General features: G+C 65.2%; 55 protein-coding genes and 1 pseudogene (2 of these 56 cut by a window edge). 36 read left to right on the forward strand and 20 right to left on the reverse strand.

Annotated elements, in window-relative coordinates:
- The 3 genes from J8G26_RS02030 to J8G26_RS02040 form a co-directional block, all read left to right on the forward strand.
- Positions 1–125: the final stretch of a glycosyltransferase family 2 protein gene (locus J8G26_RS02030; RefSeq protein WP_210567733.1), read on the forward strand. 931 nt of this gene lie to the left of the window's left edge; 125 of the gene's 1,056 nt are visible here — the last part of the coding sequence; its start codon lies off the left edge, out of view; the stop codon is at positions 123–125.
- Between the two features lie 3 nt (positions 126–128).
- The gene (locus J8G26_RS02035; protein WP_210567734.1) at positions 129–1,130 is read left to right on the forward strand and encodes a glycosyltransferase family 2 protein; all 1,002 of its coding nucleotides are present in this window, start codon (positions 129–131) and stop codon (positions 1,128–1,130) included.
- Positions 1,131–1,265: 135 nt separating this feature from the next.
- The gene (locus J8G26_RS02040) at positions 1,266–2,402 is read left to right on the forward strand and encodes an O-antigen ligase family protein (protein ID WP_210567735.1); all 1,137 of its coding nucleotides are present in this window, start codon (positions 1,266–1,268) and stop codon (positions 2,400–2,402) included.
- A 68-nt stretch (positions 2,403–2,470) separates the two neighbouring features.
- Here the strand turns inward: J8G26_RS02040 and J8G26_RS02045 are convergent, their stop codons facing one another.
- From J8G26_RS02045 to J8G26_RS02060, 4 genes are all read right to left on the reverse strand, one after another.
- Positions 2,471–3,466 carry a nitronate monooxygenase gene (locus J8G26_RS02045; RefSeq protein WP_210567736.1) on the reverse strand — a complete coding sequence of 332 codons (996 nt, stop codon included), beginning with the start codon at positions 3,464–3,466 and terminating at the stop codon, positions 2,471–2,473.
- A gap of 205 nt (positions 3,467–3,671) precedes the next feature.
- A complete protein-coding gene (locus tag J8G26_RS02050; RefSeq protein WP_210567806.1) occupies positions 3,672–4,937 on the reverse strand; it encodes an ATP-binding protein in 1,266 nt (421 codons plus the stop codon).
- Between the two features lie 134 nt (positions 4,938–5,071).
- Positions 5,072–5,794 (reverse strand): response regulator transcription factor, encoded by a 723-nt coding sequence (locus J8G26_RS02055; RefSeq protein ID WP_210567737.1) that lies wholly within the window; start codon positions 5,792–5,794, stop codon positions 5,072–5,074.
- A gap of 152 nt (positions 5,795–5,946) precedes the next feature.
- The gene (locus J8G26_RS02060; RefSeq protein ID WP_282598116.1) at positions 5,947–7,335 is read right to left on the reverse strand and encodes an MFS transporter; all 1,389 of its coding nucleotides are present in this window, start codon (positions 7,333–7,335) and stop codon (positions 5,947–5,949) included.
- 32 nt (positions 7,336–7,367) lie between these two features.
- Between J8G26_RS02060 and J8G26_RS02065 the strand changes: the two genes are divergently transcribed.
- Complete coding sequence (locus tag J8G26_RS02065) at positions 7,368–8,219, forward strand: M48 family metallopeptidase (protein ID WP_114655819.1); 852 nt, start codon at positions 7,368–7,370, stop codon at positions 8,217–8,219.
- Positions 8,220–8,326: 107 nt separating this feature from the next.
- On the opposite strand, the gene J8G26_RS02070 is transcribed toward J8G26_RS02065, so the two are convergent.
- The 4 genes from J8G26_RS02070 to J8G26_RS02085 all read right to left on the reverse strand — a co-directional run bounded on the left by J8G26_RS02070 (position 8,327) and on the right by J8G26_RS02085 (position 12,815).
- Positions 8,327–9,391, reverse strand: coding sequence for a GGDEF domain-containing protein (locus J8G26_RS02070; protein WP_210567738.1), 1,065 nt, complete (start codon positions 9,389–9,391; stop codon positions 8,327–8,329).
- A gap of 248 nt (positions 9,392–9,639) precedes the next feature.
- Entirely contained in the window at positions 9,640–10,278 is a 639-nt protein-coding gene (locus J8G26_RS02075; RefSeq protein WP_210567739.1) for an MBL fold metallo-hydrolase, read from the reverse strand.
- A 54-nt stretch (positions 10,279–10,332) separates the two neighbouring features.
- On the reverse strand, positions 10,333–11,106 hold the full coding sequence (locus J8G26_RS02080) for a GntR family transcriptional regulator (RefSeq protein WP_094097047.1): 774 nt from the start codon (positions 11,104–11,106) through the stop codon (positions 10,333–10,335).
- A gap of 17 nt (positions 11,107–11,123) precedes the next feature.
- Positions 11,124–12,815, reverse strand: coding sequence for a sigma-54-dependent Fis family transcriptional regulator (locus tag J8G26_RS02085; protein ID WP_210567740.1), 1,692 nt, complete (start codon positions 12,813–12,815; stop codon positions 11,124–11,126).
- A 292-nt stretch (positions 12,816–13,107) separates the two neighbouring features.
- Here J8G26_RS02085 and J8G26_RS02090 point away from each other — a divergent pair, with 292 nt between their 5' ends.
- From J8G26_RS02090 to J8G26_RS02135, 10 genes are read left to right on the forward strand one after another with little or no spacing between them, the layout of a single operon-like run.
- Positions 13,108–13,341: a phenol hydroxylase subunit gene (locus tag J8G26_RS02090; protein ID WP_210567741.1), complete on the forward strand. Its 234-nt coding sequence runs from the start codon at positions 13,108–13,110 to the stop codon at positions 13,339–13,341.
- 13 nt (positions 13,342–13,354) lie between these two features.
- The gene (locus J8G26_RS02095; protein ID WP_210567742.1) at positions 13,355–14,347 is read left to right on the forward strand and encodes an aromatic/alkene monooxygenase hydroxylase subunit beta; all 993 of its coding nucleotides are present in this window, start codon (positions 13,355–13,357) and stop codon (positions 14,345–14,347) included.
- An 11-nt stretch (positions 14,348–14,358) separates the two neighbouring features.
- Positions 14,359–14,643: an MmoB/DmpM family protein gene (locus J8G26_RS02100; RefSeq protein ID WP_210567743.1), complete on the forward strand. Its 285-nt coding sequence runs from the start codon at positions 14,359–14,361 to the stop codon at positions 14,641–14,643.
- A 40-nt stretch (positions 14,644–14,683) separates the two neighbouring features.
- Positions 14,684–16,243, forward strand: coding sequence for an aromatic/alkene/methane monooxygenase hydroxylase/oxygenase subunit alpha (locus J8G26_RS02105; protein ID WP_210567744.1), 1,560 nt, complete (start codon positions 14,684–14,686; stop codon positions 16,241–16,243).
- Positions 16,240–16,596 (forward strand): phenol hydroxylase subunit P4, encoded by a 357-nt coding sequence (locus J8G26_RS02110; RefSeq protein ID WP_024538558.1) that lies wholly within the window; start codon positions 16,240–16,242, stop codon positions 16,594–16,596. Before J8G26_RS02105 ends, J8G26_RS02110 begins: the two co-directional genes overlap by 4 nt.
- A 54-nt stretch (positions 16,597–16,650) precedes the next feature.
- Positions 16,651–17,715: a phenol 2-monooxygenase domain-containing protein gene (locus tag J8G26_RS02115; protein WP_210567745.1), complete on the forward strand. Its 1,065-nt coding sequence runs from the start codon at positions 16,651–16,653 to the stop codon at positions 17,713–17,715.
- Positions 17,716–17,732: 17 nt separating this feature from the next.
- Positions 17,733–18,083: a 2Fe-2S iron-sulfur cluster binding domain-containing protein gene (locus J8G26_RS02120; RefSeq protein WP_047350241.1), complete on the forward strand. Its 351-nt coding sequence runs from the start codon at positions 17,733–17,735 to the stop codon at positions 18,081–18,083.
- Between the two features lie 36 nt (positions 18,084–18,119).
- Positions 18,120–19,064 (forward strand): catechol 2,3-dioxygenase, encoded by a 945-nt coding sequence (locus J8G26_RS02125; protein ID WP_196994578.1) that lies wholly within the window; start codon positions 18,120–18,122, stop codon positions 19,062–19,064.
- 32 nt (positions 19,065–19,096) lie between these two features.
- The gene (locus tag J8G26_RS02130) at positions 19,097–19,987 is read left to right on the forward strand and encodes a transporter (RefSeq protein WP_210567746.1); all 891 of its coding nucleotides are present in this window, start codon (positions 19,097–19,099) and stop codon (positions 19,985–19,987) included.
- An 11-nt stretch (positions 19,988–19,998) separates the two neighbouring features.
- On the forward strand, positions 19,999–20,469 hold the full coding sequence (locus J8G26_RS02135; RefSeq protein WP_086913868.1) for a heme-binding protein: 471 nt from the start codon (positions 19,999–20,001) through the stop codon (positions 20,467–20,469).
- 44 nt (positions 20,470–20,513) lie between these two features.
- On the opposite strand, the gene J8G26_RS02140 is transcribed toward J8G26_RS02135, so the two are convergent.
- Positions 20,514–21,437 (reverse strand): LysR substrate-binding domain-containing protein, encoded by a 924-nt coding sequence (locus J8G26_RS02140; protein WP_210567747.1) that lies wholly within the window; start codon positions 21,435–21,437, stop codon positions 20,514–20,516.
- A 121-nt stretch (positions 21,438–21,558) separates the two neighbouring features.
- Between J8G26_RS02140 and J8G26_RS02145 the strand changes: the two genes are divergently transcribed.
- The 11 genes and pseudogenes from J8G26_RS02145 (at position 21,559) to J8G26_RS02195 (ending at position 30,903) form a co-directional block, all read left to right on the forward strand.
- Positions 21,559–23,013: a 2-hydroxymuconic semialdehyde dehydrogenase gene (locus J8G26_RS02145; RefSeq protein WP_094097056.1), complete on the forward strand. Its 1,455-nt coding sequence runs from the start codon at positions 21,559–21,561 to the stop codon at positions 23,011–23,013.
- Between the two features lie 11 nt (positions 23,014–23,024).
- Complete coding sequence (locus J8G26_RS02150) at positions 23,025–23,888, forward strand: alpha/beta hydrolase (RefSeq protein ID WP_094097057.1); 864 nt, start codon at positions 23,025–23,027, stop codon at positions 23,886–23,888.
- Positions 23,889–23,897: 9 nt separating this feature from the next.
- On the forward strand, positions 23,898–24,680 hold the full coding sequence (gene dmpE, locus J8G26_RS02155; RefSeq protein ID WP_094097058.1) for a 2-oxopent-4-enoate hydratase: 783 nt from the start codon (positions 23,898–23,900) through the stop codon (positions 24,678–24,680).
- 13 nt (positions 24,681–24,693) lie between these two features.
- A complete protein-coding gene (locus tag J8G26_RS02160; RefSeq protein WP_094097059.1) occupies positions 24,694–25,608 on the forward strand; it encodes an acetaldehyde dehydrogenase (acetylating) in 915 nt (304 codons plus the stop codon).
- Positions 25,609–25,621: 13 nt separating this feature from the next.
- Positions 25,622–26,650, forward strand: a complete 1,029-nt coding sequence (gene dmpG, locus J8G26_RS02165; protein WP_210567748.1) for a 4-hydroxy-2-oxovalerate aldolase — start codon at positions 25,622–25,624, stop codon at positions 26,648–26,650.
- A gap of 178 nt (positions 26,651–26,828) precedes the next feature.
- On the forward strand, positions 26,829–27,617 hold the full coding sequence (gene dmpH, locus J8G26_RS02170; RefSeq protein ID WP_210567749.1) for a 2-oxo-3-hexenedioate decarboxylase: 789 nt from the start codon (positions 26,829–26,831) through the stop codon (positions 27,615–27,617).
- A 26-nt stretch (positions 27,618–27,643) separates the two neighbouring features.
- A complete protein-coding gene (locus J8G26_RS02175) occupies positions 27,644–28,612 on the forward strand; it encodes a tripartite tricarboxylate transporter substrate binding protein (protein WP_210567750.1) in 969 nt (322 codons plus the stop codon).
- Between the two features lie 30 nt (positions 28,613–28,642).
- On the forward strand, positions 28,643–29,479 hold the full coding sequence (locus J8G26_RS02180; RefSeq protein ID WP_210567751.1) for a fumarylacetoacetate hydrolase family protein: 837 nt from the start codon (positions 28,643–28,645) through the stop codon (positions 29,477–29,479).
- Positions 29,480–29,515: 36 nt separating this feature from the next.
- Positions 29,516–29,677, forward strand: a pseudogene (locus tag J8G26_RS02185) (4-oxalocrotonate decarboxylase); the annotation flags it as partial.
- A 20-nt stretch (positions 29,678–29,697) separates the two neighbouring features.
- Complete coding sequence (locus J8G26_RS02190; protein WP_210567752.1) at positions 29,698–30,684, forward strand: tripartite tricarboxylate transporter substrate binding protein; 987 nt, start codon at positions 29,698–29,700, stop codon at positions 30,682–30,684.
- 27 nt (positions 30,685–30,711) lie between these two features.
- Positions 30,712–30,903 (forward strand): 2-hydroxymuconate tautomerase, encoded by a 192-nt coding sequence (locus J8G26_RS02195; RefSeq protein WP_210567753.1) that lies wholly within the window; start codon positions 30,712–30,714, stop codon positions 30,901–30,903.
- Positions 30,904–30,994: 91 nt separating this feature from the next.
- Here J8G26_RS02195 and J8G26_RS02200 read toward each other — a convergent pair whose 3' ends face one another.
- On the reverse strand, positions 30,995–32,875 hold the full coding sequence (locus J8G26_RS02200) for a GspE/PulE family protein (protein WP_210567754.1): 1,881 nt from the start codon (positions 32,873–32,875) through the stop codon (positions 30,995–30,997).
- A gap of 88 nt (positions 32,876–32,963) precedes the next feature.
- Positions 32,964–33,767 carry an exodeoxyribonuclease III gene (locus tag J8G26_RS02205; RefSeq protein ID WP_210567755.1) on the reverse strand — a complete coding sequence of 268 codons (804 nt, stop codon included), beginning with the start codon at positions 33,765–33,767 and terminating at the stop codon, positions 32,964–32,966.
- 9 nt (positions 33,768–33,776) lie between these two features.
- On the opposite strand from J8G26_RS02205, the gene pyrE reads away from it, so the two are divergent.
- Together pyrE and J8G26_RS02215 are read left to right on the forward strand one after the other, a co-directional pair.
- Entirely contained in the window at positions 33,777–34,484 is a 708-nt protein-coding gene (pyrE, locus tag J8G26_RS02210) for an orotate phosphoribosyltransferase (protein ID WP_210567756.1), read from the forward strand.
- Positions 34,485–34,501: 17 nt separating this feature from the next.
- Complete coding sequence (locus tag J8G26_RS02215) at positions 34,502–35,170, forward strand: DUF4124 domain-containing protein (RefSeq protein ID WP_210567808.1); 669 nt, start codon at positions 34,502–34,504, stop codon at positions 35,168–35,170.
- A 32-nt stretch (positions 35,171–35,202) separates the two neighbouring features.
- Here J8G26_RS02215 and gatB read toward each other — a convergent pair whose 3' ends face one another.
- From gatB to gatC, 3 genes are read right to left on the reverse strand one after another with little or no spacing between them, the layout of a single operon-like run.
- The gene (gene gatB / locus J8G26_RS02220) at positions 35,203–36,666 is read right to left on the reverse strand and encodes an Asp-tRNA(Asn)/Glu-tRNA(Gln) amidotransferase subunit GatB (protein ID WP_210567757.1); all 1,464 of its coding nucleotides are present in this window, start codon (positions 36,664–36,666) and stop codon (positions 35,203–35,205) included.
- Position 36,667: 1 nt separating this feature from the next.
- Complete coding sequence (gatA, locus tag J8G26_RS02225; protein WP_210567758.1) at positions 36,668–38,170, reverse strand: Asp-tRNA(Asn)/Glu-tRNA(Gln) amidotransferase subunit GatA; 1,503 nt, start codon at positions 38,168–38,170, stop codon at positions 36,668–36,670.
- 7 nt (positions 38,171–38,177) lie between these two features.
- Positions 38,178–38,477, reverse strand: coding sequence for an Asp-tRNA(Asn)/Glu-tRNA(Gln) amidotransferase subunit GatC (gene gatC / locus J8G26_RS02230; protein WP_086911033.1), 300 nt, complete (start codon positions 38,475–38,477; stop codon positions 38,178–38,180).
- Positions 38,478–38,701: 224 nt separating this feature from the next.
- Between gatC and J8G26_RS02235 the strand changes: the two genes are divergently transcribed.
- From J8G26_RS02235 to mrdA, 4 genes are all read left to right on the forward strand, one after another.
- Positions 38,702–39,745: a rod shape-determining protein gene (locus tag J8G26_RS02235; protein WP_210567759.1), complete on the forward strand. Its 1,044-nt coding sequence runs from the start codon at positions 38,702–38,704 to the stop codon at positions 39,743–39,745.
- A 134-nt stretch (positions 39,746–39,879) separates the two neighbouring features.
- Positions 39,880–40,800 carry a rod shape-determining protein MreC gene (mreC, locus tag J8G26_RS02240; RefSeq protein WP_087743048.1) on the forward strand — a complete coding sequence of 307 codons (921 nt, stop codon included), beginning with the start codon at positions 39,880–39,882 and terminating at the stop codon, positions 40,798–40,800.
- Between the two features lie 37 nt (positions 40,801–40,837).
- Complete coding sequence (mreD, locus tag J8G26_RS02245) at positions 40,838–41,356, forward strand: rod shape-determining protein MreD (RefSeq protein ID WP_210567760.1); 519 nt, start codon at positions 40,838–40,840, stop codon at positions 41,354–41,356.
- Between the two features lie 111 nt (positions 41,357–41,467).
- On the forward strand, positions 41,468–43,408 hold the full coding sequence (gene mrdA, locus J8G26_RS02250) for a penicillin-binding protein 2 (RefSeq protein WP_210567761.1): 1,941 nt from the start codon (positions 41,468–41,470) through the stop codon (positions 43,406–43,408).
- A gap of 82 nt (positions 43,409–43,490) precedes the next feature.
- On the opposite strand, the gene J8G26_RS02255 is transcribed toward mrdA, so the two are convergent.
- From J8G26_RS02255 to J8G26_RS02275, 5 genes are all read right to left on the reverse strand, one after another.
- On the reverse strand, positions 43,491–44,387 hold the full coding sequence (locus tag J8G26_RS02255; protein WP_210567762.1) for a DMT family transporter: 897 nt from the start codon (positions 44,385–44,387) through the stop codon (positions 43,491–43,493).
- A 141-nt stretch (positions 44,388–44,528) separates the two neighbouring features.
- Positions 44,529–45,272: an amino acid ABC transporter ATP-binding protein gene (locus J8G26_RS02260; protein ID WP_210567763.1), complete on the reverse strand. Its 744-nt coding sequence runs from the start codon at positions 45,270–45,272 to the stop codon at positions 44,529–44,531.
- On the reverse strand, positions 45,269–46,051 hold the full coding sequence (locus J8G26_RS02265) for an amino acid ABC transporter permease (protein ID WP_210567764.1): 783 nt from the start codon (positions 46,049–46,051) through the stop codon (positions 45,269–45,271). The genes J8G26_RS02260 and J8G26_RS02265 overlap by 4 nt, the downstream gene beginning before the upstream one ends.
- 27 nt (positions 46,052–46,078) lie before the next feature.
- Positions 46,079–46,840 (reverse strand): ABC transporter substrate-binding protein, encoded by a 762-nt coding sequence (locus J8G26_RS02270; protein ID WP_210567765.1) that lies wholly within the window; start codon positions 46,838–46,840, stop codon positions 46,079–46,081.
- Positions 46,841–47,021: 181 nt separating this feature from the next.
- Positions 47,022–47,780, reverse strand: a complete 759-nt coding sequence (locus J8G26_RS02275; RefSeq protein WP_210567766.1) for a TSUP family transporter — start codon at positions 47,778–47,780, stop codon at positions 47,022–47,024.
- Positions 47,781–48,231: 451 nt separating this feature from the next.
- Here J8G26_RS02275 and J8G26_RS02280 point away from each other — a divergent pair, with 451 nt between their 5' ends.
- Both J8G26_RS02280 and J8G26_RS02285 read left to right on the forward strand, forming a co-directional pair.
- Positions 48,232–49,518 carry an ammonium transporter gene (locus J8G26_RS02280; protein ID WP_349238292.1) on the forward strand — a complete coding sequence of 429 codons (1,287 nt, stop codon included), beginning with the start codon at positions 48,232–48,234 and terminating at the stop codon, positions 49,516–49,518.
- A 12-nt stretch (positions 49,519–49,530) separates the two neighbouring features.
- Complete coding sequence (locus tag J8G26_RS02285) at positions 49,531–49,866, forward strand: hypothetical protein (protein ID WP_210567768.1); 336 nt, start codon at positions 49,531–49,533, stop codon at positions 49,864–49,866.
- Positions 49,867–49,959: 93 nt separating this feature from the next.
- On the opposite strand, the gene J8G26_RS02290 is transcribed toward J8G26_RS02285, so the two are convergent.
- Entirely contained in the window at positions 49,960–51,639 is a 1,680-nt protein-coding gene (locus tag J8G26_RS02290) for a GMC family oxidoreductase N-terminal domain-containing protein (RefSeq protein WP_210567769.1), read from the reverse strand.
- Between the two features lie 273 nt (positions 51,640–51,912).
- Between J8G26_RS02290 and J8G26_RS02295 the strand changes: the two genes are divergently transcribed.
- From J8G26_RS02295 to J8G26_RS02305, 3 genes are all read left to right on the forward strand, one after another.
- Positions 51,913–53,034 (forward strand): ABC transporter permease, encoded by a 1,122-nt coding sequence (locus J8G26_RS02295; protein ID WP_210567809.1) that lies wholly within the window; start codon positions 51,913–51,915, stop codon positions 53,032–53,034.
- Positions 53,035–53,176: 142 nt separating this feature from the next.
- Positions 53,177–54,016: an ATP-binding cassette domain-containing protein gene (locus J8G26_RS02300; RefSeq protein ID WP_087743068.1), complete on the forward strand. Its 840-nt coding sequence runs from the start codon at positions 53,177–53,179 to the stop codon at positions 54,014–54,016.
- On the forward strand, positions 54,016–54,892 hold the 5' portion of the coding sequence (locus J8G26_RS02305) for an MlaD family protein (protein ID WP_210567770.1). 101 nt of this gene lie beyond the right edge of the window; the window shows 877 of its 978 coding nt (coding positions 1–877); its start codon is at positions 54,016–54,018; its stop codon lies beyond the right edge, outside the window. The genes J8G26_RS02300 and J8G26_RS02305 overlap by 1 nt, the downstream gene beginning before the upstream one ends.

Genomic DNA, 54,892 nt, shown 5'->3' on the forward strand with positions numbered 1-54,892 from the left:
AGGATTTTCTGGCCAGTGCGCCGCTGTCGCCCCAAGCGCTGGTGCAAGCCTATGGGCGCAAGGGGTGGTGGCTGCGCCGGGCACGCCTGCAAGCTTGCCTGCGCCAGGTTGATGGCTGGAATTGACCCATGTCTTGCCCACCCTGGCTCAGCATTTTGATTCCTGTCTACAAGGCGCAAGCCTATGTGCAGGCGTGCGTGCAATCGGTGCTTGCGCAGTGCGGGGAAGGCGTGGAAATTCTGGCGCTGGACGATTGTTCGCCGGACAAGTCTCTGGCCATCTTGCAAGACATGGCCCAACACTGGCCAGCGCTGCGCGTGGGGTGCAACAGCCGAAACCTGGGGCCAGGGGGCACGCGCAATGCCCTTTTGGATGCCGCGCAGGGCGACTACGTCTGGTTTCTGGATGCCGACGACCTCATGCTGCCAGGCGCACTGGCTGCCTTGCGCCAAATCGTAGTGCAGCACCAGCCGGAACTGGTGCTGTGCGACTACGTGGTGCTGACAAACGCTGGACAGACGCAGGCTTGCAAACGCACGTTTTTCGGCCGTTCGGACGTGCTTTCACACGACAGGCGTGATCTGGTGTGCGGCGTGCTCGATGGTGGGGAAACCCATGTGTGGTCGAAAATTGCCCGCAGGCAAGTATGGGCGCGGGGCGTGCGCTTTCCAGAGGGCGTGTTTTTTGAAGACGCGGCCATCACGCCGCAACTGGCCCTGAATGCGCACCACTTCTACCACTGTCCCCAGCCTTGGGTGGCCTACCGCCAGCATGGCGACAGCATTCTTGCCAACATGAGCTTGCCAAAGGCGCGGGACTGGGCCTGGTCTCTGAGTGCGTTCCGGCGGGCCTGGGCAGCGTCTGATCTGGCGGATGATGTCCGCATCCAGGTGGCGCTGGCGCGCGCTGCAGCCAGCAATCTGCATGGAGCCATGCGCGCGCTGCAAGGCTTGCGGCGCACCAGCGCCGGGGCGCAGGATGCGGCCTTGCACTCAACAGCCGATGCGCTGCGGCAAGGTTTTGCGGCCAGCTCGCCGCTGAGTGCGCGCGATTACGCGGGGTACTGCCTGCGCCAGGGCTGGCTGGGGCGCTGGTGGCGGTTTCTCCGCAGTTACCGGTTTCTTGCCTGAATCACCGTGACAGGAAGCGGTTTTTGCCATCAGGTTGCATCTCGGCTGAACGCCTCGCTGGGGCAGTGGCCTTATGCACTGCTTTTCACCCTGCTGTTTGGTGCCGTGGCGATTCCCAATGGCTTTCGCATCCTGATGGCGGCAGCGGTGATTTTGTGCATTGTTGCCCTGCGGGGGCGCTGGCGTCAGTTGAACAGGCGTGCAGTCGTCGGCCTGGCTGCCATGTTCGTGCTGATGGCGGTTTACTGGTGGTGGCAGCGCGCGCTGGCTCAGCCGCTGTTTCTCAACTCCTTCCGAAGCAAGATTGCGCTGCTGGCCCTTTTCATGCTGGCCTTTGGGCAGATGCAGCCCCTTCGGTGCGTGCGCCCCGTGCTGGTGGGCGGCGCGCTCATGGCACCCGTGGCCCTGTTGGAAGCGGTCTACCAATTCTTCGTGCTCCATACACGGGCCTATGGGGCGGAATTTTTCTCCATCCATTTTGGCGACGTGACGGCTCTGTATGCCCTGATCTTGGCCGGCGTGGGCTTGGTGGCGGCCCACGGTTGGCGTGAAAAAACACTGGCTTATGGCAACGCGCTTCTGTTCACGCTGGCGGCCTTGTTGTCGGGTACGCGGGGGGCCTGGCTGACGGCGCTGCTGTGGCCGGTGGTGCTGGTGGTGGCAGGCCGGCACCTGTGGAGTGTGCGTGGTATGGTGCTGGTGACGTTCGCACTGGTGACGCTGGCCATTGTCAATCCTTTCAATGTGCGCGGGCGCGTAACTTCGGCTGCCCAAGAGGCCATGCAGTATCAGGGGGATGTTGCGGATGACGGCTCTGTCGGAACACGCTTTCAGATGTGGGCATTGGCAGCTCGCCTTTCTGCTGAAAAACCATTGACCGGCTGGGGCCTGCAAGGCTATCTGGTGCAACGCGATCAAGCCATTCAAAAGGGTGAGCTTGCGCCTGTCATTCAAGATTTTCAACACGCCCACAACCAGTTTCTGGACGAGGCTGCCAAAAGCGGGCTGGTGGGTATTGGGGCCATGCTGTTACTCCACGGCGTGCCGCTGATTTATTTTGCGCGCAGGCTGAGACGCAGTGTCTCTGCTCAGATGCGGGCCCTGGCCCTGGCAGGCTTGCTGGTGCCACTCAGCTTTTTTGTTTTTGGCCTGACGGAGGCTATTTTTTCGTGGAACAACGGGCCGATTGCGGTGTATTTCTTTGCCATTGCCGTCTTTGCGGCGGCGCGTGAGCCGCACGCAAAACCGGAATCTGCCCCCAAAACCTGTTAACTGAGGTCTTCTCGGCAGCGGCGCCTTCCTGCAAATACTGCGCAAAAATGCCTGATGAGCGACATGCCTCAACCCAGCCGCGCGCGGGCACCCTGCTCCATGCGCGCAATCATCTCGGCAGCGGCCGGCAGGTCGCGCACCAGTCCCACCCCTTCCCCCACGGTGACGTGCGCGGCGGTGTAGTCGCCAGCCAAAACGGCCGCGTCATACGCAGCCCGTGCAGCGGCTGGGTCGCTGCGCAGCGCGTCGATGCGATCTTCCCATGCGCGGTGCAAGGGATTGCGAATGGCGCGAAAGTCGTAGGGCGCAGGCCAGTTCTTGCGGCGCAGGATGTCGAACACCGGGCTGCGGGCCGTGCCGTCGCCGTCCGTGCGCAGGGCCAGTTCCTTGGCGCCTTGTGGCGCCAGGCTTTCGGCCGTGGCCCACAGGCGTGAGCCGACCAGCGCGCCATCGGCCCCCAGCACCATCGCCGCGGCCAGGGTGCGGCCGTCGGCAATGCCACCGGCGGCCAGCAGCAGGGTGTCGGGCGCATGCGTTGCCAGCCAGTCGGCCAGTTCGGGCACGAAGGTCATGGTGGCGCGGCCATGGAGGGCGTTCATGCCGTGGCCACCCGCCTCGGCCCCTTGCGCCACGATGACCGTGGCGCCGGCCTCCACCGCCTGGGGAGCCTGTTCCATGCGCTGGATCTGGCAGATCAGCGCGGCCCCACTGGCTGCGATGCGTGCGGCATACCGGCGGGCGTCACCGAACGACAGCATCACGGCGCGGGGGCGGTGCTCCGGGGCGCGGTCCAGCACCCAGTCCAGCGCCGAGGCGTCTTCGTCCAGCTTCCATGTGATGAAGCCGCAGCCAATGCGCCCGGTTTCTGAAGCCTCCAGCGCGAGTGTGTACTCACGTTGTGTCCAGGCGAGGTCGCCGTAACCGCCGCCCACCAGCCCCAAGGCGCCAGCCTGCGCGCAGGCTGCGGCCAGCGCGCCACCGGAAGCCAGGGCCATGGGTGCGAGCGCGATCGGGGTGGTCAGGCCGAAGCGGGCGGAAAACCGGGAATGTGTGAGCAGCGTCATGCAGGCATTGTCGTGCGCTCTTTGCTGGCCGTCCAACGGGCCGGTGGTGGCCGGGCGCGGATGCGCTACACAAAGCGTAGCTGCCAGCGCTTTCCCCTTGTTGTTTTTAAAAAGAAAAGTGCCATAAAGCAAGGCGAGATAAGCGCAATGCGCTCATCTTTTTGATGTGCCGCCAGCGGGTGGGGGAATTGATGGATGACATGCCCTACCCACCCGCGCCTGCCTGCACCGGCAGGCGCAGCACAAAACAGGCGCCAGGCGCGCCGTCGGGCCGGTCTTCGCAGCGCACGGTGCCGTTGTGGCGCTCGGCAATCGAGCGCACCAGCGCCAGCCCCAGGCCCACGCCGCCGGCGCGCTCGCTGGCGCCGGGCAGGCGATAAAAGGGCTCGAAGATGCGTTCGCGCAAGGCGGGCGGAACGCCGGGCCCCTGGTCGAGCACGCTCACCTGGGCCTGGCCGTCGTGCCGCTGCACCACCACCGTGATGTCGCCCTGGCTGTAGCGGCGCGCGTTTTCCAGCAGGTTGCGCAGCGCGCGGCGCAGCAGCTTGGCCACGCCATGCACCTCCAGCAGCTCGGGGCTGGCGCTCACATCCAGGTCGGCCCCCACCCGTGCGCATTCTTCGGCGGCCAGTCCGATCAGGTCCACCAGTTCCACGGTGCCCACATCGGCCTCGCGCGCGTCCAGGCGGCTGGCCAGCAGGATTTCATCGACCAGCTGGTCGAGTTCGGCAATGTTGCGCAGGATTTCTTCGCGGAACGCGGGCGAGGGTTGCTGGCCGCCCATCAGCTCCAGGCCCATGCGGATGCGTGTGAGCGGCGAGCGCAGTTCGTGCGAGGCGTTGGCCAGCAGCGATTTGTGGGTCTTGACCAGGGTTTCAATGCGCGCCGCGGCCGCATTGAACTGGCGCGCCAGGTCGGCCACCTCGTCCTGCCCGTGCTCGGGAACGCGCACCGACAGATCGCCTTCGCCAAACCGCTGCACGCTGCGCTGCAGGGTCTCCAGCCGCTGCAGCAGGCGGCGGATGATGGGGAACACTCCCACGGCCACGGCCAGGCCCACCAGGCCCAGCATCCACAGGAAACCAAAGGGCGGACGGATCCAGAAGGTGGCTTCGGGGCGCCGGTTGGGGCCCGGGTGATTGTCGCGGTCGGCGCGCGGGGCCAGCTGCAGGCTGTAGGTGGTGCCGTCGGCGCTGTCAATGCGCAGTTCCAGGCCCTCGCCCGGCGGCCCCGGCACGCGCGTGGCCAGCCCGGCGATCAGCGTGTGGCCGTCACCGTCGCGCAGCACCACTTCGCGGGCGGGCGGTGCCGTGGGTTGGGCGTTCTGCTCGGCGGCGATGCGCCAGGCCCAGCCCACGGCCAGGGTGAGCACGGCCATGCCGCCGACCACGGCCAGCCAGATGCGCAGGTACAGGCGCCGCGAGAAAATATCAAACACCGCCTTCCTCCACGCCCTGGTGCTGCCGCCCATGCAACTGGCGCGGTGCAGGCCAGGGACGCCGCGCAAGGGCCGCCCCGCAGCGCTGGCGGCGTCCCCCTTCCCGCAGCGCGCAGCGATGCGAGAGAAGGGGGAAGGCGCGAAGCGCCACAGGGGGTTGTTTCACATCAATCCTGCTGTTTGGCAAATACATAGCCCACGCCGCGCACCGTGAGGATGCGGCGCGGGTTCTTGGCGTCCACCTCGATGGCGGCGCGGATGCGGCCCATGTGCACGTCGATGGAGCGGTCGAACGCCTCCAGCTCGCGGCCGCGCACGGCCTCCATGATCTGGTCGCGCGTGAGCACGCGGCCCGCGCGCTCGGCCAGCGCCACCAGCAGGTCGAACTGGTAGGAGGTGAGGTCGGCCAGCTCGCCTGCCACGGTGACGGTGCGCGCGTCGCGGTCGATCTCCAGCGTGCCAAAACGCAGCGCCTGGCTGGCCGGCGCAGCGGTGCCGCCATCGGTGCGGCGGCGCAGGATGGCGCGGATGCGGGCCAGCAGCTCGCGCGGCTCGAAGGGCTTGGGCAGGTAGTCGTCGGCGCCCAGTTCCAGGCCGATGATGCGGTCCATGGGGTCGCCCTTGGCGGTGAGCATGAGCACCGGCACCTGGGCAGCGGGGCCCTGCAGCGCGCGGATGCGCCGGCAGACGTCCAGGCCGTCCATGTCGGGCAGCATCAGGTCGAGGATGACCAGGTCGGGCAAGGGCCCTGCGTCAGGGCCCTGCAGTTGCGCCAGGCCGCTCGCGCCATCGGCGCGGTGCGTGACGTGCAGGCCAGACTGGCCGAGGTATTCGCCCACCATCTGTGCAAGGCGGGCGTCGTCTTCAATCATCAACAAGTGCGAGCTCATCGTGGCAGTGTAGTGGGGCAGTGGAGTCGGTTCGGGCAGGGCTCCATCGTGACCCGCAGGCGTCGCGCAGCGTTGAAGCCGCCGTAAAGTTCCGGTAAACCGTACAACCCGGCAGGTGCTCAAATGCTATTGTTTATATAGCTGTTGGCGCTTTAAGGTCGGGCACTAGCGGGTGTTTTGACCCGTGAGGCCAGCCATACCAGTCCCAGCACCGGCAGCCCCAGCAAGGACGTGGCCGTAAAGAAATGGGCGTAGCCGAAACTGTTGACATAGTCGCCCGAAAAGCCTGCCACAAACTTCGGCAGCAGCAGCATCATCGAGCTGAACAGCGCGTACTGCGTGGCCGAATAACTCACGTTGGTCAGGCTCGACAGATACGCAATGAACGCGGCCGACGCAATGCCGCTGGCCAGGTTGTCGGCCGACACCACGGCGATCAGGGCCGTCACGTCATGCCCATGGCCCGCCAGCCAGGCAAACAGCAGGTTGCTGCCGGCGCTGAGCACGGCGCCCAGCATCAGGATGCGCATCACTCCCAGGCGCATCGACAGCACGCCGCCCACAAAGGCGCCCACCAGCGTCATGATGACGCCGTAAATCTTGGTGACCGCCGCCACCTCGTCCTTGGAAAAGCCCATGTCCACATAGAACGGGTTGGCCATGATGCCCATCACCACGTCGCTGATGCGGTACACGGCGATCAGCGCCAGGATCTGCGCGGCCTGCCAGCCGTAACGGCCCAGAAAATCGGCGAACGGATCGACCACGGCGCCCTTGATCCATTCGGCCGCGTTCTTGGCGGGTGGCAGCACCACGGGCACCGGCTCGCGCGAGAACAGTACCGTGACCACGCCCACGGCCATCGACGCGGCCATGGCCAGATAGGCCGCCTGCCAGGCGCCGTTTTGGTAGGCCGCCGCGCCCTCGGCCACCGCCTGGCCAATCACCTGCGCTGCAGCGGGGGCGACCTCCGAGCGTGCGGCAATCCACAGCACCCCCGCACCGGCCCAGATCATGGCCAGGCGGTAACCCGTCTGGTACGAGGCGGCCAGCGCCGCCTGGTGGTTGGCGTCGGCCGATTCGATGCGAAACGCATCGAGCGCGATGTCCTGCGTGGCCGAGCCAAAGGCCACCGCCAGCGCGCACCACACGATGGGGCCCAGCGTGAGGCGCGGGTCGGCCAGCGCCATGCCCACGAGCCCGGCCACGATGAGGGCCTGCGACAGCAGCAGCCAGCTGCGCCGCCGCCCCAGCCAGCGCGTCAGCAGCGGCAGCGGCATGCGGTCCACCAGCGGCGCCCACAGCCACTTGAAGCCATAGGCCAGGCCCACCCAGCTGAGATATCCGATCGTGCTGCGGTCAATGCCCGCCTCGCGCAGGCGAAACGAGAGCGTGCCCAGCACCAGCAACAGCGGCAGGCCTGCCGAAAAGCCCAGCGTCAGCATGCGCAGGCTGGCGGGCTCCAGGTACACGCGCAAGGTTTGCAGCCAGGGGGTGCGCACGGTGGGGGAGCGGGGTGGGGTCGGGGAGGTGTCTGACATGGGGCCGGGCGGTTTTTGTCTATTATTCCTGCATGTGCCTCTTCTGCCCCCCGCCCTCCGTAGCGCCGTCTTCCCCGTGGTCTGCGCGCCGCGCCTTCCTGCTGGCTGCGGGTGCCAGCGCCGCCGCGCCCGTGCTGGCGCAGGTGGAGGTGGGTTCGGCGTCGAGCCTGCGCAAGTTGGTGCCCGCCGAGACGCTGGAGAACTCTGCCGCCCAGCAGTACCAGCAGATGCTGCAGCAGGCCAAGGCCCAGCGTGCCCTGGCACCCGCTGGGCACCCGCAGCTGCAGCGCCTGCATGCCATTGCCAAAAGGCTGATTCCCCATGCCGCGCCCTGGAACGACCGCGCTCGCCAGTGGCGCTGGGAGGTCAACCTCATCGGCAGCTCGCAGGTCAACGCTTTTTGCATGCCCGGCGGCAAGATTGCGTTCTACACCGGCATCCTCGACCAGCTCAAGCTCACCGACGACGAGGCCGCGATGATCATGGGCCACGAAATGGCCCACGCGCTGCGCGAGCATGCGCGTGAACGCATCGCCAAGACGCAGGGCACCAACCTGGCGCTGCGCCTGGGCTCGCAGTTGCTGGGCCTGGGCGATCTGGGCAACGTTGCCGCCAGCCTGGGCGGGCAGCTGCTCACGCTGCAGTTCAGCCGCTCGGACGAAAGCGACGCCGATCTGGTGGGGCTGGAACTGGCCGCACGCGGGGGCTACCAGCCGTCCGCCGCCGTCAGCCTGTGGCAAAAGATGGGCAACGCCACCGGCGGCAAGCAGGGGGGGCTGGCCTTTTTGTCCACCCACCCCTCGGGGCCCGCACGCATCCGTGAGCTGGAGCAGAACGTGCCCAGGGTGCAGGGGTTGTACGAGGCCGCGCGGCGCAACGGGTAAGGGCGCGCACCTTTCTGAGCGCTATTGTTTTAATAGCTTTCCACGCTTGTTTTTAAAGCGTTAGAGGCTGATTTCGCCCAATTTTCAGGGGCGCGATCTGCCCAGGGTTACGCCACGCTCACCTGGTCGCGGCCCGCGTTTTTGCTTTGGTACAGCGCCTTGTCGGCACGCGCAATGGCGGTGTGCAGGTCTTCGGTGCTGCGCACCTGGGTCACTCCGAAAGACATGGTCAGCGCGATGGGGGCCTGGGCCACGTCCAGCGGCGCCTGCGCGATGGCGGCGCGGATGCGCTCTGCCGTGGCGCAGGCGGCCTCCAGCGGGCAGTAGGGCATCAGTGCCAGAAACTCCTCGCCGCCCCAGCGCGCCAGCACATCGCCGTCGCGCAGGTTGGCGGCCAGCACGTTGGCGATGGCCACCAGCACCGCGTCGCCCACGGCATGGCCATACTGGTCGTTGATGCGTTTGAACAGGTCCGCATCACACAGCAGCAGCGTGACCGGCGCACCATCGCGCTGGCTGCGCGCCAGCGCATGGGCGGCCAGGGCTTCAAAGTGGCTGCGGTTGGCCAGGCCGGTCAGCGGGTCCTGGGTGGCCTGCTTGCGCAGGCGGCTCCCGGCAATCAGGATGGTGCGCCGGTAAACGGCCGCCAGCGCTGCCGACATGGCAAACACCAGGCAGATGTGCATCCAGTTCACGATCTGGACGCTGCGCACGGGCAGTGGGTCGAGCGGGCCCCAATGGCTGCACAGTGCCTGCAGGCCCAGGTAATACGCCAGCAGGGCCAGCACCATGGGCGCGGCATACCCGCGCGTGTTGGCGACCACGATGGCGGGGATGAACAGCAGCAGGTAATAGTGAAATCCGCTGTCCCAGCCAATCAGCAGCGATCCCAGTGCCGCGTGCCCGAGCACCTCCACCCAGATCAGCACCAGCGCGGCGGCGTTGTAGCGCTTCTGGATGAGGCGATAGGCCCCCAGGTACATGGCAATGCTCAGGAAATTGACGATGGCCAGGGGCCGGGAGCCCAGCCCCATGAACAGCAGGATGTATCCCACGTCGATAGCCGCTGCAATCAGCGTCACCCGCTGCAGCATGACCCAGTAGGCCTTGCCCACCAGGCTGGAGCCACGCTGCGGTTCCAGGGGCGGAATCGGAATGGAAGTGGTGTTCATGGCACAAAGGGCGGGCAGAGGGAGGCGTCTGCCGGGTGCTCACATGTTGTTTACAAAGAGCAACATCATAGTGGGCAGTGCTTGTGCCGGGCGGTGGCGAGGGCGTGGGTGCAGCGCACACCAGCGTGGCAGCCGCATGCCTGCACCCACGGGGCAGTGTGTTGTGGTGTAAAAAAATGACCAAAATGGCCTGTAGCGCTTATTGGGCAAGCGCTAGCAGCTATAAAAACAGGAATGTGATGGACCATTCAGGTCCCGCCCACATAGGGATTGTTTTGGCGTTCGCGTGCAAACGTGCTCTCCGGCCCGTGGCCCGGGATGAACACCGTCTGATCGCCCATGGGCCACAGGCGCTGCGTGATGCTGTCGATCAGCTGCTGGTGGTTGCCCTGGGGGAAGTCGGTGCGGCCAATGCTGCCGGCAAACAGCACGTCGCCCACAAAGGCGCGGTCGATCTGCGGCGCATGGAACACCACATGGCCCGGCGTGTGGCCCGGGCAGTGGCGCACGTTCAGCGTTTCGTTGCCGATCTGCACCTGGTCGCCATCGTGCAGCCAGCGCGTGGGCGTGAATGGCTGCGCGGGCGGAAACCCGAACATCGCGCTTTGCTGCGGCAGGCCGTCGATCCAGAACTGGTCGCCCGGGTGCGGGCCGACGATGGGCAGTTGCAGGCGCTGGGCCAGCTCACCCGTGCCGCCGGCATGGTCGATGTGGGCGTGGGTGAGCCAGATCTGCTCCAGCGTGAGGCCCAGGCGCTCAATCTCTGCCAGCAGTGTGTCCAGATCGCCACCCGGATCAATGATGGCGGCATTGCGGGTGGCGTCGCACCAGACGATGGAGCAGTTTTGCTGGAACGGCGTGACGGGGATGGTGAGGTACTGGAGCATGGAAAAAATCAGTTCGGTTGCCGCATCGGCAGGCCCGAACGATAGCGCAAGCGTTCAGCCAGCCAACAGTGCCGGGGCGGCTTCGGCGGCGGCCCCTGGGGGCAAGGTCAGCTGGCCAGTGCGCAATGCCTGCGCCAGCAGATCGGGTGTGGCGCGGATATGGGCTTCAAGAGCCAGGGCTGCACGCGCTTCACGGCCGGCCAGGGCATGCTCGAAGATCTCGGTGTGCTCGGCATGCACGTCGCGCACCGACCCGGGCAGGCCCATGGCGTAGCGGCGGTAGCGTTCACCGTGGCGCGCCAGCAGGCCGAGCACCTTCTGTGTCCAGGGCGAGTCGTTTCCGCTCAGCAGGGCCTCGTGAAAACGCACGTTGAGGGTTTCCCATTGGCGGCGGTGGGCGGGGTCAATGGGTTGCTCCAGTGCCGAGATGGCTTCATAGCTGTGGCGCAGCGCGGCCCGCCAGTGCGCCCCGCCATTGCGAATGGACAGGCGCAGCGCCTCGATTTCGACGTGCACGCGCAGCCGGGTGATGTCTTCCAGTTCCTCGATGGCGATGGGGGCCACGCGAAAGCCGCGCTGCCCTTCCGTGGTCACCAGTGCATCGCTGGCCAGCCGCGTGATGGCTTCGCGCAGCGTGCCGGCACCCACGTTGTATTGCACCCGCAGGTGCTCGATCGGCAGCTTGCTGCCCGGCTCCAGCCGGCCTTCGATGATGTCATTGCGCAGTTCGGCATAGGTCTGCTCGATCAGTGTGCGCGACAGGGAGATACCCAGACCGTTCAGGTCGCTATCGGTGTTGAGCGCTTGCAGATAGGGGCGTTTGGCCATGGTGTTGCGTGGTGGGGTCAGGTCTGCGCGCGCTCGTTCAGGCGCGAAAGACGGTAGCTCAATTGGGGGCGCGTGAGGCCCAGTGCGCGCGCGGCGGCCGATAGATTGCCGCCGGCGCGTGCCACGGCCTCGCGGATCAGCGTGTCTTCGAGGGCTTCCAGCGTCAGCCCGCTGCTTTGCAACTGGTCGTAGAGCTGCGTGGCCTGCGCGGTGGGGGCTGCCGCATGCTCCAGCGTGCCCGCGGCGTTGAGGGTGGCGCCTGGCTGTACCGTGATGTGTGGAAACAGCAGGTCGGCGTCCACGCTCTCGTCCGATGGGGTGAGGATGACGCCCCGCTCGATCAGGTTCTCCAGCTCGCGCACATTGCCGGGCCAGGCATGGGCGCGCATCGCCAAAAGGGCGCGGTCGGTAAAGCCGGCCATGCGCTTGCCATGTTGCACCGCGAATTTTTGCAGCAGGTGCATGGCGATCGGCTCGATGTCGTCGGTGCGCTCGCGCAGGGGCGGGATGCGGATGGGATAGATGTTCAGCCGATACAGCAGATCGCGCCGAAAGCGCCCCTCTGCCACGGCTTTTTCCAGATCGACATTGGTGGCGGCCACCACGCGCACATCCACCTTGCGCGGCTGGGTGGCGCCCAGGCGCTCGATTTCGCCGCTTTGCAGCACCCGCAGCAGCTTGGCCTGTGCGGGCAGGGGCAGCTCGCCCAGCTCGTCCAGCATCAGGGTGCCGCCGTGCGCGCGCTCGAAGCGCCCGATGCGCGTGGCGGCAGCGCCGGTGTAGGCGCCTTTCTCGGCACCGAAGAGCTCGCTTTCGATCAGTTCGGCCGGCAGCGCCGCGCAGTTCACCGCCACGAAGGGCTTGTCGGCGCGCGCGCCCATGGCGTGCAGGGCGCGGGCAAAGCGCTCCTTGCCCACGCCGGTCTCGCCCGTGAGCAGCACCGTCACCTGCGTCTGTGCTGCCTTGCGCAGCAGCGCAACGGTCTGCTCGAATGCGTGCGAGCGACCTACCAGAGGACCCAGCTCATCGGCGGGCTGTAACTGGGTACGCAGGGTCTGCACTTGTGACTGCAGTTCGTCGAGTTTGACCAGCATCGATTCAGCATCGTAGTCGCGCGCCATCGCATCCCCATCGGGCCACTCGTGCGCAAAGCGGCCTTCAATCATGCAGTGGCCGTGTCCGCAAGCCGCGCATTGCACTTCCTTGAAGAGCACGGGGCGGTGAAAGAACGCACTGGTGTAGCCCGAGGCATAGCCGAGCAGCATCCAGCAGACCGGGTCATCCTGTGGGCCGAAGTCGCGGACATGGCTCTCGACCTCCCAGCTGTGGTCCCAGCGGAAAAGCCCATGAAAGTGGCCTGCCGCCTCATCGAGTTCAAAGGTCTGGGGAGTGACCTGCACCGCCCCTTCGAGCATGTGCAGCTGGGGGCCGACCGAGAACATTTCGAACAGCGATGCCTCAGGGCGAACCTGGCGTGCGAGCTGCGCGTCGCGTTCGCCCGAGGCGTAGCCCGCGCGCATCAGCAGGCGGCGCGTCTGTGCCGGCCCCAGTGTGTTCATCAGCTCCCGACGCAGGGCGCTCAGTGCCGCCACATGGACCAGCAGCATGCGCTGGCCAGACAGCCAGATGCGGCCATCGCCCGCTGAGAAATGCACCAGCCGGCGCAGATCGTTATCGGGTGGCAGGGGGGGCAGGGCGGTGGAAGGCATTCGCGCACTATCGATAAAAAGCGTGGGGAGCGCCATCGGGTTTGACCCGAGTGCGGGGGCTGTTCACCATTTCATCAATTCGCGACCGGCGGATTTCAGCATTTGATCATGCTGCACTGCGGCATCTGGCGCTGGCCGCGCCGGGGCCCGGCCGCCAGCGGCGGGTTGCCGGCTCCGGATGCGGGATTTTATAGGGACTAACCCTTGTTTTATCGATATTGAGGCCGTTTTATCGACAGTTGGCATGGCCTGTGCACCTGTGCAGGGGCCTAACCAAACCATGGAGCCCGCAATGAACCCAGAGCCAATGGCCACAGACAACCTGCACTGCGATGTGTCGCGCAAGTTCGTCCGTGTGCTTAAAAAACGGGACAACGGTTTGATCGAGTTCGAGTTTTCGATCGGCTGGCCCGAGCTGGCCGTGGAGCTGATGCTGCCGCAGCACGCCTTCGAGGCGTTCTGTCAGGCGCACCAGGTACGCCGCATCGGTGACCCGAGTGAAGGCCCCGCTTCCACCATCATTTGAGGAGACACAGCATATGAACATTGATCTGCAGGCGCGCGAAATCCAGCCTTTGCGCAGCACCTTCGCCCGCGTGGCTGCTTACACGGGCGACAAGCCCGCGTCGCGGTACCACGAAGCCACGCTGGGCATGCAGCCCGCCGCGAACTTCCATTACCGCCCGACCTGGGAGCCCGAGTTTGAACTGTTCGATGCCACGCGCACCGCGGTCAAGCTGGCCGACTGGGATGCGCTGCGCGATCCCCGCCAGTTCTACTACGCCAACTGGACCATGGCGCGTGCGCGCCAGCAAGAGGCGATGGAAGCCAATTACCAGTTTGTCGAGTCGCGCGGCCTGATCGACAAGATTCCCGACGCGCAGCGCGCCGCAGCCTGCGAGGTGCTCATGCCGCTGCGCCACGCGGCCTGGGGCGCCAACATGAACAATTGCACGATCTGTTCACGCGGTTATGGCACGGCGTTCACTGCACCGGCCATGTTCCATGCCATGGACCATCTGGCGGTTGCGCAGTACCTCACGCGCCTGGGGCTGGCACTGGGCGAGCCCGGCGCGCTCGACGCGGGCAAGAACGACTGGCTGCACGACCCGCGCTGGCAGGGGCTGCGCAGGCTGGTCGAGGACACGCTGGTCGTCAATGACCCGTTCGAGCTGTTCGTGGCGCAGAACCTGGCGCTCGACGGTCTGCTGTACCCACTGATCTACACGCATTTCGTGGACGACCACCTGGCCGTGCACGGCGGCACCGCGGTTGCCATGCTCACCGCCTTCATGCCCGAGTGGCACGACGAGAGCGCGCGCTGGGTGGATGCCGTCACCAAGGTGGCGGCCGCTGCATCGGATGAGAACCGCGCGCTCATCACCGGCTGGTTCAAAACCTATGCCGACCAGGCGCATGCCGCGCTGGCGCCAGTGGCCCAGTTGGCGCTGGGCGCGCAGGGCGACGAGGCACTGGCTGCCGTGCGCACGGCGCTCGACGCCCGCGCGCGCAAGTCCGGTCTGGCGGTGTGAAGGAACCCACGATGAACGCACCCACCGTCTCCAGCGTCTTCATTGCCTTTCAGGACAACGAAGAATCCCGTCCCGTCGTGGACGCCATCCTGGCCGACAACGCCGAAGCCGTAGCCACCTATCCGCAGGGGCTCGTGAAGATCAACGCGCCCGGTCGGCTTGTCATTCGGCGCGAAACCATCGAGGAGCAGACCGGGCAGCGCTTCAACCTGCAGCAGCTGCACGTCAACCTCGTCACGCTTTCCGGCTACATCGACGAAGACGACGACGAGTTTTCACTGAGCTGGCAGCACTGAGCCAGCCGGCCGTTTCACCCAACCACCAGGAGATAACACCATGGACGCACCTGCTATCAAGAAGAAATTGGGCCTCAAGGACCGCTACGCCGCCATGACGCGCGGCCTGGCCTGGGATACGACCTACCAGCCCATGGACAAGGTCTTTCCGTTCGACAAGTACGAAGGCATCAAGATCCACGACTGGGATAAATGGGAAGACCCGTTTCGCCTGACCATGGACGCCTACTGGAAATACCAGGGCGAGAAGGAAAAGAAGCTCTATGCCGTGATCGAGGCCTTTGCGCAGAACAATGGCCAGCTGGGTATTTCGGATGCGCGCTATGTGAATGCGATCAAGATCTTCTTCCAGGCCGTGACCCCGATAGAGTACCTCGCGCACCGCGGCTTTGCCCATGTGGGCCGCCACTTCACCGGTGCCGGTGCCCGCGTTGCCGCGCAGATGCAGTCCATTGACGAGCTGCGCCACTGCCAGACCGAAACCCACGCCCTGTCGCACTACAACAAGTATTTCAATGGCCTGCACCAGGCACCCCACATGTTTGACCGTGTGTGGTACCTGTCCGTGCCCAAGTCGTTTTTTGAAGACGCCTCCACCGCAGGGCCGTTCGAGTTCCTCACCGCCGTGAGCTTCTCGTTCGAGTACGTGCTGACCAACCTGCTGTTCGTGCCCTTCATGTCCGGCGCCGCCCACAACGGCGACATGAGCACCGTGACGTTTGGCTTCTCGGCCCAGTCCGACGAATCGCGTCACATGACCCTGGGCATCGAGTGCATCAAGTTCATGCTCGAGCAGGACCCGGCCAACGTGCCGATCGTGCAGAAGTGGATCGACAAGTGGTTCTGGCGCGGCTACCGCCTGCTCACCATTGTCGGGATGATGCAGGACTACATGCTGCCCAAGCGCGTGATGAGCTGGAAGGAAGCGTGGGAGATGTACGCCGAGGAAAACGGCGGCGCCCTGTTCCGCGATCTGGCCCGCTATGGCATCCGCGAACCCAAGGGCTGGAAGGAAGCCTGCGCCGGCAAGGACCACATCACGCACCAGGCCTGGGGCGGCTTCTACAACTACACGGCCGCCGCCGCGTTCCACACCTGGATGCCCAAGGAAGACGAGCTGAACTGGTTGTCCGAGAAGTACCCCGACACCTTCGACAAGTACTACCGGCCGCGCTTCGAGCATTTCCACGCGCAGCAGCAACAGGGCAAGCGCTTTTACAACAAGACGCTGCCCATGCTGTGCACCATCTGCCAGGTCCCCATGTTCTTTACCGAGCCCGGCGATCCGACCAAGATCTGCTACCGCGAGTCCGACTACCACGGCGACAAGTACCACTTCTGCAGCGACGGTTGCAAAGAAATTTTTGACGACGAGCCCGAGAAATATTCGCAAGCCTGGCTGCCCGTGCACCAGATTTACCAGGGCAACTGCTTCCCCGAGGGCACCGACCCGACGGTGGAGGGCTTTGACCCGATGGCTGCCGTGATGGACTACTACGACCTGAAGGTGGGCCGGGACAACTTCGACTTTGAAGGCTCGGAAGACCAGAAGAACTTTGCCGCCTGGCGTGGTGATGCTGTTCAAGGAGACAAGGCATGAGCGTCGTTGCTGTCAAACCCTACGACTTTCCCGCCCGCGATCGGCGCGAGAACTTCCCCGCACCGCTGCTCTACATCGGCTGGGAGGATCACCTGATGTTTGCATCACCGGTCTGCCTGCCGTTGCCGCCGGATACCCCGTTCGGCGCGCTGGCCCAGGGCGTGCTGCCCGGCGTGTACGGCGAACACCCCGACTTTGCCAAGATCGACTGGTCCCAGGTCGAGTGGTTCAAGTCCGGCCAGCCGTGGACGCCCGATCCGGCCAAGTCGCTGCAGGCCAATGGCCTTCAGCACAAGGACGCGATCCGTTTTCGCACCCCGGGCCTGACCGGCATCCAGGGTACGTGCAGCTAAGTCCCATTCGGTGAGGGAAGCCCGGGGGCTACCCCCGGGCCCCGCGTCCATGCCATGACCTACCAACTGACCATCGAGCCCTTGGGCGCAACGATCGACGTCGAAGAGGGCCAGACCCTGCTCGACGCCGCGCTGCGCCAGGGCATCTACATTCCCCACGCCTGCGGCCACGGCCTGTGCGGCACCTGCAAGGTGCAGGTTGCCGACGGCGATGTGGACCACGGTGCCGCCAACCCGTTCGCGCTGATGGACTTCGAGCGCGACGAGGGCAAGACGCTGGCCTGCTGCGCCACGCTGCAGTGCGATACGACCATCGAGGCCGACATTGACGAGGAGCCCGACGCCCAAATCATTCCCGTGCGCGACTTCGCGGCCACGGTGGAGCGCATCGAGCGGCTCACGCCCACCATCAAGGCGCTGCACCTGCGGCTGGACAAGCCCATCCGCTTTCAGCCGGGGCAGTATGTGCAGCTGGAGATTCCGGGCCTGGGGCAAAGCCGCGCCTTCTCGATCGCCAACGCGCCGGGCGCAGATGGCGAATGCGCGCAGATCGAGCTCAACGTGCGCCATGTGCCCGGCGGTGCCGGCACCACCTGGCTGCACGAGCAGCTGCAAGAAGGCGCGCGGCTGCGCCTGGCCGGGCCGTATGGGCGCTTTTTTGTGCGGCGTTCGGCGCGGCTGCCGATGGTGTTCCTGGCGGGCGGCTCGGGGTTGTCGAGCCCGCGCTCCATGATCCATGCGCTGCTTGCTGGCGGCTGCACGGAGCCGATCACGCTGGTCTATGGCCAGCGCTCGCGCGACGAGCTGTACTACGACGATGAATTTCGCGCACTCGCGCAGCAGCACCCGCAGTTCACCTACGTGCCGTCGTTGTCAGCCGAGCCCGAGGGCTCGGACTGGAGCGGCGCGCGCGGCTTTGTGCATCAGGCCGCGCAGGCGCACTTCCAGGGCAACTTTGCGGGCCACAAGGCTTATCTGTGCGGCCCGCCTCCCATGGTCGAGGCCTGCATTGCCACGCTGATGCAGGGGCGGCTGTTCGAGCGCGACATCTACACCGAGAAGTTCCTCTCGGCCGCCGATGCGCAGGGCGCGCGCAGCCCGCTGTTCAAGCGCGTTTGACGGAGGCCGGCATGTGGATGAGCCAACGACCCACCGTGGATGTGCATGTCGCGCAGACCGGTGACTGCTATGCCTGCGCCACCGACGAAAGCCTGCTCAAGGGCATGCTGCGGCTGGGCCGCAAGGGCATTCCCGTGGGATGCGTCAACGGCGGCTGCGGCGTGTGCAAGGTGCGCATCGTCGAGGGCGGCGTGCAGCCGCTGGGCCCCGTGAGCCGGGCGCATGTCAGCACCGAAGAAGAAGCGCAAGGCTACACGCTGGCCTGCCGCGTGGCGCCCACCCAGGCGGTGTGCCTGGAAGTGGCCGCCCGATTGCGCAAACCGTTTCTGGGCAGTGCCGCCTCGGTGGCGCAACGTCCAGCCAATTGAGTCATTGAAGATTTATCAACCAAGAGGAGACATGAAATGGGTGTACTGAGAATCGGCCACGCGAGCCTGCGGGTCATGGATATCGCTGCTGCCGTCAAGCACTACGAAGAGGTCCTGGGCCTCAAGACCGTCATGAAGGACAGTGCGGGCAACGTCTACCTGAAATGCTGGGACGAGTGGGACAAATACTCCATCATCCTGACCCCCAGCGACCGGGCGGGCCTGAACCACGTTGCCTACAAGGTGGAGAAAGACGAGGATCTGGAGGCGCTGCAGGCACGCATCGAGGCCTGGGGCATCAAGACCACGCTGCTGCCTGAAGGCACGCTGCCCTCCACCGGCCGCATGCTGCAGTTCAACCTGCCCAGCGGCCACGAAATGCGCCTGTACGCCATGAAGGAATACGTGGGCACCGATGTGGGCACTGTCAATCCCGACCCGTGGCCCGACGGTGTCCGGGGCGCGGGCGCGCACTGGCTCGACCACCTGCTGCTGATGTGCGAGATGAACCCCGAGGCCGGCATCAACACCGTGCAGGACAACACGCGCTTCATGAAGGAATGCCTGGACTTTTTCTTGACCGAGCAGGTGCTGGTGGGCCCCCAGGGCGACATGCAGGCTGCCACCTGGATGGCGCGCACGACCACGCCGCACGACATCGCCTTTGTGGGCGGCCCCGTCAGCGGCCTGCACCACATCGCGTTTTTCCTGGATTCGTGGCACGACGTGCTCAAGTCCGCCGACGTCATGGCCAAGAAGAAGGTCAAGATCGACGTGGCCCCTACGCGCCACGGCATCACGCGCGGCGAGACCATCTACTTCTTCGACCCCAGCGGCAACCGCAACGAAACCTTTGCCGGACTGGGCTACCTGGCGCAGCCCGACCGCCCAGTGACCACCTGGAGCGAGGACAAGATGGGCAGAGGGATCTTCTATCACACGGGTGACCTGGTGCCGTCCTTCACGGACGTCTATACCTGATCGGGCGCGCATCCATGCACAAGGAACACAGCATGAAAAAACACAGGGTCATTGCCGCGCTTGCCCTGGCAGGCGGTCTGGCCGTCAGCAGCGCGCAGGCCGAGGGGCACTACGTGCCGGGCGTGGAAGGGCTGCAGGGCGCCAGCGTGCCGCCGCCCGGCTTTTACTACCTGGGCTACCTCGTCAACTACAACATTGACGATTTCCGCGCGCCGGGCACCAGCGACAACCTGCCGGGCCACAACCGGGGCACCGTCACGGCGCTGTCCAACCGTTTTGTGTGGATCTCGCAATACAAGCTGCTGGGCGCCGACTACGGTATGGAGGCCATCGTGCCGGTAATGCGCACCTCGCTCACCATCAACGCGGCGGGCATCTCCGACACCCGCTCGGGCGTGGGCGACGTGTATCTGGCCCCGCTGGTGCTGGGCTGGCATGGCCAGCAATGGGACGCCGTGGCCGCCGCCGGCGTGTGGCTGGACAGCGCCAGCACCAGCCACCCCGCATCGCCGGGCAAGGGCTTCAAAAGCACCATGCTCACGGGTGGCCTGACCTATTACTTCGACAGCGCCAAAACCTGGACCGGGTCGGCCTTGATGCGTTTCGAGCGCAACGGCAAGAACGACGCGGGCCTGCGCCCGGGCAATCAACTCACGATGGAGTGGGGGGTGGGCAAGTCCTTCGGCACCTGGCAGGCGGGGCTGGTGGGCTACAGCCAGTGGCAGACCAGCGAAGACAGCGGGCCGGGCGCCAGCACCCACAAGGCATCGCGCCACGCGCTGGGGGCAGAGCTGGTGTACCCGATCGCATCGGCCGGGGTGTTCCTCAAGGGCGCTGTCTACAAAGAGCTGCGCGCCGAAGCAGGCACCGGCCCGCAGGCCAAGGGAACGCTGGTGCGGCTGACGATGGTCAAGGCCTTCTGAGCGCGATGCCCATGCCTGAATCCATTGGTGGACTGGGCGGCACCCCCTTGAGCCAGGTGCAGCGCGTGATTGATGCCCCTGCGGCCTTGCGCGCTGTGACGGCGGCGGTGCAGGCTGCCGCGGCATTGGGGGTGCATGTCAATGTGGCGGTGGTCGATGCCGCTGGCGTGCTGGCGGCGTTTGCACGCATGCCGGGCGCGCCACTGCACTCGGTGGATATCGCCATTGACAAGGCCTATACCGCCACCAGTTTCGGCCTGCCCACCTCCCGGTGGAACGAGGTCCTGCAGCAGCATTCGCAGGCAGTACGGGAGGGGCTTGTGCGGCGGCCGCGTTTTGTCGCGTTTGGGGGTGGACTGCCCATGGTGGAGGGCGATGTGCGTATCGGCGCCATCGGCGTCTCGGGCGCCAGCGAACAACAGGACGAGGCCATCGCCTGCGCTGGGTTGCAGGCCTTGGGGCTGCTGCCTGCTGCTGCCTGACGGCTGGCTCCATGGCCCGTTGTTTTTTGGAGTGCAGTGCAATGTCAACGCGGCTGGTGCGACGGTGGATCGGCGTGGCACTGCGCGTCGGCAAACGCGCGCACGACGTCCAGAAACGCCGCCAGCACCGGCGAGGTGTCGTCTGTGCGGTACAGGCAGCTGAGCTCGATGTCACGCAGGTGGCGCGAGCGCAGCGGCCGGTACTCCACCCCCGGCAAACGCAGGCTGGTAGCCGACTGGGTGGTGATGCAGGCGCCAAAACCTCCTGCCACCAGGGCCACGCAGGTCAGCACATCTTCCACCGCCTGCACCACGTTCAGGCGAATGCCCTCTCGGTGAAAGGCGCTGGCCACTTCTTGGGCCAGCCCGGGCAGCGGGGCGTTGGGGTAGACGATCATCGGCTCGCCGTCCAGGTCGCGCAGCGCAATCTCGTGGCGTACACACAGTGGGTGGGTTTCCGGGAGGCCGACCACCAGCTTCTCCTGCAGCACGGCCAGCACGCCCAGTCCGGGCTCGGGGGGAACCAGCCGGTTGAAGCCGATAGTGATGCGGCGTTCGCGCAGCGCCTGCAGTTGTTCCGCCTTCGTCAGGTTGTGCAGCTCGATGCGCACCTCGGGGCGCGCCCGGTGGAAAGCGGCCAGCAGCCGGGGGATCACGTCCAGCACGCCCGAGCCGAAGATGCCCACGTCGAGCTGGCCGATCAGCCCCTGCCCGGCCTGCTGCGTGCGGTCGCGCGCGCGTTGCGTCAGCGAAAGAATGTTGGGCACCTCGTCCAGCAGCGCCTGGCCGGCAGCGGTCAGCTCCACGCCCTTGGCGGTGCGCAGGAACAAAGGGGTTCCCAGTTCGTCCTCAAGCCCCCGGATCTGCCGTGTCAGGGGCGGCTGAGCCATGTGCAGCCGCGCTGCTGCCCGGCCGAAGTGCAGCTCCTGGGCGAGCGCAAGAAAGTACTTCATCTGGCGCAAATCCACCGTGCACCTCCTCATTTCAATACCTTGAAGGTATCAGATTTGGAAAATTTGGTATTGGACATTATGAGTCTCCCACCCTATCGTTACAGCCAGTCAGTGCTTGCGAGATAAGAAAGTCACCATGAAACAGATTCTGAATTTCATCAACGGCGAATACCAGGCCACCGGGCGCAGCTTTGATAAGCGTTCGCCGCTCAATGGCGCAGTGATCGCCCAGGTGCACGAGGCCGGCCGTGCCGAGGTCGATGCGGCAGTGGCTGCCGCCCGTGCAGCCCTGGATGGCCCTTGGGGCCGCATGAGCGTGGCCGAGCGCGTGGAAAAGCTCTACGCCGTGGCCGACGGCATCAACAAGCGTTTTGACGAATTTCTGGCAGCTGAATGTGCCGACACCGGCAAGCCCCGCAGCCTGGCCAGCCACATCGACATTCCGCGTGGCGCGGCCAACTTCAAGGTCTTTGCCGATGTGGTGAAGAACGTGCCCACCGAGTTCTTTGAGATGGCCACGCCCGACGGCCGCGGTGCCATCAACTACGGCTACCGTTCGCCCGTGGGCGTGGTCGGCGTGATCTGCCCCTGGAATCTGCCGCTGCTGCTGATGACCTGGAAGGTCGGCCCGGCGCTGGCCTGCGGCAACACCGTGGTGGTCAAGCCCTCGGAGGAGACGCCCCAGACGGCTGCCTTGCTGGGCGAAGTCATGAACGAAGCCGGCATTCCGCCGGGCGTCTACAACGTGGTGCACGGCTTCGGCCCCGATTCGGCGGGCGAGTTCGTCACTTCGCACCCTGGCGTGGATGCGATCACCTTCACCGGCGAAACCCGCACGGGGGAAGTCATCATGAAGGCGGCGGCCCATGGCGCCCGCCCCGTCAGCCTGGAGATGGGCGGCAAGAACGCTGCCATCGTGTTCGCCGATGCAGACTTTGATGCCGCCATCGAGGGCACCATGCGCTCGGCCTTTGTCAATTGCGGCCAGGTGTGCCTGGGCACCGAGCGCGTGTATGTCGAGCGTCCGATCTTCGATAAATTCGTTGCCGCGCTGAAGAAGGGCGCCGAGGGCATGACCATCGGACTGCCCGACGATGCCTCCACTGGCATGGGGCCGCTCATCGGCAAGGAGCACCAGGCCAAGGTGCTGTCGTACTACCAGCTGGCGGTGCAGGAAGGCGCCACCGTGGTGACCGGGGGTGGCGTGCCCGACATGGGCGCTGCGCTGGCCGATGGCGCCTGGATTCAGCCCACCATCTGGACCGGCCTGCCGGAGACGGCGCGTGTGATCAAGGAAGAAATCTTCGGCCCCTGCTGCCACATTGCCCCCTTCGACAGCGAGGACGAGGTGCTGCAAAAGGCCAACGACAACGTCTACGGCCTGGCCACCGCCATCTGGACGAAGGACCTGGCGCGTGCGCACCGCGTGGCGCAGCGCATGAAGGTGGGCCTGTCCTGGGTCAACAGCTGGTTCCTGCGCGACCTGCGCACCCCGTTTGGCGGCGCCAAGCAGTCGGGCATCGGCCGCGAGGGCGGCGTGCATTCGCTCGAGTTCTATACCGAACTCAAAAACGTCTGCATCAAGCTCTGAGAGGCACGACCATGAGCAACCCTGAAATCGCCCGCTCCATCGTGGCCGCAGGCATCCGCACCAATTACCACGACGTGGGCGCGGGCCATCCGCTGCTCTTGATCCATGGCTCCGGGCCGGGCGTTTCGGCCTGGGCCAACTGGCGCCTGGTGATGCCTGAACTGGCCCGGCAGGCACGGGTGATCGCGCCCGACATGGTGGGCTTTGGTTTTACAGACCGCCTGGACCTCACGCAGCCCGGCCAGCGCTACGACATGGACACCTGGGTGCGCCAGGCCGTGGGCCTGCTCGACGCCCTGGGCATCGAGAAAACCGACCTGGTGGGCAACTCGTTTGGCGGCGCGCTGGCTCTGGCCCTGACCATTCGCCATCCGCAGCGCGTGCGCCGGCTGGTGCTGATGGGCAGTGTCGGTGTGAGTTTTCCCATCACTGCGGGGCTCGATGCCGTGTGGGGCTATGAGGCCTCGTTCGAAAACATGCGCCGCATCATGGACGTGTTCGCCTGGGATCGTCGCCTGGTCAATGATGAGCTGGCCCGCATGCGATACGAAGCCAGCATTCAACCGGGCTTCCAGGAGTCGTTCTCGGCCATGTTCCCGGCACCGCGCCAGCGCTGGGTCGATGCGATGACCAGCTCCGAACAGGACATCCGGGCGCTGCCCCACCACACGCTGGTGGTACATGGCCGCGAAGACCAGGTGATTCCGCTGACTACATCACAGACGCTGGCTGCGTGGATTCCTCGATCGCAGCTGCATGTGTTTGGCCAGTGCGGGCACTGGACGCAAATTGAGCACACCGCGCGTTTCGTGCGCCTGGTGGGCGACTTCCTGGCCGAGGCCGGCGATGCCGAGCCCGCACCCTTGCAATCCTGAGGACCTTTCATGACGCCTGACATCCAGCAGCAGCTTGGCGACGAGCTCTTTGACGCACTGCAAGCGCGCCGTACGGTGCCCCCGCTCACCAGCCGCCACCCCGAGATCACCATTGACGACGCCTACGCGATCCAGCAACGCATGCTGGCGCGCCGCCTGGCCGCTGGCGAGCGCGTGGTGGGCAAGAAGATCGGCGTCACCAGCGCCGCCGTGATGAACATGCTGGGCGTGTTCCAGCCCGACTTTGGCTGGCTCACCGACGGCATGGTCTACAACGAAGGCGAGGCCATTCCCGCCAGCACGTTGATTCAGCCCAAGGCCGAGGGCGAGATCGCCTTTGTGCTGAAGAAGACCCTGAAGGGCCCTGGCGTCACCGCAGCCGACGTGCTGGCCGCCACCGAGGGCGTGATGGCCTGCTTCGAGATCGTCGATTCGCGCATCCAGGACTGGAAGATCAAGATCCAGGACACCGTGGCCGACAACGCCTCGTGCGGCGTGTTCGTTTTGGGTGACCGCTTGGTCGATCCGCGCGATGTCGATCTGGTCACTGTCGGCATGGTGCTGGAGAAGAACGGTGACATCGTGGCCACCGGCGCCGGCGCCGCTGCGCTGGGTCACCCGGCCAATGCCGTGGCCTGGCTGGCCAACACGCTGGGCCAGCATGGCATTGCGCTGGAGGCGGGCGAGGTCGTGCTGTCGGGTTCGCTCGGCATCATGGTTCCGGTCACCGCTGGCGACAGCCTGCGCGTGACCATGGGCGGCATCGGCGGCTGCTCCGTTCGTTTTGTTTGAAGGAAACATTTCCATGTCCCGAAAAATCAAATGCGCCCTGATCGGGCCCGGCAATATCGGCACCGACCTGCTGGCCAAGCTGCAGCGCAGCCCGGTGCTGGAGCCCGTGTGGATGGTGGGCATCGACCCCGAGTCCGATGGCTTGAAGCGCGCCCGCGCGATGGGCATCAAGACCACCGCCGAAGGGGTCGATGGCCTGATCCCGCACATGAAGCAGGATGGCGTGCAGATTGTTTTTGACGCCACCAGCGCCTATGTGCATGCCGAAAACAGCCGCAAGGTCAACGCCCAGGGGGCGCTGATGATCGATCTCACGCCGGCCGCCATCGGCCCGTTCTGCGTGCCGCCGGTCAATCTGAAGCAGCATGTCGGCAAGGCCGAGATGAACGTCAACATGGTCACCTGCGGCGGCCAGGCCACCATTCCGATGGTTGCCGCAGTCTCGCGTGTGCAGGCCGTGGCCTATGGCGAGATCGTGGCCACCGTGTCGTCAAAATCGGTCGGCCCCGGCACGCGCAAGAACATCGACGAGTTCACCCGCACCACGGCTGGCGCGGTCGAGCAGGTGGGCGGTGCCAAAAAGGGCAAGGCCATCATCATCATCAACCCGGCCGAGCCGCCGCTGATCATGCGCGACACCGTGCACTGCCTGACGGAAACCGAGCCTGACCAGGCCGCGATCACCCAGTCCATCCACGACATGATCCGCGAGGTGCAGAAGTACGTGCCGGGCTACCGCCTGGTCAACGGCCCGGTGTTCGATGGCAAGCGCGTGAGCGTGTTCCTCGAAGTCGAAGGCCTGGGCGACTACCTGCCCAAGTACGCCGGCAACCTGGACATCATGACCGCCGCCGCCGCCCGCACGGCGGAAATGTTTGCCGAAGAAATCCTGTCCGGTTCGCTCACCCTCGAACCCGTGGCTGCGTAAGGAGAAACAGCACATGACCAACACACTCAAGGGCCGACGAGTCCGCCTGCACGACATGACCTTGCGCGACGGCATGCACCCCAAGCGCCACTTGATGACGCTGGAGCAGATGAAGACCATCGCCTGCGGCCTGGACGCCGCCGGCATGGCCCTCATCGAGGTCACGCACGGTGACGGACTGGGCGGCAGCTCGGTCAACTACGGCTTTCCCGCGCACACCGACGAGGAATACCTGGGCACCGTGGTGCCCCTGATGAAGCAGGCCAAGGTGTCGGCGCTGCTGATTCCCGGCATCGGCACCGTGGACCATCTGAAGATGGCGCATGAACTGGGCGTCAGCACCATCCGCGTGGCCACGCACTGCACCGAGGCCGACGTGAGCGAGCAGCACGTCACCTTGGCCCGCAAGATGGGTATGGACACCGTCGGTTTTCTGATGATGAGCCACATGAACAGTGCCGAAGGCCTGGTCACGCAGGCCAGGCTGATGGAAGGGTACGGCGCCAACTGCATCTACATCACCGACTCGGCCGGCCACATGCTGCCGCACGACGTGAAGGAAAAGCTCGGCGCCGTGCGCCAGGCCTTGAAGCCCGAAACCGAGCTGGGCTTTCACGGCCACCACAACCTGGCCATGGGCGTTGCCAACAGCCTGGCCGCGATCGAGGTGGGTTGCAGCCGCATCGATGCCGCCGCTGCAGGCCTGGGCGCCGGCGCAGGCAACACCCCTATGGAAGTGCTGGTGGCTGTGTGCGACCTCATGGGCATCGAGACCGGCGTGGACGTGTTCAAGATCCAGGACGTGGCCGAAGACCTGGTGGTGCCCATCATGGACTTCCCCATCCGCATCGACCGCGACGCGCTCACGCTGGGTTATGCCGGCGTGTACGGCTCGTTCCTGCTGTTCGCCAAGCGCGCCAGCCAGAAGTACGGCGTGCCGGCACGCGAAATCCTCGTCGAGATGGGCCGCCGCGGCATGGTCGGCGGCCAGGAAGACATGATCGAAGACACCGCGCTCACGCTGGCCAAGGCGCGCGGCTGAAATGAAACACCCTCTGAGCCGCTTCGCGCCTTCCCCCTCTCTCTACGCGCTGTGCGCTACGAGAGGGGGACGCAGCCAGCGGCCTGGCAAAGCCAGTTCCGCGGCTGCCTGGCCTGATCCGCACCTGTTTCATGGGCTGCGGGTGGCGCGCCGCGCAAGAGATAACTAAGGAAAAAAAATGGCATTGAACGCATCCACCCTCGACCAGCTCGCCGAGCTGCTGGAAAACTGCCAGCTCCAGGTGCAAGACACCCTCAAGGTCACCGAGTCCCACCCCGACATGGACTGGGACGACGCCTACGCCATCCAGGACCGCATCCTGGCGCGCAAGCTGGCGCGCGGCGCCCGCGTGGTCGGCTACAAGGCGGGCCTGACCTCGCACGCCAAGATGAAGCAGATGGGCGTGACCGACCCGGTGTTCGGCTTTCTGGTGGACGAGTTTGTCGTGCCCGAAGGCGCAGAAATCCAGGTCAGCGACCTGATCCACCCCAAGGTCGAGCCCGAGATCTGCTTCATCACGCGCACCGAGCTCAAGGGCCCCGGCTGCCATATCGGCGCCGTGCTGGCGGCCAGCGACGTGGTACTGCCCGGCATCGAGGTGATCGACAGCCGTTACCGCGACTTCAAGTTTGACCTCAAGAGCGTGGTGGCCGACAACACTTCGGCCTCGCGCTTCGTGGTGGGCGGGCGCATCGCCTCGGCGCGCGACGTGGACCTGCGCACCCTGGGCGTGGTGCTCGAGAAAAACGGCCAGCCCGTGGCCATGGGGGCCGGCGCTGCGGTGCTGGGGCACCCGGCCGCCGCGGTGGCCATGCTGGTCAACCACCTGGGCCGGCGCGGGCAGTCGCTGCCGGCCGGCTCGCTGGTGCTCTCGGGCGGCATCACCGAGGCGGTGTCGGTGCAGGCGGGCGACAACATCACGCTGCGCATCCAGAACCTGGGCAGCGTGTCGGTCCGGTTCGTTTGAATTTTTTGACTCACTGGGAGTGCAAGATGAAAAGTCGTTATTTGTTAGCCGCCTGTGTCGCTGGCCTACTCACGCTACCCGTCTGGGCGCAAGACGCGTATCCCAACAAACCCATCAAGATCATTGTTCCGTACCCGCCCGGCGGCTCGGCCGACATTCTGGCGCGTGATATTGGACAGCGCCTGTCGGCGGCCTGGTCGCAGCCGGTGGTGATCGAGAACCGGGGTGGCGCGGCCGGAATGACGGGCACGCAGGCGGCGGCGCGCAGCCCGGCCGACGGATACACCTTGATGCTGACCGCCAGTGGCCCGCAGGCGATCGCCCCCAGCCTCTACCCCAAGCCGGGCTACGACCCGATCAAGGACTTCGCGCCGGTGGTGCTGACTTCGCGTTACCCGCTGCTGATGGTCGCGCCCGCCAACGCGCCTTACAGCGACACCAAGCAGTTCATTGAATGGGCGACGCGCAACAAGGGCAAGGTGAACTACTGCTCCATTGGCCCCGGTTCGCCGTCCAACCTGGCCGGTGAGTTGTTCAAGTCGATGGCTGGCATCGAGATGACCCACATTCCCTACAAGGGCAGCGCGCAGGCATTGACCGACCTGATCGGTGGAGTGTGCAACCTGATGTTCGACAGCGTCGCCACCTCTGGCCCGCAAGTAAAAGGAGGCAAGATAAAAGCCTTGGCCATCTCGACGCCCGAGCGCGCCGCGTCCTGGCCATCGGTGCCGACGGTGAGCGAGTCGGGGGTGCCGGGCTTTAGTGCCATCACCTGGGCGGCGCTGTTTGCGCCCGCAAGCACGCCCGAGCCCATCGTGCAAAAGCTCAATGCCGAGGTCGGCCGCATCCTGGCCAGCCCCGAGGTGCGGGGCAGGCTCGACGCCCAGGGCGGGTTGGTCGGTGGTGGCACGCCGGCTGAGCTGCGCAGCTTCAACGAGGCCGAAATTCGCAAATGGGCGAAGATTATCAAAGACAACGGCATCACGGCCGAGTGATGGTGAAAGCGCTGTCCTATGGATCCCATCATGAAAAGCCAGCCGCAGCGGCTTGAAATGCGCCGCATCCTGCGCAACGGCAGGGCACAGACCGGTCGTTATGCCGACGGCGTGATCCATCTGCCGGACGGCAGCGTGGTCCGCGAGGTCGATGCCGTGCACCTACCGCCGTGCGAGCCAAGTAAGATCATCTGCGTGCATCTGAACTACGACGACCGGCGCATCGAGATTCGGCAGCCGCACCCTGAGCCGGCCCCCAGCTACTTCTTCAAGCCGCCCACGTCGCTCAATGCACACGAAGGGGTCGTCTACCGTCCGATCGGCACCAAGTACCTCAACTACGAAGGTGAGATCGGCGTGGTGATCGGCGCCGAGGCACGCGGCGTCACCCGCGAGCAGGCCCATCATTACGTGCGCGGCTATGTGGCCGCCAACGATATTGGTTGCCATGACTTTCGCGACATCGACCGTGGCAGCATGCTGCGCGTCAAGGGCATGGACGGGTTCAGCCCCATCGGGCCAGGCTTGGTCAGTGGCATTGACATCCGGCAATCGCGCCTGCGCACCTACGTGAACGGCCAGTTGGTGCAGGACGCATCGGCGGTCGACATGGTGTTCGGCATCGACTACCTGATTGCCGATCTGTCGCGCTATATGACGCTGCTGCCGGGCGATCTCATTCTCACTGGCACGCCCGCGCATTCGCGGCCCATGAACCCTGGCGATCTGGTCGAAGTCGAGGTCACCGGCGTTGGCCGCCTGCGCAACCGCATCGCCGAGGCTCAGTCCCAGGCGGTGACTGTGGGCCATGCACCCACCGACACACCGCAAATCCGGCACATCGCTCTAGGTGGCGAAACTCAATGAACAACCGAAACGTGTTCGGTGATGAAAAGACGTGAAGTCGCCATGCTGGTCAACCACCTGGGCCGGCGCGGGCAGTCGCTGCCGGCCGGCTCGCTGGTGCTCTCGGGTGGCATCACCGAGGCGGTGTCGGTGCAGGCGGGCGACAACACCACGCTGCGCATCCAGAACCTGGGCAGCGTGTCGGTTCGTTTTGTGTGACAGAAAAGAAAGGCAGAAAAATGCAACGCAGACAATTCATCGCAGCCGGCGCGGGCGCTGCCCTGTCGGCATCTATGGCCGCCTTTCCGGCCTGGTCGCAGGACCTCTGGCCGTCCAAGCCGGTCAAGCTGATCGTGCCGTTCCCGCCTGGCGGGCCCACCGATGTCATGGGGCGCACGGCGGCCAAGGTCATGTCCGAGAAGCTGGGCCAGCCCTTCGTGGTGGAGAACAAGGCCGGCGCGGGGGGCAACATCGGCACCGAGGCCATTGCCAAGGCGCCCTCCGATGGGTACACCATCGGCCTGTCGGCCATCAGCAGCCTGGCCATTGCGCCGCACCTGTATGCCAAGGTGCCGTTCTCGGTCGAGAAAGACTTTGCGCCGATCTCGCTCGTGGGCACCTCGCCCTGCGTTATCGTCGTGCATCCGAGCGCGCCCTTCAATGACCTCAAGGGCCTGGTGGCCTATGCCAAGGCCCATCCGTCCAAGCTCAATTACGCGACCTCAGGCATCGGCACCAGCAACCACCTGGCGGCCGAGTTGCTGCAGGCCACGGCGGGCATCCAGCTCACCGGCGTGCCGTACAAGGGCTCCAGCCAGATCGTGCCCGACCTGCTCTCGGGCGTGGTGATGATGAGCATGGAAAGCTCGCTGGCGACCACGCTGCAGCACATCAAGGCCGGCAAGCTCAAGGCGATTGCCGTGACGTCGTCCAGGCGCTCGCGGGCGCTGCCCAACGTGCCGACCATCGCCGAGTCAGGTTACCCGGGCTTCGAGGTCGAGACCTGGTTCGGACTGGTGGCCCCCGCCGCCACGCCGCGCGCCATCGTGGACAAGCTCCAGGCCGCCTGGAGCGACGGCTCCAAGTTGCCCGATGCCGTCCATGCGTTCGATGCCATCTCGGCCGATATCCGGGTCCAGACACCGGCGCAGTTCGCCGATTTCATGCGCACCGAGAACATGCGCTGGGGTGAGCTGATCCGCAAGCTCAACATCAAGCTCGATTGACCTGTCCCATAGAACCAAGGAAACGATATGCCATTTGCCCAGATTTACATGATCGAAGGCCGTACCGAAGACCAGAAAAAGGCTGTGATCGAAAAGGTCACGCAGGCGCTGCACGAGGCCGTGGGTGCGCCCAAGGAGAACGTGCGCGTGTGGATCCACGACGTGCCCAAGGAGAACTGGGGTATTGCCGGCGTCAGCGCCAAGGAGCTGGGGCGCTGACGCGGTTCGGTCAGAGGGACTTATTTGCAATCTTATTTATAGCATTTAGCGCTTTATAGATAAGCGTTGGCGGCGGATTTTGTGAAAATTTTCACAGATTGGTCGCTCCAATCACTTCGGGCATGTCGGTCAGGCCCTGCAGCACTTTTTCGATACCGTCCTGCCGCAGGGTGAGCATGCCGGCCGCCAGTGCCGAGTGCCGGATGTCCGAGGCGGGGGCCCGGTGCCGGATGTGCTGGCGGATGGAGTCGTCGCTGATCATCAGCTCATGGATGCCCAGCCGTCCGCGGTAACCGTGGTTCTCGCACTCCTTGCAACCTACCGCGCGCCACAGCTGCATGGCACCCGTGGCGTCGCCATGCTGTTTGCGCCAGCGTGCCACCTGCGCCGAGCGCGCCTCGGGCGTGTTGCTGGTGCCGCTGGCAAGGTATTGCGAGGCCAGATCGTTCAGGGTTTCCTCGTCGGCCAACCGGGGCTCGCGGCAGGCGGTGCACAGGCGCCGCACCAGGCGCTGGGCGAGGATGGCCAGCAGCGAGTCCGAGAAGTTGAACGGGTCCAACCCGATTTCGAGCAACCGCGCAATGCTCTCGGGCGCCGAATTGGTGTGCAGTGTGGACAGCACCAGGTGCCCGGTCAGCGAGGCCTCGATGGCGATGCGCGCGGTTTCCTCGTCGCGCATTTCACCGATCATGATGACGTCCGGGTCGGCCCGCAAAAAGGTGCGCATGGCGGCGGCAAAGGTCCAGCCGATGCGGGCGTTCACCTGCACCTGGCGCAGGCCGCTCTGGGTGATTTCGATGGGGTCTTCGGCTGTCCAGATCTTGCGGCCAGCGGTGTTGATGTCGCGGATGACCGAGTGCAGCGAAGTCGTCTTGCCGCACCCCGTGGGGCCGACCACGAGCACCAGGCCGTAGCTCTTTTTCATCACACCGCGTATGGCCACCAGGTTGGCCGGGCTCAGGCCAATGGCTTCCAGCGGCAGGGGCTTGGCGCCGGCCAGCAGGCGCAGCACCACGTCTTCGAGACCGCGCGAGGTGGGCACGGTGACCACGCGCAGCTCGACGGGCGGGCCGCCGAAGCGCGAGAAGTCGATCTTCCCGTCCTGCGGCTTGCGGTGCTCGGAGATGTCCATGCTGGCCATGATCTTGATGCGGGCCACCATGGCGAACCGAAAGCGCGCTGGCAGCTCAAGGTAGGGCGTCAGTTCCCCGTCGATGCGCAGGCGCACGCGCACGTTCTGCGGGGCGGGCTCGGTTTCAATGTGGATGTCGGAGGCGCGGTGGTTGATGGCCTCGTCAATCACCGAATTGATCAGGCGCACCAGCGTGTTGTCGGACTCGCTGATCACGTCGGCCTGCTCGGCCTCACTGTCGGGCGCCGTCGTGGTGAGGTTGACGGCCAGTTCTTGCGACGTGGCGCGCGAGGTGGTGGCGGGGCCGGGATGCGCCCCGGCCGCGGTTGGCGAGCCCGCCTGGGGCTGTGGGTGCACGCTGTAGGCCTTGGCGATGGCAGGCCCCAGGGTGCCGGGGGCGGCCTGTAGCGGAATCAGCCGCCGTTGCGTCAGAAAGCGCAGCTCGTCGAGCAGCACGCGGTCGCAGGGGTCTGCCATGAGCAGCACCAGCGCGTCCTCGCGGGCCAGCAGGGGCAGCACGGATTCGCGCTCGGCCACCGCGCGGGGTACCAGCGCCAGCGAGGCAGCATCGGGCGTCAGGTGGTCGGGGTTCACCATGTATTCGCCCAGCCAGCTGTCAATGACATGCTTGAGCTGGTCTTGCGTCACGTCGCCGCGGTCCACCAGAATCTGGCCTACCTGGCGCCGGACGCCTATTCCCTGCTCGGCTTTTTGGGCCTGAAGGCCTTCTTGCAGCGTGTGTTCGCTGATGACACCGGCCTGCAAAAGGGCTTCGCCAAGGTGGTGCGCCTTTCCCACCACCGGATGGGGGGTGGTGACCAGTTTCCAGAGAGTGTCCATGTCCGATGGGGTGAGGCACTGGGGCGGTGCGGGGACAAGCGTTTCTGGCGTGGTAGCGATTTGCATGGAAGGGCGGTAAAGACGATGGTCAGAGCGTGAAGTCGTAATCCACGGTGATGGGCGCGTGGTCCGAGAACTTCTCGTCCTTGTAGATGTGCTCGGTGCGCGCCAGGGCCGCCAGCGCGGGTGTGGCCAGGTGGTAGTCCAGGCGCCACCCCACGTTGTTGGCATAAGCCTGGCCGCGGTTGCTCCACCAGGTGTAGGCGGTGTCGGTGGCGGTGGGTTGTAACTGACGGTAAACGTCCACCAGCCCGCCGTCGGGGTCAGTTGTGTGTAACAACTTTGTCATCCAGGCGCGTTCCTCGGGCAGGAAGCCGCTGTTTTTCTGGTTGCTGCGCCAGTTCTTCAGGTCGATCTGCTGGTGCGCAATGTTGATGTCGCCGCACAGGATGAACTCCCGCTCTCCCTTGGTGGCCATGAGGTGCGGGTGGAAGGTGTCGAGGAAGCGGTATTTGGCCAACTGGCGTTCTTCGCCCGACGAGCCGCTGGGAAAATAGGCGCTGATGATGGACAGCTTGCGCGCGGGTGTGTCAAAACGCAGTTCGATGGTGCGGCCCTCGGCATCGAACTCGGGCGAGCCGTAGCCGGTGATGACGTCGCTGGGCTCGTGGCGCGTGTAGATGCCCACGCCGGAATAGCCCTTTTTCTGGGCGAAGTGAAAATGCCCGTGCATGCCGGCAAGCTGCTCGAACCGCGTGGCGACATCGGCCGCCTGGGCCTTCACTTCCTGCACGCAAATACAATCCGGCCGCGTGGCTTCGATCCAGCGCTCCACGCCCTTGCTGGTGGCCGATCGGATGCCGTTGAGATTGAGGCTGGTTAACTTGAACAAGGAATTCCCATGGTGAATGTTGGCGCGCGCACCCCCGAGCAGGGCCGTCTGGCGCAGGATTTTGTACGTTTTGCCGTCGAGGCGGGTGTGCTGCGTTTCGGGGAGTTCAAGACCAAGGCGGGGCGCCTGAGTCCCTACTTCTTCAACGCCGGCCTGTTCGACGACGGAGACAAGCTGGGCCGCCTCGCAGAATTCTATGCAAAAGCCCTGCTGGCCAGCGGGATCGAATTCGACATGGTGTTTGGCCCGGCCTACAAGGGCATTCCACTGGCTGCCACGGTGGCCGTAGAACTGGCGCGCCAGGGCCGCAACGTGCCCTTCGCTTACAACCGCAAGGAGGCCAAGGACCATGGCGAAGGCGGCACGCTGGTGGGGGCGCCGCTCCAGGGGCGGGTGCTGATCGTTGATGATGTGATGTCGGCGGGCACTGCCGCGCGTGAGTCCATCGCCATCATCCGCGCGGCCGGCGCTGTGCCGCATGCCGTGGCCATTGCGCTGGACCGCCAGGAAAAGGCCACCGAGAATGGCCAGGACGTCGAGCACAGCGCCGTGCAGTATGTGCGCCAGCAGCTGGGCATGCAGGTGTGCGCTATTGCCACGCTGGCAGACTTATTGCTGTATCTCTCCCAAAAAGGTGGGGTTGAAATGGCCGCACACCACGAACGGGTGCTGGCCTATCGCCAGCGGTACGGAGTCAACGAAGGGCCATTCAGTTGAGCAAATGGACGTGGATCATGGGCGTGGGGCTGCTGCTGGCCAGCTTGCTGGGGCAAGGCGCATGGGCGCAGCAGCCTGGCGCCGGCAGCATCTACACCTGTGTCGATCGCCAGGGGCGCCGGCTGACAGCAGACCGACCCATTGTCGAATGCCTGGACCGCGAACAGCGTGAACTGGGCCCCACGGGCACCATGCGCCGCCAGATTGGCCCGTCGCTCACCGAGCAGGAGCGGGCAGCCCTGGATGCGCAGCGCCGCAAGGAAGCGGAGGAGCGCGCGCGCCTGCAGGAAGAACGGCGCCGCGAGCGCGTTCTTACCGCGCGCTACCCCGACAAGGCAGCCCACGACGTAGAGCGCGCCGCGGCCATCCAGTTACTCGATGACATCACCGCCATCGCCGAGAAACGCATGGTGGAACTGCAGCTGCAGCGCAAGGCTCTGGACACGGAAATGGAGTTCTACCAGAAGGACCCCACCAAGGCGCCCATGGCGCTGCGCCGCAAAATCGCTGAAAACGATGAAGACATGCAGGAGCAGCGCCGCTTCGTCGGCAACCAGGAGCTGGAAAAACGCCGCATCCACCAGCGTTTCGACGCAGAGCTGGCGCAACTGCGCAGGTTGTGGGCTGTGCAGCTGACGCCCGCCCTGGCAACATCTGACGGGTTGCCGCCTGCCGCGGCGCGCTGAAGGGCACCGGCAGGCGTTGCTGGCGCCGAGTCTCAAGCGGCCAGCCGTGCGCGCAGCAAATCGTTGACCTGCTGCGGATTGGCCTTGCCTTTGCTGGCCTTCATGATCTGGCCCACGAGTGCATTGAACGCCTTGTCCTTGCCCGCACGGAACTGGGCCACGTTGTCGGCGTTGGCGGCGATCACCTCGTCGATGATCTTCTCCAGCGCGCCGGTGTCGTTCATCTGCTTGAGGCCTTTGGACTCGATGATGGCGTCCACATCCTTTGATTCGCCGGCCCACAGGGCCTCAAACACCTGCCGGGCGGCGTTGTTGGAAATCGTGCCGTCGGCGATGCGCGCGATCAGTGCTGCCAGTTGAGTTGAAGTTACCGGAGCTTGCTCGATGTCGATCTCGCCAGCGTTCAGGCGGCGCGACACCTCGCCCATGATCCAGTTGCTGGCCAGCTTGGGCTGGCCGCAGGCCTTGGCTGCGGCCTCGAAGTAGGCGGCCATGGCCTTGCTCTGTGTGAGCGTGGTGGCGTCGTATTCGGGCAGGCCATAGTCCGCCACGAAACGCGTGGCCATGGTGCGAGGCAATTCGGCCATCAGCGCACGCTGCTCTTGCACCCAATGCTCTGAAATGTGTAGCGGTGGCAGGTCTGGATCGGGGAAGTAGCGGTAGTCGGCAGCGTCTTCCTTGGTGCGCATGGCGCGGGTTTCGCCGGTGTCGGGGTCGAACAGCACGGTGGCCTGCTGGATGGCGTGGCCGTCCTCGATCTGCTCGATCTGCCAGCGGATCTCGTAGTCGATGGCCTGCTGCATGAACTTGAAGCTGTTCAGGTTCTTGATCTCGCGGCGCGTGCCCAGCGGCTGGCCGGGCTTGCGCACCGACACGTTGGCGTCGCAGCGGAAGCTGCCCTCTTGCATGTTGCCGTCGCAGATGCCGATCCAGGTGACGATCTTGTGCAGCTCCTTGGCATAAGCCACCGCCTCTTCGGACGAACGCATGTCGGGCTCGGTCACGATCTCCAGCAGCGGCGTGCCGGCGCGGTTCAGGTCGATGCCGCTTTGGCCCCCACCTCCGAGTGCTGAGTCTTCGTGCAGCGATTTGCCCGCGTCTTCCTCCAGGTGGGCGCGCACCAGGCGCACAGTCTTTTTTTCGTCGCCCAGAAAGAACTCGACCTCGCCGCCTTGCACCACCGGGATCTCGAACTGGCTGATCTGGTAGCCCTTGGGCAGGTCAGGGTAGAAGTAATTCTTGCGCGCAAAAATGCTCACGGGCGCAATGTGGGAGCCGAGGGCCAGTCCCAATTTGATAGCGCAGGCCACGGCTTCGCGATTCATCACGGGTAGCGTGCCGGGCAGGGCCAGATCCACCGCGCAGGCCTGGGTGTTGGGCTCCGCACCGAAGGCCGTGGGGGCGCGGCTGAAAATCTTGCTCTGCGTGGCGAGCTGGGTGTGGGTTTCGAAGCCGATGACGACTTCATAGCCGTGGATCAATTTGCTGGTCGTCATGTCACAGACCTCCGGGTTGGCGGAGGTGGAAATCGGTGGCTTGCTGCAGGCGGTGCGCAGCGTTCAGAAGGCGGGCTTCGGCGAAGTAGTTGCCGATCAGCTGCAGCCCCACCGGCATACCGCTCGCGCCAAAGCCGGCGGGCACGCTCATGCCGGGCAGGCCGGCCAGCGATGCGGGCAGCGTGAAGATGTCGGCCAGGTAGTCGGCCAGCGGGTCGTTGCCGTGCTCGCCCAGCTTCCAGGCCACCGTGGGTGCCACGGGGCCGGCGATCAGGTCGCAGTCCTTGAAGGCGTTCTGGAAGTCGTCGGCGATCATGCGGCGGATTTTTTGCGCCTGCAGGTAGTAGGCGTCGTAGTACCCATGGCTCAGCACATAGGTGCCGATCATGATGCGGCGTTTGACCTCGTCGCCAAAACCTTCGGCGCGGGTCTTCTTGTACATGTCCACCAGATCGGTGTAGTCCTTGGCGCGGTGGCCGAACTTCACGCCGTCAAAGCGGGAGAGGTTCGACGAGGCTTCGGCCGGCGCAATGATGTAGTAGACCGGGATGGACAGCTCGGTGCGTGGCAGGCTGATGGGCACGAGCTTGGCGCCGAGCTTTTCGTATTCGTTCAGGGCACTATCCACGGCGGCGCGCACGTCGGGTGCGAGGCCTTCGCCAAAGAACTCGGCGGGGATGCCGATGCGCAGGCCTTCAATGCTGTCGTTGAGCTTCGCGCTGAAGTTTTCGGCCGGTACGTCGAGCGAGGTCGAGTCGCGGTCCGGGTCGGGGCCGCACATGGCCGACAGCAGCAGCGCGCAATCCTCGGCGCTGCGGGCCATGGGGCCGGCCTGGTCGAGGCTGGAAGCGAAGGCGATCATGCCGTAGCGGCTGGCGCGGCCGTAGGTGGGCTTGATGCCGGTGATGCCGCAGAACGAGGCGGGCTGGCGGATGGAGCCGCCGGTGTCGGTGCCGGTGGTGGCAGGCGTCAGGCGCGCGGCCACGGCCACGGCGCTGCCGCCCGACGAGCCACCGGGAATGCGCGAGGTGTCCCAGGGGTTGCGCACGGGGGCCGGGGCGTCAAAGCCCACGGGCGCCACGGCCGAGTTCTCGTTGGCCGAACCCATGGCGAACTCGTCGCAGTTGAGCTTGCCCAGCGTGACGGCACCGGCCTCGGCCAGCTTGCGCACTACGGTGGCGTCAAACGGTGACTGGTAGCCCGCCAGCATCTTGGAGCCCGCCGTGCTGGGGAAATCGCGCGTGACGAAGATGTCCTTGTGGGCAATGGGCACGCCTTGCAGCGGGCCCGCGGTGCCAGCGGCAATGCGCGCGTCTGCCTCCTGGGCCTGGGCCAGGGTGGCGTCTTCGTTCAGGGAGACGTAGGCGCCCAGGTTCTGATGCGTCTTGGCGCGGGCAAGTAAATGTTGGGCGGCTTCGACGGCAGAAAATTGCTTATTGCGCAGGGCTGCAGCCAGTTCGGCAACGCCCAGGTCGTGCAGGGCTTGGGTGGTGGATGTGCTCATGGGGGCCTCACTCGATCACTTTGGGAACAAGGAACAGGCCGCGCTCGACAGCGGGTGCGCTCTTCTGGTTGGCTTCGCGCTGGTTTGGCTCGCTGGCCACGTCCTCGCGCAAGCGCAGGGCCACGTCCTGGATGGCGGCCACGGGGTGTGCCAAGGGTGTGAGGCCCGAGGTGTCCACAGCACGCATCTTTTCCACGATGTCAAAAAAGCCATTGAGCTGTGTGAGCATGCGCTCACTTTCGGAAGGTGTCAGCTCGAGCCGTGCCAAGTTGGCAATGCGGCCAATGTCCTGGGGTGTCAGTGCCATAAGGGGAAAGTCGTGGGAAACCAGATGTAAACCTGTGATACGCGGGTCAAACCGAAGAGAGTTATTCACAGGGGATGGGGTATTATCCCGGCTTTGCCGCAATACCCTCTTAACTGCCGGTCATTGTGCGAAAAAAGCGAAATTTGACCCCCCCCCCCACCCACTCCCTGAGACACCCGGCGATGGCAGGCCGACGTGCATGCCGTGCCTGAGAGGATTTTTGAATGTTCGGAGCTTTCCGCCGGTATTTTTCCACCGACCTCGCCATTGATCTTGGCACCGCCAACACCCTTATCTTCGCCCGCGACAAAGGCATTGTGCTGGATGAGCCTTCCGTTGTTGCCATTCGCCACGAAGGTGGCCCCCACGGCAAGAAAGTGATTCAGGCCGTGGGCCGTGAGGCCAAGGCCATGCTGGGCAAGGTGCCCGGCAACATCGAAGCCATCCGGCCCATGAAAGACGGCGTGATTGCCGACTTCGTGATCACCGAGCAGATGATCAAGCAGTTCATCAAGATGGTGCACCCGCGCACGCTGTTCACCCCCAGCCCACGCATCATCATCTGCGTGCCATGCGGTTCCACCCAGGTCGAGCGCCGCGCCATCAAGGACGCGGCCGAAGCTGCGGGCGCCACGGCGGTTTACCTGATCGAAGAGCCCATGGCCGCAGGTATTGGCGCAGGCCTGCCTGTCTCGGAAGCCTCGGGCTCCATGGTCGTAGACATTGGTGGTGGTACCACCGAAGTGGGCGTGATCTCGCTGGGCGGCATGGTTTACAAGGGCAGTGTGCGTGTGGGTGGCGACAAGTTTGACGAAGCCATCATCAGCTACATCCGCCGCAACTACGGCATGCTGATCGGTGAGCCCACGGCCGAAGCCATCAAGAAGAACATCGGCTCCGCCTTCCCAGGCTCCGAAGTGCGCGAGATGGAAGTCAAGGGCCGCAACCTCAGCGAGGGTGTGCCACGCAGCTTCACTATTTCTTCCAATGAAGTGCTCGAAGCGCTGACCGAACCGCTCAACCAGATCGTCTCGGCCGTGAAGAACGCGCTGGAGCAGACGCCACCCGAACTGGGCGCCGATATTTCCGACCGCGGCATGATGCTCACCGGTGGCGGCGCGTTGCTGCGCGACCTCGACCGCCTGCTGGCCGAGGAAACCGGCCTGCCCGTGCTGGTGGCCGAGGACCCGTTGACTTGCGTGGTGCGAGGCTGCGGCATTGCGCTGGAGCGCATGGACCGCCTGGGCAGCATTTTTACCAGCGAGTAAAACAGAACGCCTGTGCCCGCACAGGTTGTACGCTGTTCTCCATTGCATGACTGACTGCGTTCGCATCAAGGCCTTGTGGGCACGCATCCGTGGCTCGGGGGGCCTGCAGCACCGCCTTACAACAATGATCTGCCATGTCGCTCGGAACGCTTGAGCGCAGTGCGCCGCCATTTTTCAAGCAAGGGCCCTCGGCCCTTTCCAAGCTGGCCCTCTACAGCGCATTGGCGCTGTTTTTGATGGTGGCGGACGCGCGCTTTCAGCTCACGGGCGCGTTGCGCCAGGCGGTGGCTGCTGTTATTTACCCGGTGCAATGGCTGATGCTCCAGCCGGTCGAATTCATCGCGCAGGGAAGTGGTTACTTCCAGTCGCTGCGCAAGGCCCAGGAAGACGCCGATGCGGCACGCAAGCAAATGACCCTGATGTCACAGCGCTCGATCCAGGCGGAGCAGCTGATGCAGGAAAACGCGCGGTTGCGTCAGTTGCTGGACCTTCGAACCCGGTTGGAAACCCCCGCCCAGGCGGCACAGGTGCTCTATGACACTGCGGATCCTTACACCCGGCGGGTTGTGGTGGACCGGGGCCGAACGGCAGGGGTGGAGCTGGGTGCGCCAGTGCTCGACGAGAAGGGGGTGCTGGGGCAGGTCACGCGCGTGCATCCGTTCGTGAGCGAGGTCACCTTGCTGATTGACCGCGACCAAGCCATCCCGGTACTGAACATTCGCACCGGTGTTCGGGGCGTCGCCTACGGAGACCCGGTGGCGGGCCATGCCGGGGGCATGGAACTGCGCTTCATGCCGGCGAACGCCGACATCCTTGAGGGGGATCTGCTCACCACCAGCGGTGTCGATGGGCTGTATCCACCGGGTTTGCCTGTCGCCAAGGTGGTGCGTGTGGAGCGGCGGGCCGATTCGGCCTTTGCCCGTATTTATTGCGCCCCCGTCGCCGGGGTCCAAGGGGCCCGCCACGTGATGCTGCTCAAGCCGGCGGCAGAGCCCATGCCAGAGCGTCCCGAACCCGACGCGGCGCTTCCTGGCAAGAAGGGGGCGCGCAAGTGACGGGGTGCGGGTATGTCGCGCCAGAAAGGATCGCGCCATGATCATGCCGCGCGGGCAGCCATTGCTGCTGCCAGTCAATCCCGTTTTCATTGTCGCCAGCCTGCTGGTGGGCCTGGCGATCAACTTTTTGCCGCTGGGCCGCGTGGCCTGGGCTCCCGATATCCTGATGCTGCTGCTGACATTTTGGGTGGTGCACCAGCCCCAGCGCGTCGGCATGGGAGTCGCCTTCGTGCTGGGCCTGTGCATGGATGTCCACCAGTCGTCCTGGCTGGGTCAGCATGCCCTGGTCTATACGGTGCTGTCATTTGGCGCGATGGCAATGCATCGCCGTCTGCTGTGGTTCAGTGTTCCATCCCAGGCGCTGCAGGTGTTCCTCTTGTTTTTGCTGGCCCATGCGGTGGAGCTGTTGCTGCGCATGGTGGGTGGCGGAATCTTTCCTGGTCTCTGGGGCTTGCTCGCGCCTGTGTTGGAGGCCTTGCTCTGGCCCTTGGCCAGCTGGGTGCTGCTGGCGCCGCAGCGTCGTCCGCCTGATCGCGATGAGAACCGGCCCCTGTGAGGCCCCTGTGAGGTCTTCTTTGAGCATGACGGCGTGCGCCTTATTCCATTCTGACGCGCTGCGCGCCACGGCTTGCGCGCGCAGTGCGCACGCGGCCGAAGGTTGGATGCCATGACGGAACTGCGCAACGTCGAGGCCGAGGCATCGCGTTTTCGCACGCGCGTGTTGGTGATTGGCGCAGTGGTTTTTCTGGCGTTCTGCCTGATCGTGGCACGCCTGCTCTTTTTGCAGGTAGTGCGGCACGAAGACCTCGCGGCGCAGGCCGAGAGCAACCGCACGGCGATCGTTCCCATCGTTCCCAACCGCGGTCTCATCCTGGACCGCAACGGCGTGGTGCTGGCAACCAACTATGCGGCCTACACGCTCGAAATCACGCCATCGCGGGCAGGAGTGCTGGATGAAACCATTGATGGCTTGTCGAAGGTGGTGGAGATACAGACCCGGGACCGCCGCCGCTTCAAGCGGTTGATGGAAGAGTCGCGCAATTTCGAATCGCTGCCCATCCGCACCCGCCTGACGGACGAGGAGGTGGCGCGCTTTACGGCGCAGCGCTACCGCTTCCCCGGTGTGGACGTCAAGGCACGGCTCTTTCGTAACTATCCCCTGGGGGAAGTCGCAAGCCACGCCATCGGCTACATCGGGCGCATCAACCAGGCGGAGAAGGCCCGGATACAGGACTCCGACGACGAGGCCAACTACCGCGGCACCGAGTACATCGGCAAACTGGGCATTGAGCAGAGTTACGAAGCGGCATTGCACGGCACCACGGGCGTGGAGCAGATGGAGACATCGGCAGGCGGCCGGGCCGTGCGCAAGCTGTCCAGCCGCGCGGCCACGCCCGGCGACAGCGTGATGCTGTCGATCGACATCAAACTGCAAAAGCTCATTGAAGAGTTGTATGGATCCCGCCGCGGCGCACTGGTGGCCATCGACCCGCGCAACGGCGAAATCCTGGCGCTGGTCAGCAAGCCCACGTTCGACCCCAACCTGTTTGTCGAGGGCATCGATTCGGAAAACTGGGCCGCGCTCAACGAGTCCATCGACAAGCCGCTGCTCAACCGCGCCTTGCGCGGCACCTACCCGCCTGGCTCCACCTACAAGCCCTTCATGGCGCTGGCGGCGCTGCAGTTGAATAAGCGCTCGCCCACCCTGGTGATGAACGACCCGGGTTTCTACACTTTTGGCGGCCACACCTTTCGCAGCCACGAAGGGGGGCTGGGCGGCGTGGACATGCACCGGGCCATCCAGTTTTCGAGCAACACCTACTTTTACTCGCTGGCCGTGGACATGGGCGTCGATGCCATTCACGATTTCATGAAACCGCTGAGCTTTGGCCAGCCGACCGGCATTGACCTCAATGGCGAGGTGCGCGGTACGTTGCCAAGCACCGCGTGGAAGCGCAACGCCTACAAGCGCCCGGACATGAAGCGCTGGTTCCCGGGCGAAACCGTGTCGCTGGGCATCGGTCAGGGCTATAACAACTTCACCATGCTGCAGTTGGCGTTGGCCCAGGCCACCATGGCCAACGGTGGAATCCGCTATCGCCCGCACATGGGCAAGGCGGTGAAAAATGCGGTCACGGGGGCGGTGACCGAGATTGTTCAGCCGCCGGGCGAAAACCTCGGCTATCTGCCCAAAAACGTGGACATCGTGCGCAATGCGATGGTGGCCGTGAACAAGGGTGGCACAGGCACGCGCGTGTTTGCGGGGGCCCCCTACACCTCAGGGGGCAAGACCGGCACCGCCCAGGCGGTGAGCCTGGGGCAGAACGTGCGCTACAACGCCCGGGCGCTGGAGGAACACCAGCGCGACCACTCCCTGTTCACGGCGTTCGCGCCCGCCGAAGCCCCAACGATTGCGCTGGCGCTTATTGTCGAAAACGCCGGCTTTGGCGCTGCGCACGCCGCGCCCATTGCGCGCAGGGTGTTCGACTACTGGTTGACGGGGGAATATCCGAGCGAGGCCGACATTGCGGCCGTGCAAAAAGGCCAGGCCTCGGCACCCATCGGCAAGCCGCGTGCTGCTGCCGATGTTCCGCTGCTGGCGCCCTAGATTCATTAAAAATGATAGCTATTGGCGCTTGCTATATAAGCGCTTAGGCCGTATTTCACTCAAAATTGTGGCGCCACCAGCTTCACGCGACCGGGGTGGCTGTGGTCCGCTGGGGTGGCTGGATCTGGCTGAAAACCAGGGCGGCCACAATCAACGCCGCTCCGCTCAGCCCGTGCCATCCCAGGCGTTCGCCCAGCAGCGCCCAGGCGGTCAGGGCCGCAAAAACCGGCTCCAGGCCAAACACGATGGCACTGCGCATGGCATCCACGCGCTGCTGGCCCCAGGCCTGCAAGGTCACCACAACCACGCTGGCCAGAAAACCCAGGTACACAAGCGCCAGCCAGCTCGACGCCTGCAGGCTGCCCAGCGATTGCACCCAGTCCATGCTGCCATCGCGCGCCAGCAACAGCACCGTGGCGGCCGCGCACATCACGGCTGCCTGTGCGGCAGCCATGCGCGTGGCACGCAGCGGGTGCACTGATGTGCGGCGTGCGCATTCTTCCAGCACCAGGATATAGATGGCATAGAACACCGTGCTGGCCAGCGTGAGCGAATCGCCCAGATTCCAGGGCTCGTTCTCGTGGAACATCAATGCCATGCCGGCGAAGGCCATGGCGCAGGCCGCCCACAGGCGCCAGCCATAGCGGCGACCCAGGGCCGCCATGGCGATCAGGGGCACCACGAGCACATTGAGTCCGGTAACAAACGCATTGCGATTGCTGCTGGTGCGTGCCAGACCTTCAATCTGGAGCCAGAACGCCAGAAACAGCAGCAGCCCCAGTGCGCAACCCCACAGGCGTTCCTGGGGCCGCATGCCCACCCACAGCGGGGCCAGCACCAAAAGGGCCAGGGCAAAACGCAACCAGATGATCTGCAGGGCATCGAGGTGCGCCGACAGCAGCTTCATGGCGGGGAAGGTGGTTCCCCACACAGTGGTCACCACCAGCAGGGCGATGAGGCCAAAACGTTCAGATCGCATAAATATCGGGACAGTCTTCAGCGCGTGCACGGGCCGGGCCAGTGCGCTGATGTGAAAAGAGCGGAAGACGACGCGAGGGCCGTGCCGCAGCCCCGGCGCCGGGAGGCCTTGCGGTCACCCATTCGGCGTGGACGCGGCTTTTCAGGCACCCATCCGGCCAATGAAGGCGCGGATACGGTCGTTTCCGGGATTGTTGAAGAACTCGGCAGGGGGCGCATCGTGCGCAATGCGCCCTTTATCGAAAAACAGCACACGGTCCGCCACCTCGCGTGCAAAGCCCATCTCGTGGGTCACCACGATCATGGTCATGCCGCCGCGCGCCAGTTCGCGCATCACGTCGAGCACTTCCTGCACCATCTCGGGGTCGAGCGCCGAGGTCGGCTCGTCAAAGAGCATCACCTTCGGCGCCATGGCCAGGGCGCGGGCGATGGCCACGCGCTGCTGCTGCCCCCCGGACAACTGCCAGGGGTACTTGTGCGCATGGTCCTGCATGCCCACGCGGCGCAGCAGGGTCATCGCCTGCTCGTTGGCCTGGGCCCTGGCGAGATGGCGCAGGCGCCGCGGGGCCAGGGCAACGTTTTCGAGCGCGCTCATGTGGCCAAACAGGTTGAACTGCTGGAACACCATGCCCACCTCGCAGCGCTGCTGTTGCAGGGTGCGGGGGTCGTCGGTGACGGGCACGCCACCGATGCGGATGGTGCCGCTGTCGTGCGGTTCCAGCCGGTTGATGGCGCGCAGCAGGGTGCTTTTCCCCGAGCCTGACGCGCCAATGATGACGGTCACCTCGCCAGTGTTGAAGTGCGTGGACACATCCTTAAGCACCTGGTTCGTGCCAAAGGACTTGCAGACATTCTCTGCCACGATGTAAGGCGTCGGGTCGCTCATTGGATGCGTCCTTCGACATCAAAACGGTGTTCGATGGCGTTGGAAAGCTGCGTTACCAGCGTGGTCAGCAGCAGGTAGGTCAGGGCCACGGTGGTCAGCGTGGCAATGGGCTGAAAGGTTGCGGACTGGATGCGGTTGCCCACATTGGTCAGTTCGACCACGCCAATCGCGTAGGCCAGCGAGGAATCCTTGAGCAGTGCCACGAAGTTGCTGACCAGGGGAGGCAGCGATATCTTGAAAGCCTGCGGAAACACCACATCGAAAAACACATGGCCGTGCCCAAGACCCAGCGCGCGTGCCGCTTCCGTCTGCCCCCGGGGCACCGCCAGCAGGCCCGCGCGAATGGCCTCGGCGTTGTAGGCGCCCACGTTCAGCCCCAGTGCCACGACGGCGGCGGCAAAGTCGGGCAGGTTCAGTCCAGGCACCAGCACCGGGAGCGCGAAGTAGACAAACAGGATCTGGACCAGCAACGGCGTTCCGCGAATGGCCCAGATGTAGAAACCCGCCAGCCAGCGCAAACCGATCCAGCGGGCGGTGCGCGCCAGTGCGGCCGCCGTGCCCAACACCAGGCCCACGGCGCCGCTGATCAGAGTCAGCCACAGGGTGGTTCGCGCGCCATCGGAAAATGCCTGGGCGTTGGAGCCGATGGGTTCGGGGAAAAAAGAAAGTATCTGGCCGAGAAGGGCCAGCATGAACACCATCAGGACCAGGGCCGCAATCAGCGTGGCGTTGCTACGCTGCGGGCGGCTCCAGTGGCGCGGCCAAAGGGCTATGAGCATGGATCAGAGAGGGCCGAAGCCCCGTTTTCAGTTGCAGCGTACGTCTTCGTTGAAGTACTTTTTCGACACGGCGGCGTAGCTGCCATCGGCCATGGTTTCGGCCAGGGCCTTGCTCCACGCATCGGCCAGGGGCTGGTTGCCCTTGGCAACCGCCGAGGCGATGCGCTCGATGAACACCATTTCACCCAGTTGGAGACCTGCCTTGGGGTTCTTCGCCACCACTTCCTTGGCGACGAAACGGTCGGTCACCCAGGCGTCCACCCGGCGCGAGGTGAGCGCGCTGCGCGCATCCACATCGGTGGGGAAGTTCTTCATTTCCTTGATGGTCGTGACCTTCTGGACATTTTCCAGGTAGCTCGTGCCGGTCTGCACGGCGACGATCTTGCCGGCCAGGTCCTTGGCGCTGCGGATTGCGGGGTCCATGGCAATCACCATGCCGCCAGAGCAATAGTGCGGCGCGGTGAACGTGACGGCCTTGGCGCGCTCGTCGGTCACGCCGTGGGATGCGATCACCAGGTCCCAGCGGTCCTGCTTCAGGCCGGTCAGCAGGGCATCAAAACCGATGGTTTTCCACTCGATCTTCACGCCCATTTTCTTGGCCGTGAGTTCTGCCACTTCCACCTCAAAGCCCGTCAGCGTGGTGCCCTTGAAGTAGTTGAAGGGCGCAAATTGTCCTTCAGTGGCCACAACGATCTTGCCGCCCTTCTTGATCTCATCGAGGGAGCGGGCCTGCACGGAAAAGGCAGCACACAGTGCCACGGCGGAGGCGATGAACCGAAAGAGCTTCATGGTGAATCCTGTCTTGGGGTGGTACAGATACAAAAAAATCCGGCTTGCGGGTCACGCAACCGGAGCCAGGAAAATGATAGCGCCCAAAGGTGGCGGGCGTCACAAAATTGTCGCAATGAATTATAGAGTGCGGCCCCTGCCGCCTGGACTGTTGTTTTCGCAGCGTGCGCAGGCGGGCGCTTCAGCGCAGAAAGGCGTCGTAGCCCGTCTTGAGGATCAAGGTGCCCACGACCACGATGAAGATGCCCCGCACAAAGCCTGTGCCGTGCTTGAGCGCCATGTGCGTGCCCAGCAGGCTGCCCACCACGTTGGCCACGGCGAGAGTGACCGCGTAGTGCCACCACACATGGCCCTTGGCGGCAAACAGTGCAATGGCGGCAATATTGGTGGCGCAGTTGAGCAGTTTGGCTGAGGCCGATGCATTGAGAAAGTCGTAGCCCAGCAACCGCACGAACAGGAAGACGAAGAAACTGCCGGTGCCGGGCCCGAAGAAACCGTCATAAAAACCGATGAGCACGCCGATCAGGCAGGCCGCCAGCACTTCGGTCCGGCCCGCATAGCGCGGTATGTGGTGCCGCCCCAGTTCCTTTTTGGCCAGGGTGTAGGCCAGCACGCACAGCAGCACGAGGGGCAGCAGCTTGCGCAGGAAGTCGGCCGACAAGACCGTGACCGTCCACGCACCTGCGAATGCGCCCATGAATCCAGCCGCGGCAGCGGGCAGCATGGCGGTCCAGCGGATCTGCACGCGCCGGCTGTACTGCCAGGTGGCCATGGCCGTTCCCCACACCGATGCCGCCTTGTTGGTGCCCAGCAGCGTGGCCGGTGGCGCGCCCGGAAAAGCCGCAAACAGCGCCGGCACCATCACCAGCCCCCCGCCGCCCACAATCGCATCCACAAAGCCTGCGAGCAGCGAGGCCAGGGTGATAAAAATCCATTCCATCGCCGTATTTTCGCACCTTGTTTGCTATCAATTTAGTGATTTCTGGCGCCATGGTGCGGATGGTTTTCGCTGAAAACAGGCAAGAAAAAGGCGCCGGGATCACCGGCGCCTGAAAAAAGAATACACCTCGTTGGGTGCTTGAAATTTGATTGTTGGTAGAGATGTCTCCTCGGGCCCCTCGCTTGGCACACCGAAGCGCGCTTTCGAGTGCCGCAACTTTAGCGGCTGCACTGCGGTGGTGCATTGGGAGTTTCCCGCACCCTTTTGCAGGCGTGCAGAGCGGCTTTTGCCCTGAATCGGGGGGCGTTGGCTGGCATGGCTTGTGCAATGCGCTTGTAACAATTTGCGAAAGGGAGCGCTTATGCGGTCATTTATGCACCGGTTCATTGCGGTTGTATCGTTGAGTCTGGGGCTGTGCGTCAGTGCAATGGCCCAGACAGCGCCGCCAGCCATGGCAAACGCAGCCACGGTGGCGCCAGCCGCTGCGGCGCCACTGACGCGCCCAACGCTGGTGGCGCAGGATACGGTGAGCGCGGCCGATACCGCCTGGATGATGACTTCCACCGCCCTGGTGCTGCTGATGACGCTGCCGGGCATCGCGCTCTTTTATGCCGGTATGGTGCGCAAGAAAAACGTGCTCAACACCATGGCCAGCGTGGTGGCCATTGCGGCACTGGTCAGCTTGTTGTGGTTTGCGGCGGGGTATTCGCTGGCGTTCACTCCAGGCAACGCCTGGCTGGGGGGGCTGGACCGCATGGGTTTCACGGGGCTCGATTTCCAGCTGGCAGAGGGCAAGCTGGCCGTGAGCCATGTGGCCCCGCGCATCCCCGAGTCGGTGTACGCCATGTTCCAGCTCACGTTTGCCGTCATCACGGCCGCGCTGCTGGTGGGCGCGTTGGTGGAGCGCATGCGGTTTTCCGCCATGCTGGCCTTTATCGGTCTATGGACCGTGGTGGTCTATGCCCCCGTGGCGCACTGGGTGTGGGAGCCCGGCGGCTGGCTGGCGCAGATGGGCGCGCTCGACTTTGCCGGCGGCTCGGTGGTGCACGTGAATGCGGGCGTGGCCGGACTGGTGTGTGCCTGGTTCCTCGGCCGCCGCACGGGGTACGGACGCGAGCCCTTCGAGCCCTACAACCTGGGGCTCACCATGGCAGGCGCCGGCATGCTGTGGGTGGGCTGGTTTGGCTTCAACGCTGGCTCGGCCGTGGCGGCGGATGGGCGCGCCGGGCTGGCGATGGCGGTCACGCACCTGGCAGCAGCAGCGGGTGCCTTGTCCTGGATGCTGGGCGAATGGGTGGTGCGGGGTCGCCCGTCTTTGCTGGGGCTGTGCTCTGGGCTGGTGGCGGGGTTGGTGGCCATCACCCCGGCCGCGGGTTTTGTCACGCTGCGCTCTGCGGTAGTGATTGGCCTGGTGGCCGGGCTGGCGTGTTACTGGGGGGCTACGGGGCTCAAGCGTCTACTGCGTGCCGACGATTCGCTGGACGTTTTCGGTGTGCATGGCATTGGGGGCATCGTGGGCTCGTTGCTCACGGGCGTGCTGGCCAGCAAAACGGTGGGGGGCGTGCAGGGCAGCCTGCTCACACAGGCCATTGGTGTGGGTGCGGTGATGGCCTACAGTCTGGTGGTGACGGCCGCGCTGCTGTGGCTTGTCAATTTTGCGATGGGTTTGCGTGTGGACGAGCAGAGCGAGCAGGCCGGGCTCGACATTGCCCAGCATCGCGAACGCCTGGGTGGCTGAAAGGACTGTGCCATGCCAGACACCGACAGACTTGCCATTGCCGCCCATCTGCATGTACTGCTGCGTCGCAAGACGGGGCGCGTGACCGACACCGAATGGATGGCGGTCAATGCCGACTATGCGCTGGAGATCGTGCGTTTTGCGCGCCAGCGTGCCCAGGAGGACAACCTGCCTGAACTGGCCGAGTGGGCCGACCGACTGGACCGCGCCGTCCATGCCGAACCGCCCGGCGCAGCACGCCGCCCGGTGTTGGATGTGGCCGCGCAGGCCGTGCGCCAGCGCATCGCGCCACCACCATCCACCGAGCCCCCGCCTGAGATGCCTCGCTACGTGGGCGGCATCCGCTAAAACCGGTTCCACCCAGCCACCCAGGGTTTTTGTGATGACTGTCCATGTGCCTGCGGCCGCCACCGCGTGGGCCGTGGGACCGGCTGCCTAGCGTCAGGAAGCTGCCTTGCGTGCCTGCAGAATCCATTCGGCCGCCTTCTCGGCCAGCATCAGCGTGGGCGAATTGGTGTTGCCGCTGGTGATGGTGGGCATGGCGCCCGCATCCACCACGCGCAGGCCATCAATGCCGCGCACACGCAGCTGCGAGTCGAGCACCGCCATCGGGTCATCGTCCCGCCCCATCTTGGTTGTGCCCACGGGGTGAAAGATGGTGGTGGCGATGTCGCCAGCCAGCCTTGCCAAGTCTTCGTCGCTCTCAAACTGTACGCCGGGCTTCCATTCTTCGGGCTGGTATTTGGCCAGTGCGGGCTGGGCCACGATGCGGCGCGTCACGCGCAGGCTGTCGGCGGCCACCTGGCGGTCTTCGGGCGTGCTCAGGTAGTTGGGCGCAATGGCGGGCGCGGCTTTGAAGTCGGCGCTCTTGATGTTGACCGTGCCCCGGCTGGTGGGGTTGAGGTTGCACACGCTCGCCGTGAAGGCTGGAAAGCTGTGCAGCGGCTCGCCGAAAGCGTCGAGTGACAGGGGCTGTACGTGGTACTCGATGTTGGGATACGGCTGGTCGGCGCTGCTGCGCGTGAAGGCGCCCAACTGCGACGGGGCCATGCTCATGGGGCCGCTGCGCTTGGTGGCGTATTCGAGCCCGATTTTGGCCTTGCCCCACAGCGTGTTGGCCATGGTGTTGAGCGTCTGCACGCCCTGCACCTTGAACACCGCACGGATCTGCAGGTGGTCCTGCAGGTTGGCGCCCACGCCCGGCAGGTCGTGCACCACATCAATGCCATGCTGGCGCAGCAGTGCTGCGGGTCCGATGCCCGACAGCTGCAGCAGCTGGGGCGAGTTGACGGCGCCAGCGCTCAGGATGACTTCTTCGGTGGCGCTGGCCGTGACCATCTCGTGCCCGTCCCACACCTGCACGCCGGTGCAGCGCTGGCTGCCGTCCGGCTGCGTCTCGATGATGAGCTGGGTCGCTTGCGCGGCGGTCCACATCTCGAAGTTGGAACGGCCGTAGCAGGTAGGGCGCAGGAAGGCCTTGGCCGTGTTCCAGCGCCAGCCATTTTTCTGATTGACCTCGAAGTAGCCCACGCCTTCGTTGCTGCCGCCGTTGAAATCATCGGTGGCCGGAATGCCTGCCTGCTGCGCAGCCTGGGCAAAGGCGTCGAGCACATCCCAGCGCAGGCGCTGCTTTTCCACGCGCCATTCGCCCGTGCCGCCGGTGCTCTTGTTGCCGTGCAGGCGCTTGAAATTTTCGTTCACGCCTCCGGGCTGATCGAGGCGCCAGTGGTCTTCGTGGCGCCGAAAGTAGGGCAGCGTGTTGTCCCAGCGCCAGCTGTCGTCGCCCGTCAGCTCGGCCCACTGGTCGTAGTCGCGCGCCTGGCCGCGCATGTAGATCATGCCGTTGATGCTGCTGCAGCCGCCCAGCGTCTTGCCGCGCGGGTAGCGCAGGGTGCGGCCGTTCAGGCCGGCGTCGGGCTCGGTATGGTAGAGCCAGTCGGTGCGCGGGTTGCCAATGCAGTACAGGTAGCCCACGGGGATATGGATCCAGTGGTAGTCGTCCTTGCGGCCCGCCTCGATGAGCAGCACGCGGTGGCGGCCATCGGCACTCAGGCGGTTGCAGAGCAGGGCGCCGGCGGTGCCGCCGCCGATGATGATGTAGTCAAACGTGGTGTCGCTCATGGATGGAATGCTGGCTGCGGTGGTGCGCGGGACAAGAACGTAGTTGGGCGCCATTGTGCGGCGGGCAATCCAGCTGTCGAGGGTAGAAACGCGAAGTGCTACGCTATTTGTAGCTAATGGCGCTTGTTGGGGTTGCGCTAGCGGCCAATTTGATAATAATTGCACGCACGGGGCTTGCGGCTGTGCTTGTGTGCTGCGCATTGTCCTGGCGCGTGCGGCCGATGCGGCGCACCTGATATTTCCCCAACCATGGCGGCTCACGCCGCCCCATCCATGAGCGAACTGTCGCCCCGCATCGTCCGTGCTGAATCACCCCAGGGGCCCCAGGCGCAACTGCTGGGGCGCTGGGGTGCGGCCGAGCTGGGCCAGCGCACGCACTGGCGCGCGCTGGCGGCCCAGTTGCGCGAGCATGCGGCGCCGGCGGGCGGCTGGGATCTGCGCAGCCTGCAATGGCTGGACCATGTGGGCGCGCAGGTGCTCTGGAAGCAATGGGGCCAGAAGTGGCCCGAACATGTGCAGCTCACCGACCCCCAGCGGGTCATGCTGGAGCGCGTGGCCAGCCTCACGGTGGTGCCGCCGCCGGCGGAACCCTGGCGCCTTTCTGGCCAGATGGATCACCTGGGCGTGCTGGTGCTGCACGGCCTGGACCACGCCCGGCACATGGTGCAACTGGTAGGGCAGCTGACGCTCGACCTCGTGCGGCTGGTGCGTGCCCCGCAGCGCGGGCCCTGGCGCGACGTGTCGGGCCATGTGTACCGCATGGGCACCACGGCGTTGCCCATCACGGCGCTGGTGGGTTTTCTGATCGGCGTGGTGCTGGCCTACCTGATGAGCCTGCAGCTGCGCCAGTTCGGGGCCGAGTCGTTCATCGTCAACATCCTGGGCATTTCGCTGATCCGCGAGTTGGGGCCCATGCTGGCGGCCATTTTGGTGGCGGGCCGGTCGGGCTCGGCCATCACGGCGCAGATTGGCGTGATGCGGGTTACCGAAGAGCTCGACGCCATGCGCGTGATGGGCATACCCCACGGCTTTCGCCTGGTGCTGCCGCGCACGCTGGCGCTGGCGCTGGCCATGCCCCTCATCAGCGTGTGGACCACGCTGGCGGCGCTGGCGGGCGGCATGCTGGCGGCCGATGTCGCCATGGGCATTTCGCCGGCCTACTTTGCCCAGGCGCTGCCTGCGGCGGTGAAGATCGGCAACCTCGGGCTGGCCATGGCCAAGTCGGTGGTGTTTGGCGCCCTGATTGCCCTGATCGGCTGCCACTGGGGCCTGCGCGTCAAGCCCAACACGCAGAGCCTGGGCGAGGGCACCACGGCCTCGGTGGTGACATCCATCACCATGGTCATCATCGTGGACGCGCTGTTTGCCGTGGCGTTCAAGAACATCGGAATATGAAGCCCCCCCTGTGTCGCTTCGCTCCTTCCCCCCAAGGGGGGACGCCACCCCTGGCCCGGCAAAGCCGGTTCCACGGTGGCACTGGCCTGGGCCGAGCCGGTTTTGGCGGTCGGGGTCCTGGTGTCGCCGAGAAGGCACGACCATGACAGAACGTATCGAGCCGCCCGAGCACATGGCCATGGCGCCGGGCGAGCCGCCCGTCGTGGACGTGCAAGGCCTGTGGACCACGTTCGGCAAGGGCGACGAAGCCTTTACCGTGCACCAGGACCTGCAGTTGTCGGTGCAACGTGGCGAGATCCTGGCGTTGGTGGGCGGCTCGGGCACCGGCAAGACCGTGCTGCTGCGCCAGATGCTGGGCCTGGCCAGACCGACGCGCGGGAGCGTCACGGTGCTGGGCCAGCCGGCCTCGGAAATGGGGCGCGAAGGCGCTGCCAGCCGGGTGGGCATGCTGTTTCAGCAAGGGGCCCTGTATTCGGCGTTCAACGTGCTCGACAACGTGGCGTTTGCGCTGCGCGAGCAAGGCACCTTGCCCGCCGATGTGGTGCGCGATGCGGCGCTGGTCAAGCTGCAGATGGCGGGCCTCAAGCCCGAGCACGCCACCCGCATGCCTGCCGACCTTTCGGGCGGCATGATCAAGCGCGTGGCGCTGGCGCGGGCGCTCATCATGGACCCGCCGCTGCTGCTGCTTGACGAGCCCACGGCGGGGCTGGACCCGAGCAGCTCCGACGACTTCGTGGCCCTGCTGCGCGAATTGCACCAGGCCCTGGGCCTGACGGTGGTGATGGTCACGCACGACCTCGACACCCTCTTTGCCCTCAGCACCCGCGTGGCCGTGCTGGCGGACAAGAAAGTCCTGGTGACCGGAGCGCCGCGTGACGTTGCGCGCTACCCTCATCCGTTCATTGAACACTTTTTTCTGGGTGAACGCGGCCAGCGCGCCATGGCGCCGACGCACACCGTGGTCACTGCCAAGGAACCCTGATGGAAAACAAATCCCATGCTTTCGCCGCCGGCATCTTCGTGCTGGTGGTGGCCGCCATGCTGGCGGGCCTGGCCATGTGGCTCACCCGCGACAACACCAGCTACCAGCAATACGAAATGACCAGCAAGGACGGCGTCACCGGCCTGCAACCCCAGGCCGCCGTGCGCTATAAGGGCGTGGCCGTGGGCAAGGTGACGCGCATCGGCTTTGACCCCCAGGTCCCGGGCAATGTGCTGATCCGCATCGCCGTCAATGACCAGGCCCCCATCACCCCCAGCACCTTCGCCGTGCTGGGCTACCAGGGCGTCACCGGCCTGGCCCATGTGCAGCTGGACGATGAGGGCGAGGCGCAGGCGGTGCAGCCCCCCGGCCCCAGCGGTCTGCCCCGGCTGCCGTTGCGCAGCTCGCCCCTGTCGCGCCTGGCAGAGCAGGGCCCCGCCATCCTGGGCCAGGTCCAGGAAGCCACGCAACGCATCAACCAGCTGCTGGGCGACGACAACCAGCAGCGGGTCAGCAAGGTGCTCGACAACATGGGGCAGGCGGCCAGCAGCGTGGCGGCCCTGAGTCAGCGGCTGGACACCACCGTGACAGAGCGCCTGGACCCCGCCCTGGCTGCCCTGCCGCCCCTGGCGGGCGATGCACGCCAGACCTTGCAGGCCTTGCAGCAGGCCGGCGCCCAGGTGTCCACGCTGGCCAGCGACATCGGCCAGACCACCCGGCGCCTGAGCGCCGAAGGCGGCGCCCTGGACCAGATCACCCAGGGCACCCAGGCCCTGGCGCGCGCCGCCGACCAGTTCGGCAACAGCACCCTGCCGCGCGTCAACCGTGCCGCCGACGATGCCTCGCGTGCCGCGCGCCAGTTCGGGCGCACGGCCG

It is taken from the genome of Acidovorax sp. JG5, from assembly GCF_017939685.1.
In the GTDB taxonomy this organism is placed as follows: domain Bacteria; phylum Pseudomonadota; class Gammaproteobacteria; order Burkholderiales; family Burkholderiaceae_C; genus Acidovorax.

Bases quoted from the DNA above. Each gene is read 5' to 3' on its own strand.
- J8G26_RS02265 (WP_210567764.1), bottom strand. From the start codon at position 46,051: ATGCTCATAGCCCTTTGGCCGCGCCACTGGAGCCGCCCGCAGCGTAGC.
- dmpG (WP_210567748.1), top strand. From the start codon at position 25,622: ATGACCAACACACTCAAGGGCCGACGAGTCCGCCTGCACGACATGACC.
- J8G26_RS02080 (WP_094097047.1), bottom strand. From the start codon at position 11,106: ATGGCCAAACGCCCCTATCTGCAAGCGCTCAACACCGATAGCGACCTG.
- J8G26_RS02195 (WP_210567753.1), top strand. From the start codon at position 30,712: ATGCCATTTGCCCAGATTTACATGATCGAAGGCCGTACCGAAGACCAG.
- J8G26_RS02055 (WP_210567737.1), bottom strand. From the start codon at position 5,794: ATGAGCTCGCACTTGTTGATGATTGAAGACGACGCCCGCCTTGCACAG.
- J8G26_RS02235 (WP_210567759.1), top strand. From the start codon at position 38,702: ATGTTCGGAGCTTTCCGCCGGTATTTTTCCACCGACCTCGCCATTGAT.
- J8G26_RS02070 (WP_210567738.1), bottom strand. From the start codon at position 9,391: ATGAACACCACTTCCATTCCGATTCCGCCCCTGGAACCGCAGCGTGGC.
- J8G26_RS02175 (WP_210567750.1), top strand. From the start codon at position 27,644: ATGAAAAGTCGTTATTTGTTAGCCGCCTGTGTCGCTGGCCTACTCACG.
- J8G26_RS02150 (WP_094097057.1), top strand. From the start codon at position 23,025: ATGAGCAACCCTGAAATCGCCCGCTCCATCGTGGCCGCAGGCATCCGC.
- J8G26_RS02105 (WP_210567744.1), top strand. From the start codon at position 14,684: ATGGACGCACCTGCTATCAAGAAGAAATTGGGCCTCAAGGACCGCTAC.
- mreC (WP_087743048.1), top strand. From the start codon at position 39,880: ATGTCGCTCGGAACGCTTGAGCGCAGTGCGCCGCCATTTTTCAAGCAA.
- J8G26_RS02060 (WP_282598116.1), bottom strand. From the start codon at position 7,335: ATGTCAGACACCTCCCCGACCCCACCCCGCTCCCCCACCGTGCGCACC.
- J8G26_RS02215 (WP_210567808.1), top strand. From the start codon at position 34,502: ATGGGCGTGGGGCTGCTGCTGGCCAGCTTGCTGGGGCAAGGCGCATGG.
- J8G26_RS02100 (WP_210567743.1), top strand. From the start codon at position 14,359: ATGAACGCACCCACCGTCTCCAGCGTCTTCATTGCCTTTCAGGACAAC.
- J8G26_RS02180 (WP_210567751.1), top strand. From the start codon at position 28,643: ATGAAAAGCCAGCCGCAGCGGCTTGAAATGCGCCGCATCCTGCGCAAC.
- J8G26_RS02145 (WP_094097056.1), top strand. From the start codon at position 21,559: ATGAAACAGATTCTGAATTTCATCAACGGCGAATACCAGGCCACCGGG.
- mrdA (WP_210567761.1), top strand. From the start codon at position 41,468: ATGACGGAACTGCGCAACGTCGAGGCCGAGGCATCGCGTTTTCGCACG.
- J8G26_RS02160 (WP_094097059.1), top strand. From the start codon at position 24,694: ATGTCCCGAAAAATCAAATGCGCCCTGATCGGGCCCGGCAATATCGGC.
- J8G26_RS02290 (WP_210567769.1), bottom strand. From the start codon at position 51,639: ATGAGCGACACCACGTTTGACTACATCATCATCGGCGGCGGCACCGCC.
- J8G26_RS02285 (WP_210567768.1), top strand. From the start codon at position 49,531: ATGCCAGACACCGACAGACTTGCCATTGCCGCCCATCTGCATGTACTG.
- J8G26_RS02190 (WP_210567752.1), top strand. From the start codon at position 29,698: ATGCAACGCAGACAATTCATCGCAGCCGGCGCGGGCGCTGCCCTGTCG.
- J8G26_RS02110 (WP_024538558.1), top strand. From the start codon at position 16,240: ATGAGCGTCGTTGCTGTCAAACCCTACGACTTTCCCGCCCGCGATCGG.
- dmpE (WP_094097058.1), top strand. From the start codon at position 23,898: ATGACGCCTGACATCCAGCAGCAGCTTGGCGACGAGCTCTTTGACGCA.
- J8G26_RS02280 (WP_349238292.1), top strand. From the start codon at position 48,232: ATGGCAAACGCAGCCACGGTGGCGCCAGCCGCTGCGGCGCCACTGACG.
- pyrE (WP_210567756.1), top strand. From the start codon at position 33,777: ATGGTGAATGTTGGCGCGCGCACCCCCGAGCAGGGCCGTCTGGCGCAG.
- J8G26_RS02295 (WP_210567809.1), top strand. From the start codon at position 51,913: ATGAGCGAACTGTCGCCCCGCATCGTCCGTGCTGAATCACCCCAGGGG.
- J8G26_RS02035 (WP_210567734.1), top strand. From the start codon at position 129: ATGTCTTGCCCACCCTGGCTCAGCATTTTGATTCCTGTCTACAAGGCG.
- gatB (WP_210567757.1), bottom strand. From the start codon at position 36,666: ATGACGACCAGCAAATTGATCCACGGCTATGAAGTCGTCATCGGCTTC.
- J8G26_RS02135 (WP_086913868.1), top strand. From the start codon at position 19,999: ATGCCTGAATCCATTGGTGGACTGGGCGGCACCCCCTTGAGCCAGGTG.
- J8G26_RS02255 (WP_210567762.1), bottom strand. From the start codon at position 44,387: ATGCGATCTGAACGTTTTGGCCTCATCGCCCTGCTGGTGGTGACCACT.
- J8G26_RS02050 (WP_210567806.1), bottom strand. From the start codon at position 4,937: ATGGGCGGCAGCACCAGGGCGTGGAGGAAGGCGGTGTTTGATATTTTC.
- J8G26_RS02090 (WP_210567741.1), top strand. From the start codon at position 13,108: ATGAACCCAGAGCCAATGGCCACAGACAACCTGCACTGCGATGTGTCG.
- J8G26_RS02095 (WP_210567742.1), top strand. From the start codon at position 13,355: ATGAACATTGATCTGCAGGCGCGCGAAATCCAGCCTTTGCGCAGCACC.
- J8G26_RS02275 (WP_210567766.1), bottom strand. From the start codon at position 47,780: ATGGAATGGATTTTTATCACCCTGGCCTCGCTGCTCGCAGGCTTTGTG.
- J8G26_RS02130 (WP_210567746.1), top strand. From the start codon at position 19,097: ATGAAAAAACACAGGGTCATTGCCGCGCTTGCCCTGGCAGGCGGTCTG.
- J8G26_RS02270 (WP_210567765.1), bottom strand. From the start codon at position 46,840: ATGAAGCTCTTTCGGTTCATCGCCTCCGCCGTGGCACTGTGTGCTGCC.
- gatC (WP_086911033.1), bottom strand. From the start codon at position 38,477: ATGGCACTGACACCCCAGGACATTGGCCGCATTGCCAACTTGGCACGG.
- mreD (WP_210567760.1), top strand. From the start codon at position 40,838: ATGATCATGCCGCGCGGGCAGCCATTGCTGCTGCCAGTCAATCCCGTT.
- J8G26_RS02040 (WP_210567735.1), top strand. From the start codon at position 1,266: ATGGCGGCAGCGGTGATTTTGTGCATTGTTGCCCTGCGGGGGCGCTGG.
- J8G26_RS02120 (WP_047350241.1), top strand. From the start codon at position 17,733: ATGAGCCAACGACCCACCGTGGATGTGCATGTCGCGCAGACCGGTGAC.
- J8G26_RS02125 (WP_196994578.1), top strand. From the start codon at position 18,120: ATGGGTGTACTGAGAATCGGCCACGCGAGCCTGCGGGTCATGGATATC.
- gatA (WP_210567758.1), bottom strand. From the start codon at position 38,170: ATGAGCACATCCACCACCCAAGCCCTGCACGACCTGGGCGTTGCCGAA.
- J8G26_RS02065 (WP_114655819.1), top strand. From the start codon at position 7,368: ATGTGCCTCTTCTGCCCCCCGCCCTCCGTAGCGCCGTCTTCCCCGTGG.
- J8G26_RS02085 (WP_210567740.1), bottom strand. From the start codon at position 12,815: ATGCCTTCCACCGCCCTGCCCCCCCTGCCACCCGATAACGATCTGCGC.
- J8G26_RS02075 (WP_210567739.1), bottom strand. From the start codon at position 10,278: ATGCTCCAGTACCTCACCATCCCCGTCACGCCGTTCCAGCAAAACTGC.
- J8G26_RS02045 (WP_210567736.1), bottom strand. From the start codon at position 3,466: ATGACGCTGCTCACACATTCCCGGTTTTCCGCCCGCTTCGGCCTGACC.
- J8G26_RS02115 (WP_210567745.1), top strand. From the start codon at position 16,651: ATGACCTACCAACTGACCATCGAGCCCTTGGGCGCAACGATCGACGTC.
- J8G26_RS02300 (WP_087743068.1), top strand. From the start codon at position 53,177: ATGACAGAACGTATCGAGCCGCCCGAGCACATGGCCATGGCGCCGGGC.
- J8G26_RS02260 (WP_210567763.1), bottom strand. From the start codon at position 45,272: ATGAGCGACCCGACGCCTTACATCGTGGCAGAGAATGTCTGCAAGTCC.
- dmpH (WP_210567749.1), top strand. From the start codon at position 26,829: ATGGCATTGAACGCATCCACCCTCGACCAGCTCGCCGAGCTGCTGGAA.
- J8G26_RS02200 (WP_210567754.1), bottom strand. From the start codon at position 32,875: ATGGACACTCTCTGGAAACTGGTCACCACCCCCCATCCGGTGGTGGGA.